53 protein-coding genes and 1 tRNA gene (1 of these 54 only partly in view) are annotated in these 56,313 nt (G+C 62.2%); 22 read left to right on the top strand and 32 right to left on the bottom strand.

The window, feature by feature from the left end; genetic code table 11:
- Positions 1 to 87: 87 nt before the first annotated feature.
- A complete protein-coding gene (locus tag ABD928_RS04225) occupies positions 88 to 597 on the top strand; it encodes a response regulator (RefSeq protein ID WP_187714559.1) in 510 nt (169 codons plus the stop codon).
- A gap of 1 nt (position 598) precedes the next feature.
- Here the strand turns inward: ABD928_RS04225 and ABD928_RS04220 are convergent, their stop codons facing one another.
- Complete coding sequence (locus tag ABD928_RS04220) at positions 599 to 1,552, bottom strand: UDP-glucuronic acid decarboxylase family protein (RefSeq protein ID WP_345166408.1); 954 nt, start codon at positions 1,550 to 1,552, stop codon at positions 599 to 601.
- 219 nt (positions 1,553 to 1,771) lie between these two features.
- Here ABD928_RS04220 and ABD928_RS04215 point away from each other — a divergent pair, with 219 nt between their 5' ends.
- A complete protein-coding gene (locus ABD928_RS04215; protein ID WP_345166405.1) occupies positions 1,772 to 2,416 on the top strand; it encodes a PEPxxWA-CTERM sorting domain-containing protein in 645 nt (214 codons plus the stop codon).
- 76 nt (positions 2,417 to 2,492) lie between these two features.
- Here ABD928_RS04215 and ABD928_RS04210 read toward each other — a convergent pair whose 3' ends face one another.
- The 9 genes from ABD928_RS04210 to ABD928_RS04170 all read right to left on the bottom strand — a co-directional run bounded on the left by ABD928_RS04210 (position 2,493) and on the right by ABD928_RS04170 (position 11,750).
- Positions 2,493 to 3,743: a pilus assembly protein TadG-related protein gene (locus ABD928_RS04210; protein ID WP_345166402.1), complete on the bottom strand. Its 1,251-nt coding sequence runs from the start codon at positions 3,741 to 3,743 to the stop codon at positions 2,493 to 2,495.
- Between the two features lie 54 nt (positions 3,744 to 3,797).
- The gene (locus ABD928_RS04205; protein WP_345166399.1) at positions 3,798 to 4,619 is read right to left on the bottom strand and encodes a class I mannose-6-phosphate isomerase; all 822 of its coding nucleotides are present in this window, start codon (positions 4,617 to 4,619) and stop codon (positions 3,798 to 3,800) included.
- Between the two features lie 33 nt (positions 4,620 to 4,652).
- On the bottom strand, positions 4,653 to 4,931 hold the full coding sequence (locus ABD928_RS04200; RefSeq protein ID WP_345166396.1) for a hypothetical protein: 279 nt from the start codon (positions 4,929 to 4,931) through the stop codon (positions 4,653 to 4,655).
- The gene (locus ABD928_RS04195) at positions 4,931 to 6,178 is read right to left on the bottom strand and encodes a DUF1996 domain-containing protein (RefSeq protein WP_345166393.1); all 1,248 of its coding nucleotides are present in this window, start codon (positions 6,176 to 6,178) and stop codon (positions 4,931 to 4,933) included. Before ABD928_RS04195 ends, ABD928_RS04200 begins: the two co-directional genes overlap by 1 nt.
- Positions 6,179 to 6,304: 126 nt before the next feature.
- Entirely contained in the window at positions 6,305 to 7,003 is a 699-nt protein-coding gene (locus tag ABD928_RS04190; protein WP_345166390.1) for a hypothetical protein, read from the bottom strand.
- Positions 7,000 to 8,094 (bottom strand): cell wall hydrolase, encoded by a 1,095-nt coding sequence (locus ABD928_RS04185; RefSeq protein ID WP_345166387.1) that lies wholly within the window; start codon positions 8,092 to 8,094, stop codon positions 7,000 to 7,002. The genes ABD928_RS04190 and ABD928_RS04185 overlap by 4 nt, the downstream gene beginning before the upstream one ends.
- Complete coding sequence (locus ABD928_RS04180; protein WP_345166384.1) at positions 8,091 to 8,843, bottom strand: WecB/TagA/CpsF family glycosyltransferase; 753 nt, start codon at positions 8,841 to 8,843, stop codon at positions 8,091 to 8,093. The genes ABD928_RS04185 and ABD928_RS04180 overlap by 4 nt, the downstream gene beginning before the upstream one ends.
- Positions 8,833 to 10,314, bottom strand: coding sequence for an exopolysaccharide biosynthesis polyprenyl glycosylphosphotransferase (locus ABD928_RS04175; RefSeq protein ID WP_345166381.1), 1,482 nt, complete (start codon positions 10,312 to 10,314; stop codon positions 8,833 to 8,835). Before ABD928_RS04175 ends, ABD928_RS04180 begins: the two co-directional genes overlap by 11 nt.
- Positions 10,314 to 11,750 (bottom strand): tetratricopeptide repeat protein, encoded by a 1,437-nt coding sequence (locus ABD928_RS04170; protein WP_187714551.1) that lies wholly within the window; start codon positions 11,748 to 11,750, stop codon positions 10,314 to 10,316. Before ABD928_RS04170 ends, ABD928_RS04175 begins: the two co-directional genes overlap by 1 nt.
- Before the next feature lie 105 nt (positions 11,751 to 11,855).
- Between ABD928_RS04170 and ABD928_RS04165 the strand changes: the two genes are divergently transcribed.
- From ABD928_RS04165 to ABD928_RS04150, 4 genes are all read left to right on the top strand, one after another.
- Positions 11,856 to 12,470, top strand: a complete 615-nt coding sequence (locus ABD928_RS04165) for a polysaccharide biosynthesis/export family protein (RefSeq protein WP_345166378.1) — start codon at positions 11,856 to 11,858, stop codon at positions 12,468 to 12,470.
- Between the two features lie 35 nt (positions 12,471 to 12,505).
- A complete protein-coding gene (locus ABD928_RS04160) occupies positions 12,506 to 13,750 on the top strand; it encodes a hypothetical protein (protein ID WP_345166375.1) in 1,245 nt (414 codons plus the stop codon).
- Positions 13,750 to 15,177 carry a lipopolysaccharide biosynthesis protein gene (locus tag ABD928_RS04155; protein WP_345166372.1) on the top strand — a complete coding sequence of 476 codons (1,428 nt, stop codon included), beginning with the start codon at positions 13,750 to 13,752 and terminating at the stop codon, positions 15,175 to 15,177. Before ABD928_RS04160 ends, ABD928_RS04155 begins: the two co-directional genes overlap by 1 nt.
- Positions 15,178 to 15,289: 112 nt before the next feature.
- A complete protein-coding gene (locus ABD928_RS04150) occupies positions 15,290 to 16,009 on the top strand; it encodes a CpsD/CapB family tyrosine-protein kinase (protein WP_223276301.1) in 720 nt (239 codons plus the stop codon).
- Between the two features lie 6 nt (positions 16,010 to 16,015).
- Here ABD928_RS04150 and ABD928_RS04145 read toward each other — a convergent pair whose 3' ends face one another.
- A complete protein-coding gene (locus ABD928_RS04145) occupies positions 16,016 to 16,846 on the bottom strand; it encodes a SurA N-terminal domain-containing protein (RefSeq protein ID WP_187714546.1) in 831 nt (276 codons plus the stop codon).
- Between the two features lie 90 nt (positions 16,847 to 16,936).
- Here ABD928_RS04145 and ABD928_RS04140 point away from each other — a divergent pair, with 90 nt between their 5' ends.
- On the top strand, positions 16,937 to 17,194 hold the full coding sequence (locus tag ABD928_RS04140) for an XrtV sorting system accessory protein (protein ID WP_187714545.1): 258 nt from the start codon (positions 16,937 to 16,939) through the stop codon (positions 17,192 to 17,194).
- A gap of 3 nt (positions 17,195 to 17,197) precedes the next feature.
- Here the strand turns inward: ABD928_RS04140 and epsI are convergent, their stop codons facing one another.
- A complete protein-coding gene (epsI, locus tag ABD928_RS04135; RefSeq protein ID WP_345166364.1) occupies positions 17,198 to 17,887 on the bottom strand; it encodes an exosortase-associated protein EpsI, V-type in 690 nt (229 codons plus the stop codon).
- Positions 17,884 to 18,813, bottom strand: coding sequence for an exosortase V (xrtV, locus tag ABD928_RS04130; RefSeq protein WP_345166361.1), 930 nt, complete (start codon positions 18,811 to 18,813; stop codon positions 17,884 to 17,886). The genes epsI and xrtV overlap by 4 nt, the downstream gene beginning before the upstream one ends.
- Before the next feature lie 94 nt (positions 18,814 to 18,907).
- Here xrtV and ABD928_RS04125 point away from each other — a divergent pair, with 94 nt between their 5' ends.
- Positions 18,908 to 20,050, top strand: coding sequence for a glycosyltransferase family 2 protein (locus tag ABD928_RS04125; RefSeq protein ID WP_345166358.1), 1,143 nt, complete (start codon positions 18,908 to 18,910; stop codon positions 20,048 to 20,050).
- On the opposite strand, the gene ABD928_RS04120 is transcribed toward ABD928_RS04125, so the two are convergent.
- From ABD928_RS04120 to ABD928_RS04090, 7 genes are read right to left on the bottom strand one after another with little or no spacing between them, the layout of a single operon-like run.
- Positions 20,047 to 20,181 (bottom strand): hypothetical protein, encoded by a 135-nt coding sequence (locus ABD928_RS04120; protein ID WP_262984824.1) that lies wholly within the window; start codon positions 20,179 to 20,181, stop codon positions 20,047 to 20,049. The two genes, ABD928_RS04125 and ABD928_RS04120, sit on opposite strands and share 4 nt — an antisense overlap.
- A complete protein-coding gene (locus ABD928_RS04115; RefSeq protein ID WP_187714539.1) occupies positions 20,181 to 21,155 on the bottom strand; it encodes an NAD-dependent epimerase/dehydratase family protein in 975 nt (324 codons plus the stop codon). Before ABD928_RS04115 ends, ABD928_RS04120 begins: the two co-directional genes overlap by 1 nt.
- Entirely contained in the window at positions 21,152 to 22,213 is a 1,062-nt protein-coding gene (locus tag ABD928_RS04110) for a Gfo/Idh/MocA family protein (protein ID WP_187714538.1), read from the bottom strand. Before ABD928_RS04110 ends, ABD928_RS04115 begins: the two co-directional genes overlap by 4 nt.
- A complete protein-coding gene (locus ABD928_RS04105; RefSeq protein ID WP_187714537.1) occupies positions 22,210 to 23,460 on the bottom strand; it encodes a glycosyltransferase in 1,251 nt (416 codons plus the stop codon). Before ABD928_RS04105 ends, ABD928_RS04110 begins: the two co-directional genes overlap by 4 nt.
- Positions 23,457 to 24,470: a glycosyltransferase family 2 protein gene (locus ABD928_RS04100; RefSeq protein WP_345166348.1), complete on the bottom strand. Its 1,014-nt coding sequence runs from the start codon at positions 24,468 to 24,470 to the stop codon at positions 23,457 to 23,459. The genes ABD928_RS04105 and ABD928_RS04100 overlap by 4 nt, the downstream gene beginning before the upstream one ends.
- The gene (locus tag ABD928_RS04095) at positions 24,467 to 25,822 is read right to left on the bottom strand and encodes an oligosaccharide flippase family protein (protein WP_345166343.1); all 1,356 of its coding nucleotides are present in this window, start codon (positions 25,820 to 25,822) and stop codon (positions 24,467 to 24,469) included. Before ABD928_RS04095 ends, ABD928_RS04100 begins: the two co-directional genes overlap by 4 nt.
- Before the next feature lie 49 nt (positions 25,823 to 25,871).
- Positions 25,872 to 26,576, bottom strand: a complete 705-nt coding sequence (locus ABD928_RS04090) for a class I SAM-dependent methyltransferase (protein WP_345166340.1) — start codon at positions 26,574 to 26,576, stop codon at positions 25,872 to 25,874.
- Between the two features lie 104 nt (positions 26,577 to 26,680).
- On the opposite strand from ABD928_RS04090, the gene ABD928_RS04085 reads away from it, so the two are divergent.
- Positions 26,681 to 27,769: a glycosyltransferase family 4 protein gene (locus tag ABD928_RS04085; protein ID WP_187714534.1), complete on the top strand. Its 1,089-nt coding sequence runs from the start codon at positions 26,681 to 26,683 to the stop codon at positions 27,767 to 27,769.
- On the opposite strand, the gene ABD928_RS04080 is transcribed toward ABD928_RS04085, so the two are convergent.
- From ABD928_RS04080 to ABD928_RS04060, 5 genes are all read right to left on the bottom strand, one after another.
- Positions 27,766 to 29,124: an O-antigen ligase family protein gene (locus ABD928_RS04080; RefSeq protein WP_345166335.1), complete on the bottom strand. Its 1,359-nt coding sequence runs from the start codon at positions 29,122 to 29,124 to the stop codon at positions 27,766 to 27,768. The two genes, ABD928_RS04085 and ABD928_RS04080, sit on opposite strands and share 4 nt — an antisense overlap.
- A gap of 88 nt (positions 29,125 to 29,212) precedes the next feature.
- On the bottom strand, positions 29,213 to 29,692 hold the full coding sequence (locus ABD928_RS04075) for a retropepsin-like aspartic protease family protein (RefSeq protein WP_187714532.1): 480 nt from the start codon (positions 29,690 to 29,692) through the stop codon (positions 29,213 to 29,215).
- 3 nt (positions 29,693 to 29,695) lie between these two features.
- Positions 29,696 to 30,223 (bottom strand): CAP domain-containing protein, encoded by a 528-nt coding sequence (locus ABD928_RS04070; protein WP_187714531.1) that lies wholly within the window; start codon positions 30,221 to 30,223, stop codon positions 29,696 to 29,698.
- A gap of 101 nt (positions 30,224 to 30,324) precedes the next feature.
- Entirely contained in the window at positions 30,325 to 30,969 is a 645-nt protein-coding gene (locus ABD928_RS04065; protein WP_223276298.1) for a L,D-transpeptidase family protein, read from the bottom strand.
- 4 nt (positions 30,970 to 30,973) lie between these two features.
- Positions 30,974 to 31,591 (bottom strand): PEPxxWA-CTERM sorting domain-containing protein, encoded by a 618-nt coding sequence (locus tag ABD928_RS04060; RefSeq protein WP_187714529.1) that lies wholly within the window; start codon positions 31,589 to 31,591, stop codon positions 30,974 to 30,976.
- Between the two features lie 272 nt (positions 31,592 to 31,863).
- Here ABD928_RS04060 and ABD928_RS04055 point away from each other — a divergent pair, with 272 nt between their 5' ends.
- Both ABD928_RS04055 and ABD928_RS04050 read left to right on the top strand, forming a co-directional pair.
- The gene (locus tag ABD928_RS04055; RefSeq protein WP_345166327.1) at positions 31,864 to 32,907 is read left to right on the top strand and encodes a mannose-1-phosphate guanylyltransferase; all 1,044 of its coding nucleotides are present in this window, start codon (positions 31,864 to 31,866) and stop codon (positions 32,905 to 32,907) included.
- 45 nt (positions 32,908 to 32,952) lie between these two features.
- Complete coding sequence (locus ABD928_RS04050) at positions 32,953 to 34,551, top strand: sodium/sugar symporter (protein ID WP_345166324.1); 1,599 nt, start codon at positions 32,953 to 32,955, stop codon at positions 34,549 to 34,551.
- A 46-nt stretch (positions 34,552 to 34,597) separates the two neighbouring features.
- Here ABD928_RS04050 and ABD928_RS04045 read toward each other — a convergent pair.
- Positions 34,598 to 34,671 (bottom strand) — tRNA-Gln (locus ABD928_RS04045).
- 147 nt (positions 34,672 to 34,818) lie between these two features.
- Between ABD928_RS04045 and ABD928_RS04040 the strand changes: the two genes are divergently transcribed.
- Genes ABD928_RS04040 through ABD928_RS04030 form a run of 3 tightly spaced genes read left to right on the top strand, consistent with a single transcriptional unit; the run spans position 34,819 to position 37,797 of the window.
- On the top strand, positions 34,819 to 35,868 hold the full coding sequence (locus ABD928_RS04040) for a Ppx/GppA phosphatase family protein (protein WP_345166321.1): 1,050 nt from the start codon (positions 34,819 to 34,821) through the stop codon (positions 35,866 to 35,868).
- Positions 35,865 to 36,548, top strand: coding sequence for an RlmE family RNA methyltransferase (locus ABD928_RS04035; protein WP_187714527.1), 684 nt, complete (start codon positions 35,865 to 35,867; stop codon positions 36,546 to 36,548). The genes ABD928_RS04040 and ABD928_RS04035 overlap by 4 nt, the downstream gene beginning before the upstream one ends.
- Positions 36,499 to 37,797, top strand: a complete 1,299-nt coding sequence (locus ABD928_RS04030; RefSeq protein WP_345166318.1) for an NRAMP family divalent metal transporter — start codon at positions 36,499 to 36,501, stop codon at positions 37,795 to 37,797. The genes ABD928_RS04035 and ABD928_RS04030 overlap by 50 nt, the downstream gene beginning before the upstream one ends.
- Before the next feature lie 6 nt (positions 37,798 to 37,803).
- Here ABD928_RS04030 and ABD928_RS04025 read toward each other — a convergent pair whose 3' ends face one another.
- Genes ABD928_RS04025 through ABD928_RS04015 form a run of 3 tightly spaced genes read right to left on the bottom strand, consistent with a single transcriptional unit; the run spans position 37,804 to position 42,403 of the window.
- A complete protein-coding gene (locus tag ABD928_RS04025; protein ID WP_345166315.1) occupies positions 37,804 to 38,514 on the bottom strand; it encodes a DsbA family protein in 711 nt (236 codons plus the stop codon).
- Positions 38,501 to 39,889, bottom strand: coding sequence for a M48 family metalloprotease (locus tag ABD928_RS04020; protein ID WP_345166311.1), 1,389 nt, complete (start codon positions 39,887 to 39,889; stop codon positions 38,501 to 38,503). The genes ABD928_RS04025 and ABD928_RS04020 overlap by 14 nt, the downstream gene beginning before the upstream one ends.
- Positions 39,890 to 39,946: 57 nt before the next feature.
- Positions 39,947 to 42,403, bottom strand: coding sequence for an Rne/Rng family ribonuclease (locus ABD928_RS04015; protein WP_345166308.1), 2,457 nt, complete (start codon positions 42,401 to 42,403; stop codon positions 39,947 to 39,949).
- 403 nt (positions 42,404 to 42,806) lie between these two features.
- On the opposite strand from ABD928_RS04015, the gene ABD928_RS04010 reads away from it, so the two are divergent.
- The 5 genes from ABD928_RS04010 to ABD928_RS03990 all read left to right on the top strand — a co-directional run bounded on the left by ABD928_RS04010 (position 42,807) and on the right by ABD928_RS03990 (position 49,097).
- Positions 42,807 to 43,712 (top strand): N-acetylmuramoyl-L-alanine amidase family protein, encoded by a 906-nt coding sequence (locus tag ABD928_RS04010; RefSeq protein WP_345166305.1) that lies wholly within the window; start codon positions 42,807 to 42,809, stop codon positions 43,710 to 43,712.
- A 48-nt stretch (positions 43,713 to 43,760) separates the two neighbouring features.
- A complete protein-coding gene (locus ABD928_RS04005; protein WP_425569666.1) occupies positions 43,761 to 46,358 on the top strand; it encodes a penicillin-binding protein 1A in 2,598 nt (865 codons plus the stop codon).
- A 40-nt stretch (positions 46,359 to 46,398) separates the two neighbouring features.
- A complete protein-coding gene (gene prfB, locus ABD928_RS04000; protein WP_187714523.1) occupies positions 46,399 to 47,526 on the top strand; it encodes a peptide chain release factor 2 in 1,128 nt (375 codons plus the stop codon).
- Positions 47,516 to 48,208 carry a methyltransferase domain-containing protein gene (locus ABD928_RS03995; RefSeq protein ID WP_345166301.1) on the top strand — a complete coding sequence of 231 codons (693 nt, stop codon included), beginning with the start codon at positions 47,516 to 47,518 and terminating at the stop codon, positions 48,206 to 48,208. Before prfB ends, ABD928_RS03995 begins: the two co-directional genes overlap by 11 nt.
- A 103-nt stretch (positions 48,209 to 48,311) precedes the next feature.
- Positions 48,312 to 49,097: a sterol desaturase family protein gene (locus ABD928_RS03990; RefSeq protein WP_345166298.1), complete on the top strand. Its 786-nt coding sequence runs from the start codon at positions 48,312 to 48,314 to the stop codon at positions 49,095 to 49,097.
- On the opposite strand, the gene ABD928_RS03985 is transcribed toward ABD928_RS03990, so the two are convergent.
- Positions 49,069 to 49,473 (bottom strand): JAB domain-containing protein, encoded by a 405-nt coding sequence (locus ABD928_RS03985; RefSeq protein WP_187714520.1) that lies wholly within the window; start codon positions 49,471 to 49,473, stop codon positions 49,069 to 49,071. The two genes, ABD928_RS03990 and ABD928_RS03985, sit on opposite strands and share 29 nt — an antisense overlap.
- A 126-nt stretch (positions 49,474 to 49,599) precedes the next feature.
- Between ABD928_RS03985 and ABD928_RS03980 the strand changes: the two genes are divergently transcribed.
- The 3 genes from ABD928_RS03980 (at position 49,600) to ABD928_RS03970 (ending at position 50,907) form a co-directional block, all read left to right on the top strand.
- The gene (locus ABD928_RS03980) at positions 49,600 to 50,394 is read left to right on the top strand and encodes a thymidylate synthase (RefSeq protein WP_187714519.1); all 795 of its coding nucleotides are present in this window, start codon (positions 49,600 to 49,602) and stop codon (positions 50,392 to 50,394) included.
- Between the two features lie 73 nt (positions 50,395 to 50,467).
- Positions 50,468 to 50,608, top strand: coding sequence for an entericidin EcnA/B family protein (locus tag ABD928_RS03975; protein WP_187714518.1), 141 nt, complete (start codon positions 50,468 to 50,470; stop codon positions 50,606 to 50,608).
- Positions 50,609 to 50,766: 158 nt separating this feature from the next.
- Positions 50,767 to 50,907 (top strand): entericidin EcnA/B family protein, encoded by a 141-nt coding sequence (locus ABD928_RS03970; protein WP_187714517.1) that lies wholly within the window; start codon positions 50,767 to 50,769, stop codon positions 50,905 to 50,907.
- 76 nt (positions 50,908 to 50,983) lie between these two features.
- Here ABD928_RS03970 and rpoC read toward each other — a convergent pair whose 3' ends face one another.
- Positions 50,984 to 55,258, bottom strand: coding sequence for a DNA-directed RNA polymerase subunit beta' (rpoC, locus tag ABD928_RS03965; protein WP_187714516.1), 4,275 nt, complete (start codon positions 55,256 to 55,258; stop codon positions 50,984 to 50,986).
- An 85-nt stretch (positions 55,259 to 55,343) separates the two neighbouring features.
- Positions 55,344 to 56,313, bottom strand: partial view of a DNA-directed RNA polymerase subunit beta gene (rpoB, locus tag ABD928_RS03960; protein WP_187714515.1) — the 3' portion only. 3,191 nt of this gene lie beyond the right edge of the window; the window shows 970 of its 4,161 coding nt (coding positions 3,192-4,161); the start codon falls outside the window, past its right edge; the stop codon is at positions 55,344 to 55,346.

Here is a 56,313-nt window from a genome sequence, read left to right as displayed (position 1 = left end):
CTTCGTTCAACAGGGATTCGCACCGGCTGCTTTTCGGATGAGCATGGACCTCCAGAGATCTCTCCAAGGGGAAGGGGGAGGAATTCGGTGCTCAAGATTCTGATTGTCGAGGATGATTCTCAGCTCGCGACCACGCTGAAATACCTTGTCGAGGACAATCCAAGATACCGGGTGATCGCGATCGCGGACGACGCGGACAATGCCGTCGCTGCGGCAGAGCATCACAACCCTGACCTTGCCTTGGTCGACCTCCATCTCGCCCGCGGAAGTACGGGATTCTCCGCGGCAGCCCGGCTAGGAGATTTCGACATCCCCTGCCTGTTCGTCAGCGGCAAGGCGCCCAACTTCCCGATGCCCGATCTCGCTCTGGGATGCCTGATGAAGCCATTCACGGCGGAAGAGGTTCATCGCGCGCTCAACCTGGCCGAGGACAGGCTGCGCGGCAGGGAGACGGTTCGGCCGCGGATCCCGCAGAACCTTCAGATGTACGAAACGTCGAAGGAAAACGACGCGCCGGAGGCGGGCTTCATTCCCTCGCGCCCGTCACTTCGTACGCGGCTCGAACACTGGATCGCGGGCCAGCACCGAGCGGCCTGATTCAGATGAAGCGCCGGAAGTAGTCGATCGTCTGACCCAGCCCCTGTTCCAGCTCGATCGTCGGTTCCCATCCCAGTTCGTTCTTCGCCTTTGAGATATTCGGCTGGCGCTGTTTCGGATCGTCCTGGGGCAGCGGCTCCTGAATGATTTCGGAGCTGGAACCTGTCAGCGCGATGACTTTCTCCGCAAGCTCGCGGACCGTGAACTCGTTCGGGTTGCCGATGTTGATCGGGCCGGTGACGTCGGGCCCGGTCTCCATCAGTGAGTGGAGGCCGCGCACCAGATCGTCGACGTAACAGAAGGAACGGGTCTGGCTGCCATCGCCATAGATGGTAATCGGCTCATTCCGCAGCGCCTGCATGATGAAGTTGGAGACCACGCGGCCGTCCGCCGGATGCATGCGGGGACCGTAGGTGTTGAAGATGCGCGCGACCTTGATCGGCACCTTGTTCTGTCGGTGGTAGTCGAAGAACAGGGTTTCCGCACACCTCTTGCCCTCGTCGTAGCACGAGCGGATCCCGATCGGGTTCACATGGCCCCAATAGTCTTCGCTCTGCGGATGGACTGCGGGATCGCCGTAGACCTCGCTGGTCGAGGCCTGGAGGATCTTGCACCCAAGGCGCTTGGCCAGCCCCAGCATGTTGATCGCGCCGTGGACCGAGGTCTTGGTCGTCTGCACCGGGTCATGCTGATAGTGGATGGGAGACGCCGGACATGCGAGATTGTAGATCTCGTCGACCTCGACGAAGAGCGGGAAGGTCACGTCGTGTCGCATGAACTCGAAGTGCGGATTCCCGTGTAGGTGGGCGATATTGTCCTTCGTGCCCGTGAAGAGGTTGTCCACGCAAAGGACGTCGTGACCCGCTTCGAGCAAGCGATCGCAGAGATGGGATCCGAGGAAGCCAGCGCCTCCCGTGACCATCACCCGTTTCCGCATGTTGTAATCGCGAGCCATTCACCCCCCTTTATCGCCGAGACCGACTTCGTTCGAAGCCGTGTAACGCGACGAACCTAAGAATCTGAGTCCTTCGCGCAACGGCTCTGAAGAAAGTCCCGATTTGACACAACCAATGTTAATATCCTGTTGAGAATCATTAATGTTTCGTTTAGCCGGTCCCCTGGGTGCTCTTCCTCAACAGGGATGAGTCGTCGCTCATCAACGAGGTGTTCAAAAATGCGTCGCTCAGTATCGAAATTCATTGCAGGTGCGGTTCTCGCGGTTTCCGCCGCGAGCCCGGCCTTCGCAGCGAAGACAGTCGTGAATACGCTTCCTGCGGTTACGTCCGCGTGCAGCCTCAGCCTGCCGACTCCCGACGCAATTGCTTGCGCGGGATATTTCTCCGGCAACCTGCTGAACGGCAGCCCGACCGACGTTTTGAACCAGCAGCAGGCAATCGACTCGTTGCCCGGCACGTTCCAGTGGAACGGTAATTGGAGCGCGCTCGCGAACTCCACCAACCCCTTCTACGTCCTGGATACGGATCCGAACACGGTTAATCCGGGGCTGACCAACGGCAACCAGCTGAACTTCGGCACCACCCTTTACGGTCTGACGATCATCGGTGCCCACTTCGGCAACGGCAGCGTCGTCGGCAATAATTCGGTGTTCTGGTTGTTCGACTTCGGCACCACGGGCGCGCAGTACGTCGCTCTCGACAATCCGCAGGGCTGGTCGAACGCAGCACTTTACACCACTCAGCCGCCTCCGGGAGTTCCCGAACCGGCGACCTGGGCGATGATGCTCCTCGGCTTCGGCGCCGCGGGCACCGCTCTCCGCCGCAGCCGTCGCAAGACGGGGATGCTGGCGCAGATCGCCTAATCCGACTTTCTGAATTGCACGCACTGCCGGCCTTCGGGCCGGCAGTTTTTTTGTGCCCGAAGCTTTTCGGGAATGCTCAGCCGATCAGCCGGACCTCGGTACCCTTGAAGTTCATCACATTGGCGTCCGAACAACCCTTGGCGATGAGGACGCGGCCTTTGACGATCAGCTTGCGGCCGATGAAGCGGGCGCATTGCAGATCGGGAGTCTTGTCAGCATCGATCCGCACGGTTTCCGACGGGAAGTAGATGAGGCCTTTGAACTCGGAGAAGCTGTTGCCTCCGATGACGTTCTCAATCTCGTCGTGAGCGCCGGCCGAGCGGCGATCCTGGTAGATCAGAAGGCCGGCGTTCGGCCCCTGCGTTGGAGCGTGCAGCTTCACCTTGGCGCCGTTGTCGATCTGAATCTTGCCGACCGACCAGGGATCAGTCGCCGCCTGCTCGCTGGTGAGAAAGATGGTGCAGGCCCGGCAGGTCACCTCTGCAGATGAGCCGATGACCATATTGCCGCGATTGAGGATGTACTGTCCGTCGGCGAGAATGACCTTGCCGTCGATCAGCATGTTTCCATAGCAGCCGGCGGGCAGGACGACAGCGTTGCCGTTGCTGTCGTCGGAGTTGACCGTCACGTTTGGGCAGCCTGTATTCGGCACCAATGGCGGGTCGCGGTCGGCGAAGGGATCTTTCTGCTTCACGCCGTAGGCGCGAACGCGCGACGAAGAAATGCCCTCCGCCTCAATCCCGCCGAATGCGGCAATCATATCCGCCTTCAAAGACGCGGAGCCTTCGGCGCTGATGGCGTCCTTGGATGAGGCATTGGTCGCCATTCCGCAGTCCATCTCGACGCTCGAGCTTGGCTCGACCTTCAGGCCCGTCTCCTGCTCCGTATCGAGAGCGAAGAGGCAATAGTCGCCATTCTCGACGACTGTTGCGATAGCCTCGACGCTGATCACCGGCGGTTTGCTGAGAAATAGCGAAGTGAAGGTCATCGACGCCGGCGTGGCGAGCCGAACCCGCACAGCGAACGGATCCTTGTCGCGCGGGGCAGGGGATTGCTCGGCCGAGACAGAGCGCCGCCGGTCCAGGCTCTGGTTGGCCGAGATGCTGCGGTCGACGGCGGTTTCCATATCCCCCGTCTGAATGAGGCCGTAGACGCCCGCGATCGCGGCCGCGTCGGCGGTTGATTGTAGCTCGCGCTTGGCGAACACCCATTGCACCGTGTCGACCGCAAGTGCCGCACAGCCAAGCATGATCGGCAGTCCCACCGCTGCGAGCGCAAGCACGTTGCCGCGTTCGTCGTTGAGCAGTACCCCGAGAGTCGCCTTCACCCGTCGCAACATCATGCGCGATGGTTAGCTCGACAGGGTTAAGGGACCTTTAGCTCAGGCGACGGCTCGGAGCCTTGTGCCTTCGTAGGCCACGAGCAGTTCGGAGTCCGGCCCGACTTCGACAGCGGCGCGACCCTCCGCAATCCAGACGTCCGGAGCGACAAGAGCCTGCCCATCGGCGGCGATCGTCCCCTTGATTGGAATCAGCCAGGCCGGCTCGGCGTCGGTGGCGTCGAAGGTTCCGGCTCCAGACCGCCACCGCTCGACGGTGAACTTCGGTCCCGCGACCGCGATGCTCCGCACTTGGTCGATCTCGCGCTCCCTGACCTTCTCGATGACAAGATCGCTCCTCGCGGCGTCGATACCCTTGTCCAGGTGAAGCTCACGCGGACGCCCGTAGTCGTAGAGCCGATAGGTCACGTCGGAATTCTGCTGGACTTCGAGCACCGTGAGGCCGGGGCCGAGGGCGTGCACCGTCCCGGCCGGTGAATAATAGGCATCGCCCGCATCGGCTTTCCGCCAGTCGACGAGATCGACGATCGAGCCATCCATTGCTGCTGCGCGTAATTCGCCCGGGGACACGGGCGACCGGAGCCCGATGCCGAGTTCTCCATTGGAATGGGCAGAAAGGACAATCCACGCCTCATCCTTGCCGCGCGCAAGGCCCGCCGTCTGAGCTGCGGCGTCGTCCGGGTGGACCTGCACCGACAGACGCTCGGATGTGAACAGATATTTGATCAGTAGAGGGTCGTCGGCGCCCTCTCGCTGGAACCAGATTTCGCCCAATGGATCGCCGTCGCTTGGCCCGAAGCCTTCAGGGACATCGGTTCTGCCCCACGGCTTGGAAACGCGATGCTGCTGAAGCTTGGTGAGCATTAAGCAGGTTTAAAGCCAGGGACCGTCGAGCGGCTAGTGCTGATTATGGTCGGGCATTTCGTGGTCCGCCATGTTGTGGTCGGTTGAAGTGCTCTTGGGGCTTGGGGCATTCACGCCCGGGAGAGGGGGAAGCGGCTTGCCCGTTGCCGCCTGGTCGCCCTTCATCGACGGGTGTTCATGGGATGCCGCGACCAGGGCCCTTCGCTCAGCGCCCTCCTTGTCGATCTTCTGCCCCTGAGGGTCTGGAGAACCGCACCCGCCAAGTGACGCGACGGATATCGCGGTCACGAGGGCGAGTGCGGATCGAGTCATCAGAACTCAGGTACCAGCCTCGGGCTCGCAGTCCAACTGAAGCCGGAGAACATCTTCATCTGCTTGCCGTTGCCGAGATCGCCGCCGGAGCAGTTCAGCTTCTTGTTGATGCAATTATCCGTCCACATCGCGAGCACGGTATTGTCCCACCCGCCGAACCAGTCTGCGTGGAAGGTCGAGCCGTGCGGCAGGTCGGGACGCATCGCGTCCGAAGACAGCTGCCACTGCGACAGGTCGTCGCCCGCCTGGATCGAGAACCAGGCCTGCAACGTGAAGTCCGGAATGACGTACGGATGGGTGTCGGGGCACTTGGCATAGCCCCAGCTGCCGTACGACTTGTAGGTCACGTGATCGCGGTGGTTGGCGCTGTCGAGGTTCTTGCCGTCCCAGCATGACGGGGCGTTGACGATCGCGCCGATCTTCGCGCCGGCGGGGCAGGTCGCCATTGCCGCCGGGATCGAGGGATAGTGTCCCTGTGTCGCGCCGGGGCCGTCACAGTTGAAGTAGACGGATCCGGTGGGCGCCTTGCCGGTGATCATGTCGTAGCCGAAGATGAACTTCAGGCCGTTCGGCAGGGGAACGCAATTGCCTTCCGCCTGCGGATCGCCGCTCGACAGCGAGCACTTCGGATCGCTGATCGGCCGGCGCTTGTAGTAGATCGCGAGGTAATCCGGGCGGATCACGTCGCCCTTGCCGTCGAGCATCGCCGGCATCCAGTACGCAGACCGGTTGAGCGGCGACATGCAGGTCGACGAGCCGCTGGCGCGCAGGCTGGAATAGGTCGAGTAAGCGTTCGCGCCCGTGTTGCCGTAAAACTGGTGGAGGTGCGATTTTCCTGGCTGTCCGGGGTAGACGATCGGATCGTCCTTGAGCAGCTGACCGGCGTTGCAGATGAATCGGAAGGCGCCGACGACGTCAGGGCTGGCCGACGGCGGGATTGCTCCCGTGCCCCAAGACGGAACCAGTTCCGAGTTCACGTCGAAGTTGCTGGGGACCATCGACAGCTCCGAGTAGAAGGAGTTGGTCGTGGTCGATGTCGGCGGCGAGGTTGTCGTTCCGCCGGTGGTCGTCGTCGGCGTCGTGGTAGTCGTGCCACCGGTATCGGTCGTCGACTTGCCTTTGCGCGGCTTCGTAAGGCGAAGCATGTCGTATTGCCCGCCCGTCACGCTCGGCGCGACGGCGACACCCGCAACCACAATTGCAATACCGATAGCCATGGCCTTGAAGGTCGAAAATTCACTGCTCACCGTTTTGCCTCCCCAGACAAAATCTGGAGAGCAAAATCGGACTGAGACTCTTAAGATCAGGTAAGCTCAGAGCTAAGTTTCAATAAACCATGTTTCTGTCGTTTGGGCGACGTTCGACCGGTCGTTTCAGGACCGCGAAAAGGCTGTCATCAGCACCCTTTTCAAACGGCGCGCGACCGTTGCTACGCCCGGCGCCAAGCGATCGAGCCGGCCGCTGGTGATATCGGACCGCGAGGGTCGCTGCTCCGCAATCTGGGCAAAGACCGTGACGAGATCCGGATTTGCCCGGCGAAACCAGACGATCGCACCGTCGAGAGGGGGTTTGATGGCCGGGTCGAAGTCCGGCTCCAGGGCTGCCTTCGCATCAGGCGCGAAATCCGGGTCTTCCAGCATCGACCGCAAGTAGGCCGACAGGCGGCGCGCGGCTTCCGGGCTGTACCCCATGCAGTGCGCCCCAATGATGTTCGAATCGGCGAGGTCGGACGGATCCTGCGCCTCGTAGCCGCCGTAGAAGATGTCCCAGCGATCCGGCAGCACATAGTCGCGAGCGGCGGCGTTGAAATCGCAATCGTCCTCGAGGGCGAGAACCCTTTCGCCAGCCTTCGCGGCCGTTTCGAGCAAGGCGAGATGGCTGAGGAAGCAGCCATGGACGTTCTTGTTAAGGAAGCGGCCCGCGTCCGGACCGACCGAAGCTTTGAAGAATGAAACTCTCGAATCATCCGCCAGCCCGACACGAGCCAACTCTTCTCGCATCTCGCGCCGCCGATCGTCGCGATGCGGAAGGTTGAGGATTCGGACTGCATCGAAAGCGTCGAAGAAACTCACGGCTTGCATCCGTCCGACCCGCCTTGCGCGCGTGCATCCTTGGCGGCCATGGGCCGAAGTCGTGTCCCGCTCGCTCCCTTGGAGCAATTGGATGCGTCCGATGCCTCACGTCGCGTAGCCTTTATGATCGGCGTTCCGCTATCGATGACCAATGTTCCCCGGGTCTCGTCCGAGACCAGTTCCGACTTTGGCTCGGTGGTCGATACCAGCTCGCCCTTGGTCACCTTGATCGGGTCATCCGGTGCAGGCTCGATCAACGGCTTCAGGGGATCCGGAATTCCGTCGAGCGGAATCTGGACAGTGGAAGGCGGCGGAGGAAGCGGTTCGGCCCCGGTGTAACGCTGGCGGAATGCGCTTGCAGCTCCAAGACCGCCTTTGAGACGGTAGAAAATATGACGCCCGATCTGCACCGACTTATCGAGTGAGTCCGCCCAATACGGCAGCACGTAGTCCGCGTGATAATGGGTCGCGTGCCCGACGGGACCGAAGACTTTTCCAGCCAAGGCTTCAGTCGCGACGCGCTCGGCCTGCTTCCATAGTGACTGGGCGGGTGCGCGGGTCAGGGAGCCATCACAGGTGAACGTGAACTGACATCCGGTGGTCCGGTCCGCGCCCTGGTAGACCACGCCGCATACCGAGTGCGGGTAGGCCGAGTGACGCATGCGGTTGAGCACGACCTGGGCGACCGCGCGCTGCCCGTCGAGACCTTCGCCCGCCGCTTCGTAATAGACGGCCTGGGTGAGGCATTCGAGTGCCCGGTCACGCGTCGCTTGATCCGCGTCCAGCTTGAACGCGCCGGCTGGGGTGTCGGGCCGGGTCGTGAATGCCCGTTGCGCATTCTCCTTCAGCGCTTCTTCCGGCGTGATCGGCTTGAAGAGGTCCGGCGGGGGCAGGTTCAGTTGCACCGCTGGAGAGATGGCAATCGTGGCCGACGCACTTCGACCGGCGATGGCGTGACGGGTGTTCTGGCGCGCAAGATAGATCGCTGCCGAAATGCCCGCCGCAAGCAGGACCAGCGAAGCGAGCGCCGCGATGACAAAACGCCGCTTGCGCCGCCGCTTCCGCCATTGGGTTGGAGTTTCGATCTTCATGCCGCTGTCTTTTGCCAGCGGTAGGCCATGAGAAAGATCGCCGGACCTTCGACGAGATACCGCCGCCACAGCCGCCGGGGATTGGTGGCCAGCCGGTGAGCCCATTCCAGGCCAAGCTTCCGTGCAATCAGGGGAGCGCGCTTCTGTTTGTTCGTCACGAAGTCGAGACCCGCGCCGACGCAGAGCGCCAGGCCCCGCGCTTTGGGCATACTCGCGACCTCTGCGGCGATCAGTTCCTGCTGGGGCGATCCAACACAAATGAAGGTGAACCGCGCCCGCTCCCGAGCGACAAACTGCGCCGCCGCCGTGCGAGCCGATGCATTCGTCAGCAAGCCCATGGGCGGACGGTGCTGAACGATCTTCAGTTGGGGAAACCTGGACTGGAGGTCGTCGGCCGTTTCCGGATCGCCCCCGACGATGGCGATTTTGTCGCCGGCAACGACGACCGACTTCAGAAGAATCTCGGTCAGGTCGCTTCCCGGCAGGACAGGCAGGTCAACGCCTTTCCACTTTGCGAGACGGGCCAGGACCTTGCTGTCGCAGACGCAGAAGTTCGCCTGGCGGTAGGCGTTTTCAAGGCCCGGCACATCCGATGCGCGGCGATGGAGGCGGACAAGATGGTCCACGTTCGGAGTGACTAGGAATTGGTACGGGCTGTCGGCACCGACCGCCTCTATGCGGGCCAGGATCTGATTGGTCGGTTCGGCGTCGAAATCGACGTCCAGGAAATTCCGACGGCTAGTAGGCATCGCGGTCGAAGAAGACTGCGCGGACAGTCGCGAGCATAATGTGGAGGTCCAGCCACAGCGACCAGCGATCGATGTATTCCTTGTCCAGCTCAACCCGGCGCATGGCCCGTTCGACGGTTCGGATTTCACCGCGAAGTCCCTTCACCTGGGCGAGACCCGTAATACCCGGGCGGACCCGATGGCGTCCGGCGTAGCCGCGCACGGCGTCCTGATAGTAGCGATCGCCGACGCGCATCTCGAGCGCGTGCGGGCGGGGGCCGACGAGCGACATGTCGCCACGGATGACGTTGAACAGCTGCGGCAACTCGTCGATGCTGAGCTTGCGCAGGATTTTGCCAACCGGCGTTACCCGCGGATCGTCCTTGGTCGTCGTCGCGCGCGCGCCGAGGTCAGTCTGATCAGCATACATCGTTCTGAATTTGTAGACGTCGATGACTTCGTTGTTGAAGCCGACCCGTGGTTGCACGAACAGGATTGGGCCCGGACTCGTCATGCGGATCAGCAGAGCCGCAATTCCCATCAGCGGAGCGAGGAAGACCAGCGCGATCCCGCCCAGCAGGAAATCCTCGCCGCGCTTCACGAACTGGTTCACGTCCCGGAACGGCCGCTGCCACAGGTTGAGCACGGGTAGCGAGCCAAGCAGGTGCACACGGTAATCCGGAGCAAGCTCGATCGCCTCAGGCGGGATCAGCGATACGTCCACTGAAACCGCGCTGAGACCATCAACGATGTCGTGCAAACGTTGGGGCGGCAGGTTCGGAACGCTGATCAGCACCTGGTCAACTTCGCCGCGCCGGGCGAGCTCCGCGAGGTCTTCGTAACCGCCGATCAGTTTGAGGTCGTCCAGCGCCTCGATTTTCGGGCGGTCGTCCGCAACGCCAACGAAACGCAGGTGCGGCAAGTCGAGGGCGGTCAGCAGGCGGCGGATCATCGCCACCGACTGGGGATCGGCACCGTAGAAAGCGATCCGTTGTTCGATCGCGCCGCTGGAAGCCATTCGCGTCAGGAAGATGCGGATCAGCGGGCGGGAGATCGCCAGGCAGACCAGCAATGACAACAAATACAGGAGGCTGACGCCCCTGGAATAAATCTCGATCAGTCCGAACTGCCAGACGAGGGCCGAGGCAAGCAGGCTTGCGACGGTCGCATCGACCAGTGCATCGCCTTCCTCGTGCATCAGGTCGACGAGCGTGCGGCGATAGGCGCGGCGGCTCGAACGGATCAGCAGGAAGGCCGCGATCAAAACGGCCAGCGCGAAGATGTGAACCGGGTAATTGACCGGCACGCCAACCAGGAAGCTGTACGAAACGAGCGCGATCGGGACGCTGATCGCAAGGCAGATGAAGTCGGCCAGCAGGAAGATTGGTCCGACGATGTTCGAGGTGAAGCGGACGCGCGGCCGGCGGTCGCCGGCCGGACGTGCTCCAGCGCTCTCGGAATTGCCCTGCGACAGGGCCGCGTCGTCAGGCATCAGAAGAACTCTTCAATGAGCTCCGCGTCGAGCTGATGACGATATTCTTCGTCAACGTCCTGCGCGGCATCCGGCCCTTCCGATCGGGCGATGTGCGCACGCAATGCTTCGTAAATGCTACGATCTCCACGGATTTCGTGAAAGGCATCCCAAAGCGTCCTGTCCAACTGCCGGTCGTCTCCCGCAGCAGCATAAGCCTTCGCCAGCAAAAGGCGATCACGAGCCGATTTCGGCAACACGCTTACAAGCCGCTGGGCATCGTTGATCGCGGCCTTTGCCATACCTGCCCTTATTTCAAGGTTAATCCGGGCGCGAAGCGCGTAAACATGATCCGGCTCCTTCAGCAGGATCGTATCGAAAAGTTTCTTTGCTTCCGCCGCCCGTCCCGTCTGGGCAAGAGACTCCGCGATGATGGCATTCGTTCCCGAATTGGTGATGGTAATCGGAAGTATCGGCTGCGAACCAATCAATTCCATCGCATATTCGGGCTTCCCGACCTCGTTGAAGTAGGTCGCGTAGGCCAGCTGCTGCTGCGGACCTGCGGTCTTGCTCAACTCGCGTGCGGCTGCGACCGCCTCCGGGCTGTTCCAACGGTCCTTCCAAAGCGACAGAACGTCTCCGACCTGATCTCCCGGCGCATTCGGCGTGAGCATCGGCTGCGCGGCTCGCCGGGCCTGCGGATAATCCTTGTACCGGAGCGCTGCGTCGATGGCCTTTAGGCGGATCGCCGTTTCCTCGGGCTTGAGATTGGCCGCCTTCGTCGCTGCGGCCGCTACATCCGGCCAATCTTCCTGCCGCTCTGCGAGGGCCATCAGTCCCTTTGTCGCCGCAAAGTCGTTCGGCCGCATGCGAATCTGCTCCTTGAGGAGCGCCTCCGCCTCATCTGATTTGCCCCGGCCGACGAGAACGCGAGCCTTGAGCAGCTTCACGCCCGTCTCGTAGGGCATGATTTCCATCAGTGCGTCGACGTTCTTTTCAGCATCGTCGAGGTCCAGCCGCTTGATGGCGGCATAGCCGTAGGCGAGCTTGATGACGGGCTGGTTGGGATCGACGACTTCGAGTTGCCGGGCGAAGTCCTCCGACTTGTCGATATCGCCACTCAGCAGGGATATCTGCGTCAGGTTCGCCAGCGTGTCGGCGTTGTTCCGATCAAGCTCGTAAGCGCGCGTGAAGGCGTCGTAGGCCTCGCCGAACGCTCCCAGCTGGATCTGAACTTTGCCGAGTGCTTCCCAATATGTCGCCTCGTCGTCTTTCGCCTGGACAACCTTGAGCAGCGCCTTGCGAGCGGCTTCAAGGTCGCCTGCGGCAAAGGCCGCCTGATACTCAGCATAGCCCTGCCGCGCGGCCTCATCGCGCGAAGTACAGGCTCCCAGAGAGAGGGAAAGCGCCGTGGCGGCAATGCAACAAGCCGCAAAAAACGGGCTTCGGACCTTCATAATTTGTATATACTACTCTGCGAGTTATCGTTTTGTAACCTAGCATGCTGAACGGCGGGGCGAACCCGCATAGTGCGCGCGGACTGTCTGAAGGAGTCTTGCTGAGTGCGTAAATCGTTAATCGCATTGATTTGCGGGGTTCTCCTCCAGTCCATGTTCATCCAAGCCGCAGCCGCCCAAGTCCGGCGGCCGGCCGTGCCCGCGCAGACCAGCGCGGGGCCGGCGTATCGCATCAATCCTGGCGACGATATCGAGATCATGGTGTGGGGCGACGAGCGCCTGCAGCGCGTAGTCCGTGTACTTCCGGACGGGACGTTCGCCTTCCCGCTGGTCGGACAAGTTGTTGCCGCCGGTCAGCTTCCGTCTGATCTCGAGCGAATCATCACTGCTGCGCTGCAGCCGCAGTACCGGGGCGCCGTTCCGCAGGTAACGGTCAGCGTCAAGAACCCCGGCGGCTATCAGTTTTCCGTCATTGGCAAGGTCCGCTCGCCGGGCACCTATACGCCCGGCCGGTACGTCAATGCGCTTGAGGCAATCAGCCTCGCGGGCGGGCCGACCGAGTTCGCCTCGATGGCGAATGTTCAAATTCTCCGTAAGTCCGGACAGCAGGTCCAGACCATCCGCGTTCGTCTGAACAATGTGCTGAAGGGCGATGCGACCGGCCTGACGGAGTCAGATATTCCGTTCATCCAGAGCGGCGATACGATGGTGGTGCCGTGATGACTTCTTTCCGCGCGCGATGCCTTGCGGCCACAATGGGGGCGGCCGCCTTTTACGTTTCACCCGCTGCGGCTCAGGAGACTGCGCCGACGGACTCGTCGTCGACGACGGCGTCGGGGTTCAATGCGCCGACCGCGCCAAATCGTACCAATCTCACGTACCTGGATCTGACGGCGGGCGTTGGTTACTCGACCAATCCCTTTTTCGAGTTCAACGGCTCGAATGGGTCTGCTTTCGGACGCGCATCAGCTCGCGGTGTCCACAGTTGGGGCAACGACCGCGGACGTACGTCAATCACCGGCTTCGTCGAGGGCACGACATACTTCAACGATTATGGTGTGAAGAGCATTTTCCAGGTCACCGGGGACACCCAGCAGAAGCTGAGCGAGACGGTCACCGCGTTCGGGTCGCTCGGTTTCAGCGGCGACCTTTCAGGCCAGCTCGGAAACCGCTTCCTTTATACGCCCGGCCAGATCATCGTTCCCGATCCAAGCCTGCCGCCGACGCCGATTCCGGTCCAGGACCCGACGCTCTTCTCTTTCACCGGACGGCAATACCAGCTGTACGGTCAGGCCGGCGCGTCGATCCGTACCAGCTTGCGGAGCAGCGTCACCGTGTCGGGCGGCGCGCAGCACCTGTTCTACACGGACAAGCTGCTCGACGATTACACCACCGTCTTCGGGACCGCCGCATACAGCCATCAATTGTCGCAGCGGACGAGCATCGGCGTCAGCGTCGGCGCACATCACACGAACTATAATCGGTCCAGCGACAGTGCGACGATCGTCAACGCGGCGGTGACGGCCCGCTTGCTTCTCAGCGAGAGCTGGGATGCGAATGGCTCGCTCGGCGTGTCCTTCTCGAGTTTCGATCGTCTCACCGGCAACGGGCATTCGACGAACCTGTCGTTCGACGGCTCGGTCTGCCACACCAGTCCGACAGAACGCTTCTGCGGCCGGGTCGCTCGCTATATGGAGAGCCAGTCGCAGAACTCGCTCGTCACGACCAATTCGATTGGAGTGAACTGGTTCAAGATTCTGGACGACAAGCAGTCTGTCCAGCTTGCGGCGAACTACATCCATTACTCGTCGGACTTCAGAATCCTGACCGATCTGAAGAGCAACTATTTCAACCTCGCGGGCAGCTACAGCCGCAAGATCGGCAACCGCCTTTCCGGCGGCGTGGATCTTAGCGTTCGCAAGCTTGCGCAGACGGGGCCGGACCCCGACGTCGATTTCAGCGGGTCCTTGTTCGTCCGCTATCGACTGGGTGATCTCTAATGGAAGCTGCAACTGTCGAACGCGTCGAAGGCGGCGGGGGTGGTGGGGCCTGGCTCATCAACCACATGCCGACGATCCTGTGGCAGCGCCGTTGGTACGTCATCATCCCTTTCGTGGCGATCTTTTCGGCGGCTCTGCTCACGGCATTCCTTCTGCCCACGCTCTACCGCTCCTCGGCAACTCTCCTGGTGGAATCGCAGAAGCTGCCGACCGCGATCGTGGACGATCCCGGCAATGGCCAGATCGAGCAGCGTATCGCTCGTATTCGTGAGCAGGTATTAAGCCGCGGGGACCTGATCAGCCTGATCGAGGCGAACGACCTTTATTCGTCCGAGCGCCGATCCAAGCCGATGTCCTACATCGTCGACAAGATGCGGAAGGCGACCTTGATCGGCGCACTTGCCGGCGACATCGGGCAGGGCGGCACTAGCAAGGACACGACGATCGCCGTCAGCATGAGCTTCGATTATCCGGAGCCGGGCAAGGCACAGACGGTCATGCAGTCCTACGTTACGCAGTTCCTTCGGATGGATAGCGACGAGGTTGAGGATCAGGCGAACCTCACAGTTCGCTTCCTGTCCGATCAGGCCGGAAAGCTGCAGACGCAGATCAGCGCGATCGAGAACCAGATCACTGCCCTGAAGTCGAGCAATGGTGCGGTCCTTGCCGGATCTGCGGTTCCGTACGCAGATACGGGCAGCTATTCAGCGCAGATCGCTACGCTCGAGGCAGAAAATCGCCGCCTGCTGGCTCAGACGCGCGGAACCGGTTCGGACTCGTCCTTGGGTCAGGCGGAGGCGCAGCTAGCAGCGCTGCGCGCAACGCTTAGCGATAATCACCCTGATGTCGTTCAAGCTCGCGAGCGTGTCGCCATTCTGCGCCAGGCAGCCCAGAGCGGCGGCGCCACGGCGACGTCCGCCGTTCAGGAGGAAATCCGGGCCAACAACGCTCAAATTGCCCAGCTTCGTGTCCTGAAGGATGCCCAGATCGAGCGCGTAAACTCTGCCATGGCCGGCCAGGCGCGTGCGCCTGCGATCATGGAACGCGCGATGCAGCTCGAGAACCAGGCCAGCGGCCTTCGCGAGCAGTATCGGAACGTTGCGGCCAATCTCATGAAGGCGCAGGGCAGCGCTCGTCTCGCCAACGAACAGCGCGCTGAGCGACTCTCGCTCGTTGAGCCACCGAACCTGCCGGATCAGCCGCATTGGCCGAACCGGCCGTTGGTCATCGCGGCCGGTGCCGCAGCGGGCCTGGGCCTGGGCTTTGTGCTCGCGCTACTGGTCGAGCTCCTGAACCGTCCGATGCGAAGCCCGGCGCAGCTGCAGGGCATGGGTTATCCGGTGCTCGGCGTGGTACCAATTCTTCAGAATAAGCCTGCTAAGAAGCGCTTCGGATTTTTGAGGAAGCGTGAGGCTGGCCTTGCATAACCCTATTCACCAGACGTCTGGAGCATCACCCTTGGTTGAGTCTGGAACGTCTCTTTCGGTGGCGCCGCTTCCCGACAGCCGGAACGCCGTCGAAGTCCCTTGGGATTCGGCGATGGCAAAGGATCGCGGGATCTTTGGCTTCGACAGCATGGATGGCCGGTCGCGGAGCTTCAACCTGATCCGCTCCCGCCTGCTCGATATGAAGGCCAAGAATGGCTGGCGTCTCTTCGGTGTCGTTTCCGCGACGCCGAATGTGGGCAAATCATTCATATCCGCGAATGTGGCCGCCGCATTGAGCCGGGATCCGCGCTATTCGACCTACGCCGTCGATCTCGACCTTCGCCGGGGCTCTTTGAGCAATATCTTCGACCTCGCGCCGCAGTCCGGCATCCGCGACTTCCTCGAAGGATCGCCAGGCGCGGATACGCCCGTTGCGTATCGTCTCGAAAACGAGCGGCTGCTGATCATGCCGACGGCGGCGGGGCGGATTCATTCAGCCGAATTGCTTGCCGGCGAGCGGGCCCAGGTCCTGCTTCGTTCAATGCGCGTGTCGGATGACAAGAACTTGTTTATTGTCGACCTGCCGCCCGTATTTGCGAACGACGACGCCGCGACTGTCATGGCTCGCCTCGACGCCTACATCGTCGTTGCGGAAGAGGGTAAGACGAAGACCCGTGAAGTTCATGACGCGATCAGCCACCTCGGCCAGTCGCGCCTCGCCGGTGTGGTTTTGAACAAGTATCGTGGTGGCGTCGTCAGCGAGGGCTACGGCGTCGATGACTATTACGCCGCCGGATACGCCCAAGCGGACCCGACGGCGAAAGTAGACTAGGTAAGCTTACTTCTTCGCCGCGGGCGTCGTGGCCGGCGGCGCAAAGCCTTCCTTATATTCGATTTTTGCAGAATCACGCGCAGCCTTCAGGCGGTCCTGGACCGTCGTGTTCGTCTTGTCGCGGCGCATGGAAGAGACTGCCACGGACTTCGCCTTGTCGCCCGTCAGTGGCGCCGGCTCGCGGCCGATGATAACGCTCGCAACTGCCTGATCACCGACCGGGATGATGAATGGCTCGGTGCCGATCGTGGTCAGCTGGCCGTAAATGTTCTGCGGGATGACCGCGGTGTCCAGCCGGTTCTTCTGACGAGTGAACTGGATGCCGGCCTTGGTCAGGACGGCAAGGACTTCATCAAGCGTCTTGGCATCGGCTAGCTGCTTCCGAAGCGCGCTGTCGGTCGGCATGGCGAACCGCACCTGATCAAGGCTCCACAGCTCGCGATTGGCGAAGACCCAGGGATGGCTCGCCTGGTACTTCTCGATATCGGCCGCGGTTGGCAGCTGAGCTGAATCGGTCTGTCGTGACGCGAACATGTTGATCAGCAGTTCTTCGGTCATCTTTCGCTGCCGGTTCAGGAATTCCGGCGACTTGTCGATGCCATCGGCCTTCGCCTGCTGTGCGAGCAGGCGGCGGTCGACCATGGCTTGGAGAACGCGTGTGCGAGCCTGATCCTTGTCGACGCCATCCGGGAGCTTCGCGGCGCCAAGTTCGGCGTTCAGCTCGGTCGCGGTAATCTCCTCGCCGTTTACGACGGCGACGGTCTGACCTTCGGCCTTCTTGTTGCAGGCCGACGCCAGCAAAGCCAGGCTGACGGCGAGTACTATTTTAGAACGCACGCTGGACCCCCAAGCATTTGAAATACATCTTGCGAACGGCCATAGCATGGCGGATTCGACCATGCCACAGGACATCGGCGGGAGAGGGTTTTGGAAACACCGTATGACTGGATCACGGTCGGAATCTTTGCCGGCCTGGTTGTTTTGTTCATGCAGCGCTCGACCTCCGACCAAGTGCAGGATGAGAATGACTCCATCTGGCTATACCTGGGCGCGGGGCTGGGCTGCGCGGTTGCCAATTATATCGGCAACAAGGGCATGCACTTCATCGCCATCCCGCTGATCCTGGCGACGCTGGGCTTCATCTTCTATTACTTGAAGCCATTGAAGTCCTGGCCGAAACGCTGAGGTTCAGCCGAACAGTACCCGCTGCGTCTGTGGCGTGACTGATCCCATCAGGTCGCGGATGAACTCATCGACGTCGGCAAGGGCAGCTGGCCGATCCACGCCATACGTCGAGACGCGCACCATCACGGCGTCGGGGATGTATCCGCGCAGATTGTCCATGGCCACGGCCATCCGCTGCTGTCTCCAGCTGGTCGGCATGTGGTTGCCGATGCGAGTCCAGTAGACGATTTGCTCCGTCCGCCCGTCTCGTGTCGCGGAGATGCTGAGGGCGGGGAAGGCACGGCCGGCGATATCCACCGAATGCGGTGTGCTCGGTGACAGTTTGTAGCCCCCGGCGGTGTAACAGAATTCGGGGCGGTGGATCTGGAGGATGCCCGATTGCGTAGGGCTTTGAGCGACGAGCAGCATGATGCCATTCCCCGCCTCATCCATGTAGGTTCGGGTCAGCAGCTGACTGTAGAGCGCCCGCGCAAGCTGATCCTCCGGCGGGACGACTAGGCCGCTATTTGAAACGAACGACCATCTGCCGATCTTTTCCGGGATGACATTCTCGAGCTTCTTGTCGCCGAGCAGATCGATGCTCTTTGTCGGCTGACGCGCAGCGGCAACCCCCGCGACCGATGCGAAGGCCAGACCGAGCGCGAATTTCCGTCGCGTGATCGACGTGTTCGGAGAGGTGATTTCGTCGCTCAATTTGCGAGCCGTTCGGTGCGAAGATTGAAGATGCGCGTGAACAGACTGTCGATCAGGAACACTGTCAGAAGCGCCACGGCGAACATCGTCAGTCCGGCGAAATCGTGCAGGAAGCCCTGCGCCGCCGCCTCACCCAAATAGTAGGTGATAAGGATGAGGATGAGGACTCGGATGAAATTGGAGAAAACCGCGATCGGGATCACGGACGCGGCGATGATCAGGAATGCCGGTACGTTCTGGCGATGCCGGAGGTACCCGTAGAAGAGACAGATCGCACCGAGGCTGATAATCGAATTCAGTCCCGCGCAGGCAGCCGCGACAAGCAACTCATATTGGGCAATCTGGATCATCACCCCCGAGCTGGCGATCGGATATCCCAGTGCGTGGAGCAGGCTCACCGCCCATTCGGAAATGATGATCTTGATCGGCTGCGTGATCGCCGCAACGACAGAATCCGGAGGCGGCAGGGTTAGGGCCAAGTAGAACAGCGGAAACCAGATCGACCGGACAAGCGCCCCGCCGAACAGCAGATAGGACCCGACGATAAGGGCACCGTACATCGCGAGCGCTTCGATCTCGAGAACACCCGTGATGCGCGCCACAAGATAGATGCCCAGCAAAACGACAAGTGAAAGCCCGCCGATAATCGAATTGCCGGGCTTTCGCGGCGCCGGACTGGCTTGCACTTCGCGCCAGAGCAGCCAAAGTCCCGTCGCGAGTACGATCGGCCCGTGGCCGCCTTGTTCGGTCGTCCAATTGAACCGTCCGACCTCGTACATCGTCGGCAGCACAAGCAGCGCGGCGCCAATAATCAACGCAAGATCGGCTAAACCGATCGAGCGCAGACCACTGGTTTGAGGTGGCTCCCGGGTCAAAAGCAACAGGGGGTACTCGCTCGCGGCACGTGCATCTCGCTGGTAGTGCACGAAAGAGCTAAACCTAGTCTAAATAAGCCGCAAGCTACTGGAAGGTCCCCTTGACGATTTTGAGACAGTTCGCGTGACGGCCTTAGTCGTAATCTTGCTGGCGCCATTTGCGGTCCTCACCACAGTCTTTGCGCTGGAGCTTTTCGTCGGGCTCGGTTCGTCTTCAGCCGCCGCCGACAAGCGCTCGGGCGCTTCGGCCGTTATCGTCGTCCCCGCGCATGACGAAGGCCTGGTCATCGGTGAGACATTGCGGTCGCTGAAGGCGGCGCTTGGCGAAAGAATGCGGCTTCTCGTCGTCGCCGACAATTGCACGGACTCAACTGCTGAAATTGGTCGGGAGGCGGGCGTCGAGGTGCTTGAGCGTCGAAACCTCGATCAACGGGGCAAGGGTTTCGCGCTGGCCTTCGCTGCGGACCACCTGCGCTCGGATCCGCCCGACGTATTCGCAGTCATGGACGCTGACTGCTGCATCGATAAAGCGAGCCTTCAGGCGCTCGTTGCCAGTGCGTCCGCCGGGCGCCCGAGCCAAACGATCAACCTCTTGCGACCCGACCGCTCCGCGCCGCCGCTGGTCCAGCTTTCGACCTTTGCATTCCTGATCAAAAACCTCGTCCGTCAACGAGGACTGCAGCGGATGGCCGGGCGAGTGCATCTGACAGGCACGGGCATGGCTATGCCCTTTTCTCTTTTTGACGCGTCGAGCCACGTACGCTCGAGCGTGGTCGAGGATTTGGCGCTGGGGCTCGAGCTCTCGGATGCGGGGCATCCGCCGGTTCTCGTGACGAACGCCTTCGTGTGGAGTGGCGGGAGCACGGAGCGAGGCACGCTGACCCAGCGCCGGCGGTGGGAAGGGGGCTTTATCGCGACGGCGTTGCGCTGGGGTCCACGCGAAGTGCTGCATGGCGTCCGAAGCGGAAACCTTCGCGGCATATTGTCCGGGCTCGACCTGATGATCCCGCCGCTCGCGTTGTTCGCGACCCTGAACCTGGCCGTTCTGTGCGTCGCCGCCGGCCTCACCGCGGTTTCGGGCGCAAAGTGGTGGCCAATTTTGGTGCAGGTCTCGCTGCTTTGCATCGCGGGGGCCGGTTTGCTGCTGGCTTGGGCGAAGGAAGGCCGCCAGTTCATCTCGTTCGGCGCGCTAGCTCGTCTGCCGCTGTACATGCTTTGGAAGCTGCCGATGTACCTCGGCCTCGCTCGCGGTGGTGCGCCGAAGGAGTGGCTTCGAACCGGCCGCTAGGACAGATTCGAAAGCGCCACGATCGCCGCAATCGTGATGCCGAGGAGGGCCGCAATGAGAGCATGGGGCAACCCGAAGGAGAAGCGGCCCTTCAGCAGGAGCTGTTGTTCCGGATCTTCGTTTTCAGGCATTAGCGCTTTCCGAACATCAAACGCGTGGCTTCGGCGACGCGGACGCGTGGTTCCCACCCAAGCTCGGCTTTCGCCTTCGCATTGGAATAGTTGAACGGTCGCCAGCGCGCCTTCTGCCTCGGGTAATCAAGAATTTCCGGCAGCCGCGCTTTGCCGCCGAAGAAGAGCCTGTTCACCAGTCTCACCCCGAGACCCATGGAGGCGACGAACCACCACGGGACGTAGAGGGCGCGGCGGGCGTCCGAACCTGCGGCGCGACACGCTCGATGATAACCCGCGTGCGTTGGAACCTCGTCGTCGACAATGTTGAAAACGCCATCGACACCGACCTTCTCGACCGCCGCGGCGATCGCCTCCGCGCAATTGTCGACGTGCGTGAGCCGAAGCTTCGCGAGCGGACTGAAGACCAGCTCGAACTTCCCGGTCTTCATTGCGGCACCCGAATCCCAGTCCTTGCCTGGCCCGTAGATCGCGCCGGGGCGAATGCTCGCGAACGAAACGCCGTGCTCTGCGCAGGTCGATGCGGCCAGGTCCTCCTGGAGCATCTTCGTCCAGGTGTAGGCATCCCGCCGCGATGGGTCGGGTTCAAGCGGGTGCTTCTCATCGATCGCGCGCCCGCCGCCGGCATAGTCGTAAACCGAGAAGCTGCTGATGAGGACGAAACGCTGGAGCGACTCCCAGTCGATGCAGTTGAGCAGGTTCTCCGTCGCGACCACGGTGCCGGCGAATTGGTCCGGAAATCCTCCGCCCGTCGACGCGGCCGCGTGAACGACGGCATCCACACCGCGGACGGCTTTGCACCATTCGCCGCCCTGCCGCAGATCGCCTCGAATGTAATTGACGTTCGGAGAGACTGGCTGCGGCAAGGACGCCGCCGGCCTGGCCATCGCGACGACTTCGTGCCCGCGCTCTGCCAATGCACGTACGACTGCACGGCCGAGAAAGCCTGTTGCTCCGGTCACAAGGACCTTCATCGTGCGATCTTCAATGCCACTAGGCGATCCACGAGCCTGGCCGTGTCGATCATTTGTGCAGGCGTGAATGGCGGCTCGCCGGATGTAGCCAGCGACCGATAGATGGCGTCGAGCATGCGGGGCATGCCGTGATACGTGCCGTGCTGCATAACCTTGTTGCGCAGGTTGCGGGTGCCGGCTCGAACCAGTGAAAACCCGTTGCGGATCTGGCCGATGAAGCTGCGCTTGCCGATGTTGGGCGGCCCATCGATACGCAGGAACGGATTGAACAGGTCGCTTTCGAGCGACGCATCCGTCCCGCGCGCGTAGACGCGGAAAGAATCTGGGCCGACGTCGCTGGTGATCCGGAGCCTCCCGCGGACATTTCCTGCGACGACCAGCGCATCGAGATGGTCGAAACCGGCGCGCGAATTGCCGCTGAGGTTCGCAAGGCGACCCTGGACATCGTCGACGTCGCCTGAATGCCCGGCGAAGACCAGAAAAAGGTAGGCAAGGTGGGGCAGGAAGTCGTGGACTGCTCCAGCTGGAAGGTCGACACCGGGTCCGGCAAGGTTGAGATCGCCGAACGGTCCGCCGAGGAAATCGAGAGACAGGATCAGGTCGATCTCCCGGATTTCACCGAGCTCGCCGCCGTCGATGATCCGCCGGATGTCGATGACCTGGTCGTTGAAAAGATAGTTGCGGCTTTCGACCAAGAGGCGATCTCGCTCGGCGGCGTAATCGAGCAGGTCCGCTGTCTCGTTAGCTGTGCCCGCCATCGGCTTCTCGCAAATCACGTTCGCGCCAGCGTCCAGGCAATCGCGGGCAATCGCCACGTGGGTATGCGGCGGGGTGAGGATGTGGACGACGTCCGGCTTCGCATCCGCAAGCATTGCCGCATGATCGGTGTACGCCTTGGCCGCATGGAAGCGCTTCTGCACGAAGGTGGCAGCCGCGTTCGATCGATCGCAAACCGCCACAAGTTCGACCAACGGCGATTCCGACAGATACGGCAGATGCTCGTAGGCGATCGTGCCGCACCCGATCACCGCGCATTTGAGGGGCTGACCGGAATTCATGCGACGACCTCGGCACGGTTCGTCAGCAGCTCGAACATGGCATCGCAATTGCGATGACGTTCATGTTGCTGCTCGACGCGCTTCCGGGCTGCGGCGATTATTGAGTCCCGCAGGTTCGGAGCACTCAGAAGCTTCTCGATCGCATCGGCAAGTGCTTCCACGTTGCCGGCCGGGACGGTCAAGCCAGTCTCTCCGTTCACCACCAGCTCCGGAATGCCGGCGATCGACGATGCGACGACGGGCACGCCTACGGCCATGGCCTCCATGATCGAAATCGGCAGTCCTTCCGCGAAGGAGGTCAGGCAGAACACATCCGATGCCTCGAGCCGTTCGCGAACCTGGCCGGGTGGCAGTTCACCCGTCAACTCGACGTAATCTGCCATCCCCTCGTTCGCGATTTCGCTGCGGATCAGGCCTTCGAGCGGACCGCTGCCAATCAAAGTCAGATGCACCTTGGTGCTGCGATCGGCGAGCAGTTTGCAGGCGCGAAGGAGCACGACCTGGCCCTTTTCGGTGGAAAGCCTGCCGACGCTGATCAGACGCGGGACTGCGGATTGAGGCCGCGCGGGCCGCTGTCGGAACCGGGAAAGGTCGATTCCGCACCGGACGACCCGGGCGCGATTCCAGAGCGATGGATGCAAAAGCCGATAGAGTTGGGAGCGCGTGAAATCGCTGACGCAAACCACGAACGAGGCGCTCGCCGCCTTGAGGTCCAGCCTGGCGATCGTCTCGTCGACGAAATCCTGGAATCCGTGGATCGTGAAGCTCCAGTTCGCCCGGCGCTCGCCGAAGTTCATGATTTCGGCTGCAAACCAGGCGATCGTTGCAGGAGCCTGCCCGAACTGCGCGTGCAGGTGATGAATGTTGCGGCGCTGGCATTCTCGCGCGACCGCAGCGCCCTGCAGCAAATGGGAGAAGCGCCGAGCCGTCAGCGGCAGATCCCCACGCGCCGACTTGACCGCAGTTCCGATCAACTTGGCCATCGCCAACGGGTGCCTCAGGGCTGCCGAGGAGAATGCCCCGAGAAGATCACCCCAGCTGCGCTTGAGGTAATGAGTCTTGGCGTATCGCGTCCTCGCGTCCTCGGAGAGCAGGTCCGCCTGGTCGGGCAGATTCATCGCAAACGGCGCAATCGTCGCGCCGCGCAACTCCATCTCGTCGATCTCCCCGGAGAGGAACGACAGAGCAACTCGCGGATAATGCGTCATCACATAAGCGACGGTCGGCGAGGGCGGCTCGTTCGTCATGCCGGCGAACGCCCAATCGTTTGCGAACTTTTGTAATCGAAGCTCAAGTCGCCCTTCGATGTCAGGAAATATTTGAGAACTCCCTTCGCCTCTCCGAGCTTGGCAAACATCATGAGAGCGGCATATTTCCAGGCGTAGGCCGACCCGCCTTTGCGAAGCGCGATCCTCGCAATTTGAAGCGCGTAAAGGGCCGGGATCGCCAGTAACAGAAACGGTTTGCCGACCAGAAATGCGCAAAGAATGACGATCGCTGGTATGATCGCGGCCCAGAGGAATGCGCTCACCATCTCCCGCCCGTAGAGACGATTGGCAGCCCCGCGGCCGGCGGTCCACACCTGCGCATAGCCGTACCCCGATCGGGCGGCGCGCTGCATCCACTGGGACAGGTTGTGGATCGCAGCGTCGTGGCGCGTCATCCGCGCATCCAGCCGCCAGATCTCCCAACCCACCTCACGCAGGCGCGCGCAGAGGTCCGGCTCTTCGCCGGCAATCAGGCCCGAACGAAATCCGCCGACCTGCTCGAAGGCGGCAACCCGCATCAGGGCATCGCCGCCGCAACTTTGCACGAGGCCGACCGGCGTATCCCACTCGTCGTCGATGATGCGATTGTAGAACGAGGCGTCGGGATGCGCCTCGAACCGCCGTCCGCATGCGACCGCGGCCTTGGGATTCTCGTCGAGAAATCGCGCGGCCATTGCGACCCATTCCCGCTCCACGACACAGTCGCCATCGATGAAATGAACGTAGGCACAGTCCGGAAATTGCTGACGCAGAGCCTGAAAGCCGGTGTTGCGGCCTCGCGCGGCGGTCATCGGAGAGCCTTCGGCAATGACAGTCACCGCGCCCGCCTCGCGCGCAAGGGCGACGCTCCCGTCGGCCGATCCGGAGTCCGCATACACGACGCGGTTGGTGATCGGTGCGATGGATTGAAGGCATTGCCTCAGCCGCTCGCCCTCGTTTCGGCCGATCACGACGAACCCGACACCAGGATTTGAAAGAGTCTCGGTCATAGGCCCGCAATGCTCGCCTGAAGGTCGTTCAGAAGAGGAAAGAGGGTCGTGATCCCGCCGGTCAGCCCGACGAGCGCAAGAAGTTCGCGGAACGCGAGGATTGAGCCAAAGAAGATAAGCGACAGCACCAGGTCATCCCGTCCGAACCCCAGATGCTGGCGGCGGCTGAACGTCCAGAGCGCGATGTACCGGACAACCTCGCCAAGGCTGAGCACCAGTACCGCCATCATGAAACCGTAGAGGTGAAAGGTCAGCGGGAGGGCGACGACGTAGAACAGCAACTTCGCTCCGCTCGACAGGGCAGGGTAGGCCGGTCGCTTCGTGCCCAGCATAATGGAATCGTTGATCGTGCAGAGGATTGAAAACCACACGCCGATCAGCAGGAGCGGAAGGATCGCGCCCGCCTGGAGATAACGGTCGTCATACAGCAACTGAATGATGAGATCGGAAACGGAAACCACCGCGCCTAATCCAAGCGCTGCCGCAAGGAAGAGCAGGCGACGGCCGCGGAGAACGCGCGACCGAACCTCGACTTCCGAGATTTGCCACGCTGCGACAGTGGGAAACAAAACCATGTTGCTCGCTCGGACGGCGAACTGGTTGAACATGTCCGTCAGCGCGCGGGCAATCGAGAAGATTCCGAGCTCGGTGAGCGTGATCTGCCTGGCGAAGTAGAGCCGGTCAAAGTTCATCGCCAGGAAGTATATGATCGACGAGAGAAATATCCATTTGCCGAAGCTGATGATCTGCCCCGCAATCGCCTTATCGATGAAGAAGCGGTGGCGGATGCCGGGGATGAGCAGGTAGCTCGCGATCAGGCTGATCGCGGATCCGACTACGCTTCCAAGAACCAGCGCCCAAATTGTCGGCGTTACGATGGCGAGGCTCACCTGGGCGATGATTGTGAGGGTGAGGCCGCAAAGCTCGAACAGACCGGCGCGAACGACGTTGATCTGCTTCTGGAGCAGGCCACCGCTGGTCGACATCAGGCCGCTGAAAACGAACATCAGCGACGCGACCGGAAGGATCACCGCCAGTTCGGGCTGCCTGAAGAATGCTGCGAGCGGCTGCGACAATGCAAAGGCGATGCTGCCAAGAAGCACCCCGCGGAGCACCTGAAGCGTCCAGGCGGTATCGTAGAAATCCTTGGTATGGCCCTGCGGACTGCTGACGATATTCTGGTTGATGCCGAGATCCGACAGAAGCTCGACGCCGACGCGGATGGCATTGACGATCGTCATCAGGCCAAACAGCGAGGGCGCCAGCAACCGTGCCAACAGAACGTTGTTGAGCAGCCGCAAAACCTGGTTCGCGCCGAACACGACCGAGGTCCAGCCGATCCTCGCGGCCATGGTTTTGGAAATGACGTTCACCGAATTCGACTGTCAGGGTCGATCGGGATCACTTGTAGGCCGTGATGTAGGCGTATGAACTCCACCACGACCATTCGTTCTTGGCTGCCAGGCCGGAGACAAACTGCTCCAGCTCGCGCGCACCGGGGATCTTCTCGTAATAGAAGTGACCGTAGAAGTTCCTGATCTCCACACGTGAATAGCCGATGTCCTTGAACATCTTGCGCATCTTTCGCGTATCGCCGTGGCAGGCCGAGTAATAAGCCGGGAACTTGGGCGAAATCTCCCGCCGGGGAGTCAGGAGTTCCAGCAGCTTCGACGAAAGTCGCTCGGGGAAGATCCGATTGATGACGAACGGCGATGCGAAGAGCGTCGGGATCAGGTGGAATGCCGCCCCGCCCGGCTTGAGCACGTTGAAGACGTTGCGGTGCATGGCAATTCCGTCTGCGACATGCTCGGCGAGGAAACGCGAGAAGACGACGTCATACGTGTCCTTGAACGCCGAGGAATCGCCGCTGACGTCGAAGCAGGCCTTTTCGTATTCGGGGCCATTATGGGCAAGCTCGTTTGGATCGATGTCGTTGACCGTGTAAGCGGCAACGTTCTTCGGCATTTCCGCAAGCCGGAAGGAAGGCCAGCGGCCGCCGCCCAGCTCCAGGATATTGGCGTCCGGATACTGGCTGATGAGCGCCATCAGCTCATCCGCATAACCCTGCATCGCGGTCTGCCAGTGTTTACGCGGTTCGATCTTCATTCGGCTTCCTAAACTTTGCGGCGGAGTCTGGACTAGTGCGGCTGCGTGTCAACCAAGGAGAGGCGGGCGTGGACCGCCCGGAGAAGCGCCGTTACGCTTGAATTATGAGGATTCTGTTTGCGCTTCCTGGCCTGCACCGGGTGGATCGTGGCGCCGAAGTTGCGTTCATTTCCGTCGCGTCCGAGCTAGCGGAGCGCGGAGACCAGGTTACACTCATCGGATCCGGTCCTCCACGCGCCAATCAACCGTACAATTACGTGCAGGCGTCACTTATCAATCGGGAGCGGTTCGAGCGATGGCCTCGACTGCCCCTGTTCCGAACCGAAACAGCCTGGGAAGACGCAAGTTTCATCCCCGGCCTTCTAAAAGCGTATGATCCGGCCGATTTCGATGTGACAGCGACCTGTTCCTACCCATTCACGAACTGGGCGTTGCGCGCGGCCGGCGGACGGAACCGGCCCGCGCATGTCTTCGTCACGCAAAACGGGGACTGGCCTGCAGTCTCCAACCGGGCCGAGTATAGATTCTTCGGCTGCGATGGCCTGGTCTGCATCAATCCTGACTATTTCGATCGGAACCGGGAGGCGTATCGGTGCGCGCTGATTCCCAATGGCGTGGACACCAAGCGGTTTCATCCGGGAACGGCAGAGAGGGAAAAGTTTGGACTGCCGACCGATCGCCCGGTCATCCTGATGGTCAGCGCGATGATCGCGAGCAAGAACATCGACAAGGGCGTCGCGGCCATCAGCGCTCTGCCCGATGCACTGCTGATTGTCGCGGGGGACGGTCCCCTACGAGCCGATCTGAAGGCGCTTGCCGATGAACGCTTGCCGGGGCGCTATCGGCAAATCACCGTCCCGTCCGCGGACATGCCCGCCTTGTATCGGAGTGCGGACGCCGTGCTTCACCTCTCGCAGGACGAGTCTTTCGGCAATGTCTATGTCGAGGCTATGGCGTCGGGAGTCCCTATCGTCGCGTACGACTCCCCGCGAACGCGCTGGATTCTCGGCGCCGAAGGATTGCTGGGCGATCCGAACGTGGAGTCATCCATCAAGGAGCAATTGGCGAAGGGTCTCGATCGAAGCGACAAAGATCGGAAAAGATTGGTTGAGCGCGCTTCGCAGTTCGAGTGGTCGGCCATCGCCGGCCAGTATCGCGACTTTTTCTCCGAGGTGATTTCGACGGGTCGCTAATTCGGCGAAGGAACGGGCTCTTCGAGTGGTGGCCGTGGTTCTGCGGGACGCGCCTCTTTCCGCACCGCAGGTGCTTTCGAGCGCGAGGCAAGTCGGATGGCAATGCCGATCGCCACGCCCGTCGTCATGGCGAATGTGTATTGCAGCAGGAACATGATCCACAGCCACTCATAAAGAAGGTGGATCGCGACAATCGTGGTTGCGACCGCGAACCCCAGAAGCAGCTCGCTTTCGAACTCTTTTCGAAACCGGAATGCGGCCCGGTATGTGCCGATCATCGGTCGGAAGAGGACCATCAGGAAGGTGATCAAGCCTAGAAGTCCGGTCTCGGCCCAGACAAGGAGATAGGATTCGTGGACCGAGGTGCCTCGGGTTGCCGACATCCAGCCGACGCCTGCGCGCGCCGAATAGCCGCCCATGTTAGAAACTACGACATATTGGTCGGGTCCCACTCCGAAGGGATGATCGGCGATGATCATCCTGGCCGCGTCCTTCATCGCCTCGCGCTGCGCATCGGAACTCTCGGAATTGTTGGTGGCCTGCCTGTCCTGAATGGCCCCGATCGCAAACGGGCTGACGGCAGCGACCATTAGAGCGCCTGCACCAACGATGCCAAACTTCCAGGTCGTCGATGATTTCATGATCGATACGACGCCGAGAAGCGCCAGCCCGATCGCCGCCAGGCCCATGGTTGCTCGTGAGGCCGTGAGCAGATCGACCACCACTGCGGCGATAAAGGCCGCGAGGGCCCAACCCGTGTCCTTCCGTGCAAGCAGGAGAGCGAAGGCGGGGAAGATCGCGAAGTGAGCCATCATGCCCAGCAGGTTAGGAGAGCTGAACTCCCCGCTCGCCTGTGCGGCGCCGCTGGCGGACTGGCTGATCGCGAACATGGCCTGGAAGATGAGGCCCGCGAAGATTCCCTTCACCATGCTTTCTGGCGCGTCGGCGTACGCGGCAATCCGAATGGCGGCCGCACAGACGAGTGCAACGCGCGCGATCTGCCAGGCGTAGAAGAAGCCCGCCATCTTCACTTCACCCTGGGGGATGGCGATAACGACCGCGGCGAAATAGGCGAGCCAGGGCCAGATCTGCCGAAGCGTCCTCACCTTTGACGTGGTCCCGATCAGGATCGCGATCGCCAGGAAATCGAGCGCCGAGATCTCCATTCCCTTGGGGAATTGGGGCCAGGCCGGCCAGGCGATCGGCGCAACATAGAGATGGAATGTGCCGGTGATGAAGGGGATGATCCCCATCGCGAAGGCGGCCCACTTGGCGTACTTCGCGGGCTGCGTCTTGAGATAGCTCACGACGACAGGGACGAGGCCGGCCCAGATGAGAAGGAGGATGTACTTCAAGTCTGAGCTCTACTCTCGCCTGCTGCCTCTTCGGGCAAGCCTACCACCTCAGACTCCCCAGGGGGAGCCTTCGTTTTGAGCGGGCCGCTTACGAGTTTCCCTGTGACTTGAGGGTCATCTCGCCCTTGCGGATGACGATTTCGTCGACATTTTCCAGGAATGGTTGACCAAGCAGGGAGACGTTGGCGCCCTCAACGACGACCGCCTTTGCATCGGTCTGGTGGATTCCGCCAAGGTCGACCTTGTTCAGCTCCACATATTGGCCGCGCACCATGCCGGATGCGCCCTGACCGATCATCTCGTACTTCTGCGGATCGACCTGAATGCCAACTTTGCGGGCATCCTCCTCCGTGAGAGCAATTTCGCTCGCGCCGGTGTCGACCAGGAAGTGCACGGGTTTTCCGTTGACCTGAGCATCGGCGTAGAAGTGGCGATCGCCGCTGCGCTCCAGGGTCACTTCCAGCGCCGCCGGTACGGCAGCCGTGCGCTCGCTCTTGTTGAGCGGCCAGAACACGCCGAGCGTGGCACCGCCCGCGATCGTCGCGACGAAGAGGACACGCTCGATCATCGTCTAGATCGGTCGCTGGCCGAGGACGTTGCCGGCTTGCGTGTAGCGGCACACCAGTACGTCTTCTTCACGGCCGCGCGCGAGGGCGCAGCCGACGGCTCCGGTCTGCGACCAGATCAGTTGGGTGTAATGGCCGACGTTCTCGACGTCGCCGGAACGGCTGTTGTTCGGGAAGACGCCGGGCTTGTAGTCGCCCTTCTCGGCCGCCCACAGGCCAACCATCGATTCCGGCTGATAGTAATTGACAGTGCCAGCCCAGAGATTCTCGCCCTCGGGTTCCCACCAGGGATCGTCCGGCGAATGCTCGAACTTGCCGCTACGGGCGAGATAGGCTGCCCAGTCGCGCGCCGACCGCGCGAGAGCCGGGTCCCACTGGAGCGGCGGCGCGCCCATGGCGTCGCGCTCACGGTTATGCGCCGCGAGCAGCCGTTCTTCGAAGTTCTGGCGGAAGCCGACGCCTCCCTGCAGCACCGGACTCACGCAGACCAAAGTCAATGCAGCGGCAACCCGGTACCAACGCGAACCAGACATTGAGCATCCTCGAAAGTGCTCGCGTCTTGTCGCAGATGGTGGTCACCAAACAGTTTACGGACGATAATTTACGAAGGTTAGGGGAGAACGCGCAAAATCACTCAGGAATTTCGCTGCTTCGAGCCCCATTCGTGAATGATTACAACCTGATCGCCCTTCGAAGCCTGGTCGAAAAGCTTTTGCGCAAATTCGATCGGAACCCCGATGCAGCCGTGCGTTGCGCGGCCCCATTGGACGTCGCTGCCGTGAATCGACACTCCGTCGCCGGTCAGGCGCAGGGTGTAGGGCATCGGTGCATTGTCGTAAGTGATCGACTTGTGATCACGAATCTTGGCTAGGATCGGGAAGGTACCGTTCGGCGTCTCCTTGTCCTCGGCTCCGTATAGGATCACCGCGGTTCCAATCTCATGCCCGGCCCGGAAAACGGAGATGAGCTGCGACTTCAGGTCAACCCGGATCCACACTGGCCCTTGCGGCACGTTGCGATCGTTCCAGACGAAGTCGCCATAGCGCATCTGCTTCGGGACATTCAGGATCGAGCGGACGTCGCGGTCGAGCACACCCTGCGCCCGGGCCTGAAGAATTTGCGCATCGCTAAGGTAGGTGCGGTTTTTGTCCGACCAGCCGTAGTTTTCCTTTGCCTGCGCCTGGACTGGCGGACGTTCGATGATGCCGCTGGACCAGGCAGCGGCCGCAGCCGTGGCCAAACCCGCGAGCGCGAGTGCAACGACCATGATCCTTTTCATGAGCTTATGCCGAAGCGATAGCCGTCGTCGTGCGGCGCCGCCGACGGATCATCATGCCCGTAAGTCCGAAGCCAAGAAGCATGGTTGCCCAGGTGCCGGGTTCCGGAACGGCGGGCGGCGGGTTCTCAGGCGGCGGATTCTCAGGCGGCGGGTTTTCGGGTGGAGTTTCGGGTGTCCCCGGCGTTCCCGGAGTTCCGCCACCGCCACCGGGCGGGTTCGGTACCAGAATTCCACCGCCGCCGCCGGGAACACCCGGCGTGAGCAGAAGTGGCCCGATGGAGCTGAGCGGTGCGCTGGTCGGTACGTCGGCGACGGTCGGAACCGGCGGTGCGATCGCGGCCACGAATTCCTTGGGAAGCTCGGGCTGGGCGACCTTGGGAAGTGCGCGCTGCCTTGGCGCGGCAACTGCTGCATGCATCTTGGTCTTCGTGAGCTCAGCCTTGGTGCGGTCGCCCGGCGAGCGTTCGCTCATCATGGCCAGGAAGCTCTTGGCGCTGTCGAGTCCGGGAACGTCGCTCGAGTCGAGCAGGCCCATGCGCGCCATGATTCCGAGCGGCGTGCCCGCGACGAATGCGAGGACGGCGGCGCTAGCGAGAATCGTGCGGTTTCGACGCTTCGTCATGCGCTTGGCGCGACGTGCACGACCGCTTGCATTCAAGCGGCGCCCCGAGCGCGAAGACAATATTGCTGAACGCATCTGAAACCCTAACGAAAGGAGCCAGCAACCGGTAAGCGATGCACTCGACCCTGAGGACAACCATTAACACAATTTTAAGGTTCCGAATCAATCCAAGAGTTTAATTTGTCCCGAAAAAATACAGAAGTGTGCCGCAGCAACACAGTTACAGCTGCTGGAATGCTGGACGTCACTCTCAAGGGCGATATTTCTTAAGCATGGAAACTCGCGTTCAGCCCGTCATCCTCGCCGGAGGTTCGGGGACTCGGCTATGGCCAATCTCTACGCCCGCCCGGCCCAAGCATCTGCTGGAGATCGTCGGGCAGGGGACCATGCTGGAGCAGACCCTGGACCGTGTGGGCGACAGACGGTTGTTTGCCGAGCCTCTGATCGTAGGCGCCCAATCGCAGGCAGACGAAGTCGGCCTCATCGCGCCGGGTGTCAGCCTTATCCTGGAACCTTGTCCGCGAGGTTCGGCGGCAGCCGTCGCGTTCGCGGCGCTCGCAAGCGATCCTGCCGCGATCCTGCTGGTGCTTCCGAGCGACCATCGTGTGGGTGACCCGAAGCCGCTGCTCGATGCGGTTCGCAAGGCGCTGCCCGCCGCGGACTCCGGCCGCCTCGTCACCTTCGGGATCCGGCCACGAGGGGCGGAGACCGGCTACGGCTATATCTCTGCGGGCGAACCGCTCAGCGAGGGCGTCCTGGCTGTAGACGCATTCGTCGAAAAGCCATCGAAGGACATTGCCGCCGGACTGGTCCAGTCGGGAAGCGCCTTCTGGAATTCCGGCATGTTCCTGTTTCGCGCCGACGCTTTTCTGACAGAACTCGATCGCTACGCTCCGGAAATCGCTTTGGCCTCCCGAGCCGCGATGGATCTCGCGCGGAGTGACGATGGACGGATTGCTCCCGACGAGAGCGCGCTTGCCGACTGCCCATCAACATCGATCGACTATGCGGTGATGGAGCATTCGGACCGCATTGCGGTCGTGCCGCTCGACCTTGACTGGTCCGACGTCGGCAGCTGGGCGGCGGTCTACGAACTGGAACCGAAGGACGCGGACGGAAATGTCGTCGATTCCCGCTCGAGCGCGATCGACAGCGCGGGCTGCTTGCTGAAATCGACCGGACCGCAGATCGTGGTCATCGGCGGACAGCAGCTCATGGTGATCGCTACCGCCGATCATGTCCTGGTTGCGCCGATCAGCGACGCGCAACGCGTCCGCGAAGCCGCGGAGCTGGCGAAGGCGAGATCGGGGGACTAGCGTTCGGCAAGCCGGTAGCGAAACACCGGTGCGGGGGAGGGAAGGATGCTGCTTTCGACCATCGATACGGTCGTCGTCGTTGCTTATGGCATCTTCATCTTCGGCCTCGCCCAATGGGTCAGCCGCGAAAAGGCGGGCCATGAGAAGGACACATCCGATTATTTCCTAGCCTCCAAGGCACTGCCATGGTGGGCGATCGGCGCCTCGCTGATCGCGGCAAACATCTCCGCGGAGCAGATCGTGGGAATGTCGGGTTCGGGCTATGCGCTGGGCCTCGCCATTGCCTCGTACGAGTGGATGGCGGCGCTGACCCTGCTCATTGTCGGGAAGTATTTCCTGCCGATCTTCCTGAAGAACAGGATCTACACGATGCCCCAATTCCTGGAGCATCGGTACGGCAAGGTCCTGCCTGTCATCATGGCCCTGTTCTGGCTGGCGCTGTACATTTTCGTGAACCTCACTTCGATCATTTGGCTGGGCTCGATCGCGGTCCACAAGGTCGCTGGCATCGACCAGGACGTTGCACTGTTCGCGCTTGGCGCCTTCGCCTTGCTTTACCAATTGTACGGGGGGCTCAAGGCAGTGGCGCTGACCGACATCGTGCAGGTCACCCTGCTCGTGCTCGGGGGTCTAGTGGTGTCGTATTTGACCCTCAATCAGATCGGGAATGGCGAAGGTGCCATTGCCGGCTTTGCGGCCCTGACCCAGAAGGTGCCAGGTCACTTCAACATGATCCTCGAGCCCGACCACCCGTTCTTCAAGGATTTGCCGGGCATCGCCGTTCTCGTCGGCGGCATGTGGATCGCCAACCTCAGCTACTGGGGCTTCAACCAATACATCATCCAGCGAGCCCTCGCTGCGAAGAACCTTGGCGAAGCGCAAAAGGGCGTCGTCTTCGCGGCCTATCTGAAGCTGCTGATGCCGGTGATTATCGTGCTGCCGGGGATCGCCGCGGTCGTGCTCGCGCCGGATCTTGCAAAGCCGGACGAAGCCTATCCGACCATGATGCGCCTGCTGCCGCCAGGCCTGCTCGGTCTGGTCTTCGCGGCCCTCATCGCGGCCGTGATCGCGTCCACGGCGTCCAAGATCAATTCGATCGCCACGATCTTCACGCTCGATCTCTACGCCAAGTTTCGCGGTGAGCGGACCCGCGCTGAAGACGGCTCGGGTGAGAGCCGTTCCGAAGAGAAGCACCTAGTCCTTGTCGGGCGTTCGGTTGCGGTCATTGCAGTCGTGATTGCGCTGTTCACCGCCCGGCCCCTGCTCGGGAATTCCGATCAGGCGTTCCAGTTCATTCAGGAATTCTCAGGCTTCTTCACGCCCGGGGTCACGGTCATTTTCCTGCTCGGACTGTTCTGGAGGAAGGCGACGGAGCTGGGCGCAATTGTCGCCGCGGTTGCTTCGGTCGCGCTGTCCTACGTGTTCAAGGTTGTGATGCCCGACTTCCCCTTCATGAATCGGATGGGGCTGGTGTTCCTCATCAGCCTGGCGCTGGCCGTGGTTATCTCGCTGGCCCAGCGATCCCGGCCGAGCGCCAATGCTATCACCATGGAGGGTGTAACATTTCGTACGCCAGCGGCCTTCAACCTCGCCAGCGTGGGCGTCATCCTGATTCTCTTCGCTTTGTATGCGACGTGGTGGTGACGTCTCTCGCCGCAAGGCTGCTTTAGTCTCGGCTGAAGGGAAACGCTGGATGCCCCGTGTGGATTCGAACCACAATTGACGGAGTCAGAGTCCGTAGTCTTACCATTAGACGACGGGGCAATGCCGGCAGGCGGGCGAGATAGAAAGCGCCCTCCCGACTGTCAACGCTGGTGGCCCTAACCTTGCCCTTCATCGCGATTGCCGGTTAAATGCGACCCAAGTCAGCCGTCTTTATGCAGGCGGTGCAGGATAGAAACGGTCGTTGTCATGGCGCAGAATGTCGCCAGCGCACCGGCTCCATCGCTTCGGCAGGAGCCGGCATCGAGTAAATCGCCGGAGCGGCGATCCCCTCCATTTCGTCATACGTATGGCGCCGTCGATCTGGGCACCAACAATTGCCGCCTCCTCATTGCGCGCCCGTTCGACGGCGGATTCACGGTCGTCGATGCCTTTTCGCGCATTGTGCGTCTGGGGGAGGGCCTGTCGCATTCAGGTGCCCTGTCGGACGCCGCGATGGACCGGGCGGTTGGGGCCCTCGCGATCTGTGCCGACAAGCTTCGCCGCCGGAACGTCTCTCTGTCGCGATCCGTCGCCACGGAAGCTTGCCGGCGAGCCCGGAACGGCGAGGCCTTCGTCGAGCGGGTGAAGCGGGAGACGGGAATCGTTCTGGACATCATCGAACCGCAGGAGGAAGCCCGCCTCGCGGTCCTGGGCTGCCACAAGCTGCTGGAGCCCGGCGATGGGCCGGCGCTGATTTTCGACATTGGCGGCGGATCGACCGAGTTGGTGCTTGTTGACCAGGATGCAGGAGCGCCCAAGATCCGCAGCTGGTGGAGCGCTCCCTGGGGCGTGGTTTCGCTGACGGAGAGCGAAGGAAAGGTCGCGCTGGAAGGGCCCGACCGCCTGAAAGCCTATAGGCGCATGCGCGAGCGGGCGCGCCGCGCCTTTGCGAGCTTCGCGTCCACACTGCCGAGCGATGCGCCTGGAATTCGCCTGCTCGGCACGAGTGGGACAGTCACGACACTCGCAAGCGTGCACCTCGCCTTACCGGCTTACGACCGCCGTGCCGTCGATGGCCTCCATGTACCGGTCAATGCGATGCAGCGGATCAGCACGATGATTGCCGAGATGGGGCACGAGGAGCGCGCGGCGCTGCCATGCATCGGGCGGGATCGGGCGGACCTGGTCGTTGCGGGTTGCGCAATCCTCGAGGCGATCGTCGAAATCTGGCCCGCCAAGACCCTCGGGGTTGCCGATCGGGGAATTCGCGAGGGCATCCTGCGTTCGCTTATGGCGCGCGACGGCCACGCCTTGTGAAGCGCATCCGCACCGCAAAGGGGCGAAAACCGTCGTCGACGCGATGGCTCGAGCGCCAGCTGAACGATCCCTACGTCCGGCGGGCCAAGGCGGAAAACTACCGCAGCCGCGCCGCATTCAAGCTCATAGAACTGGATGAGCGGTTCCGCTTGCTGAAGGGCGTGAAAGCGGTCGTGGACCTCGGAATCGCACCAGGCGGATGGAGCCAGGTCGTGCGCCGCAAGGTTCCTCAGAGCGCTGTGGTTGGGATCGACCTTCTTCCGACTGATCCGATCGACGGCGTCACCATCCTGCAGATGGACTTCATGAACGATGATGCACCCGACCGGCTGAAAGAGGCGCTCGGCGGCGATGCGGACCTCGTCCTTTCCGACATGGCAGCGAATACTGTTGGCCATCAGCAGACCGATCACCTGCGGACGATGGCGCTTGTCGAAGCCGGTCTCCTATTCGCGACCGAAGTTCTTCGGCCGGGCGGTACCTATGTTGCCAAGGTCCTTGCCGGCGGTGCAGACAATCAGCTGGTCGCCGAAATGAAGCGGCACTTCGCGACGGTGAAGCACGCCAAGCCGCCCGCCAGCCGGAAGGATTCCTCGGAATGGTATGTGATCGCGCAGGGCTTCAAAGGTCGTGAGAGCGACAAAGGCTCGGGTTGGGCGGGTCCGGCAGAAGGGCCTTAAGCACTCACTGATCGAAGCGGCGAGCGAGCTGGGTCCTGGCGTCGTCACCGGTGCGGCCGACGACGATCCAAGCGGCATCGCCACCTACTCTCAGGCAGGTGCGCAGTTCGGCTACGGCCTGCTATGGACGATGATCCTGACCTACCCGCTAATGACCGCCGTCCAACTGGTCAGCGGGCACATCGGTCGGGTGACTGGCGCAGGACTTGCGAAAAACCTCGCTGACACCTTTCCGCGAAGCGTCGTGACGGTCCTCGTTGCGATCCTGCTGATCGCCAACATCATGAACATCGGGGCGGATCTGTCCGCCATGGCCGCGGCGACGGAGCTGGTCATCGGCGGCCGAACCCGCGTGTTCGTCTTCCTCTTCGCGTTGCTGAGCGTCGCCCTGCAGCTGTTCGTGCCCTACCATCAATATGCGAGAGTCCTGAAATGGCTGACGCTGAGCCTGTTTGCCTATGTCGGCGTGCTGTTGCTGGTCGAGGTCGATTGGACGGCAGCGTTCTGGGGCATGATTTGGCCGACCGATATCGGACCCGGCGCGATCGCCACCGTCGTTGCCGTGTTGGGAACGACGATCAGTCCTTATCTTTTCTTCTGGCAAAGCTCGCAGGAGGCCGAAGATCTTGCCGACTCCGGTCAGAGGCCTTTGAAGCAAGATCCGCGCGGAGCATCGGCCCAGTTCAGGCGGATCCGTTTCGACACTTTTGTCGGGATGGCCTTTTCGAACCTGATTGCCTTGGCGATCATGATCGCCTCGGCGGCGACGCTTCACCAGCAAGGCATCACGCAGATCAATACGGCGGCGCAGGCGGCCGAGGCACTGCGGCCGATTGCGGGACAGTTCGCCTTCGCCATGTTCGCGCTCGGGATCATCGGAACGGGATTGCTTGCAGTGCCGGTGTTGGCCGGGTCCGCTGCCTTCGCGGTGAGTGAAACGCGAGGATGGAAGGGAGGGCTTGAATACAAGCCGCAGCAGGCCGCGCGGTTCTACGCGATCATCGTCGCGGCCACGGCCGCTGGCGTCTTGCTCGACTGGGGCAACGTCAATCCGATCCGGGCCTTGGTCTGGAGCGCGATCCTGAACGGGGTTGCGGCGGTGCCCCTGATGGCCGCGATGATGGTGATCGCTAGTCGCCGCAAGGAAATGGGACGGTTTGTCGCCGCTCCAATGGTGTTGGTGTTCGGCTGGGCAGCCACCGCGGTCATGGCGATTGCAACGATACTCTTTTTCGCATCGTTGATCTGAGCCAGCTCAGGAGCTTTTGCGAGCGTCCTCGACCGCCTTCTTCAGGGCGTCGTAGCCGACGGCGCCGCTGAGCACGCGGTCACCAACGATGAACAGAGGTGTTCCCGTCGCACCGAGTTGACTGGCGAGCGAGAAGTTCTTCCTGAGTTCGGCCTCGATTGCCGGGTCGTCGAGGGACTTGGGATCGACCTGCGCCGTGCGCGCGGCCGCAGTATTTGTCTCGGGGGCCGGTCTGCCCGCCGCGTAGAGCGCGTCATGGAACTGCTGGAAGCGTCCGGCCTTCGATGCCGCGAGGGAAAGGCGAGCGGCTGCAACGCTGTTGTCGCCGAGGATCGGAAGCTCGCGATAGACAACGCGAAGGTCCGGGTTCTCACGAACGAGCTGATCGACGTGCGGGTTGCTCGCTTTGCAATATGGGCACGCGTAGTCGTAGAATTCGACGAGCGTGACCTTCGGCTTGCTCGAACCCTTCCAGGAGGACGCGAAGGGCGTCTCGATCAGGCCTCGCGAAGCGTCCAGCGTTGGCTTGTACTGCGCGTCGCGAAGGGCATCGGATGCCTCGACGAGGATATGAGGATCGTTGAGCATGCCCTGCCGGACGATTCGTCCGCTCAGATACTGAGGTGCCGCGAAGAGCAACACGGCCGCGGTCAGCACCGATCCGACCACACCCCCCGCAATCGCCGCCCCAAACGACGATCCCTTACTCTCTGTCACGACCTTTTTTGTCCTTCTTGAGCGCGGTCCTCGAGACCATGGCGATATCCTGGGCGCGAAGATAGTCCGGAGTTCCAACCGGAATCCCGCGCATCGCCGTCTCCGCGCTCGCGAGCGCCATCTTGGGATCGCCCTCCAGATTGTTCCGTTCGGCGGTCGCAAGCGCGGCCCGGGACTCGTCGCCTTCCTGGCCGTAGATCATGCCGAGCTGGTACCAGGCGAAGGGGTTCTCATTGTCTACGGCAACCGCGGCCTTGAGAATGGTCTTCGCCTCGGCGTAATTCTTGGGATCCTCTGTCGAGATCAGCGCGTGGCCGAGCATCGACGCGATCAGGGGCGCGTTGTGCGTCTTTTCCGTCGCCTCGCGAAGGGGAGCGATAGCATCGGCCGGGCGCCCGGACTCCAGGAGGATCTGGCCCTTGAGCTCGAGGAAGTAGGGGTCGTGCGCATCGGCCTTGAGCAGGGCGTCGGCTTCGGACAGCGCTTTATCGGGATAGGCGGTAAGGTGATACGCATAGGCACGGGCGTAATGCGCCGGCACCGACTGGTCCGTTTCCGGATATTTGCTGACAGCCTGTCGTGGATCGAGGAAGCCCGTAAGCTTCGCCTTCACCCGCTGGAAGCGCGCTTCAAGCTTCGGATCGGTCGGCGCATTCCAGGCGGGATCCTTCTTGAAGAGGTCCGTCAGCATGGCGATGCGCTCGCTGGAAAGCGGGTGGGTGCGGTCGTAGCTATCGGTCGCGTAGATCGCGAGACGGTACTCCTGGTTCTGTAGCTTCTTGAAGAAGTCGAGACCGCCCTTGCCGCTAATGCCGGCCTTATGCAGGTAGCTGGCGCCGGCAAGGTCGGCGCTGGTTTCCTGGGCGCGGGTGAAGGCGAGGAACTGGCCGAGCGCCGCCCGCTGGCCCATCATCATCAGGCCCATGCCCGCTTCGCCGGCGCCCGCCGCAATCGCGATCGCGCCAAGTACCATTGTCGCAAGCGTGATGCCGGTCGCCTGCTTCATCCCTTCGCCCATGCGGATGGCGTGGCCGCCGGCAACGTGGCCGAGCTCGTGCGCGATGACGAACTGGACCTGGTTGACGTTGTCGGCGCGGGTCAGCAGCCCGGAATTGACGTAGACGTTCTGGCTGCCGGCGACGAAAGCATTGATCTCGTCATCGTTGAGCAGGATGACCTTGACGCTCTTGTTGCTGAGGTTCGCGGCCTCAACCAGCGGCTTCGCGATGTCCGCGAACAGCGCCTCGGTCTCCGTGTCCCGCAGGATCGAAGGGCCGGAATCCTCGCTTTGGGCGGCGGCCGGCCTTGCCGTGGCAAGGCCGAGCACGAGCGCCATCATCAGCAATCGCACGAAGCGGGAGAGCGCCGAGCTCATGCGTCGCCCATCCCACCCGCGATCTGAACGCCCGATGAAAATCCGGCGCTCAACGGCTTAACCGAAAGTGCGCTGCCACCAGCCACGGCGAGGACCGTCGCCCGTGCCGTCGTCCGCTTCGTCATTATCGGCGGTGGGAATGGCGGCGTCGGCTTCGGCTTCGACGACTGGTGCCTCCTTCGCCTTCTTGGCACGAGACTTTCGTGCCGGTTTGGCGGTCTTCTCCTCCTCCGCGGCAGCCTCAACCGGCGTCTCGGCTGCAGTTTCAACGGGAGTGGGTTCGGCTGCCTGCTCGGCAGTCTCGTCCACCTTGGCCTTCGCTCGCGAGCGGCGCTTCTTGGGCTGCGGTTCAGGCGGAGTTTCGACCTCGGTGATCGGTGCTTCGTCCTCGACCGGCGTTTCGATCATCGGCGAGCTGTCCGCCTCGACCTCCGCTCCGACCTCAGACGGAGTATCCTCGTGACCTCCACCGCGCTTGCCGCGACGGCGTCGCCGCTTCCGATCACCCGAAGGCGTCTCTTCAGCCTCTGCTTGTTCGGCAGGCTCGGCATCCGCCGCTTCGCTCGGCTCGGCGTCATCTTCGGATTCGCTGGCGTCGGACGGGCCTTCGCCCTCTTCGCGACGGCCGCGACCACGGCCACCCCGGCGGCGGCGGCGGCGGCGGCGGCCAGGCCGATCGTCCTGACGCTCCGCTTCGGGCTCATCCTCCTCGGATTCGTCCTCTTCGTCCTCGTCGAGAGCCTCGACCTCTTCGAGATCTTCTTCGATCGGGGTGGGTTCGGGGCGGCGCTGCACGACTGGCCGCGGGCCGGAGCTTTCGACGCTCATGCGAGCGCCTTCAAAGCTCTCGTCGATGACGACTTCGATCGAGACGCCATAGCGGGCCTCGATGTCGGCCAGCTCGCTCCGCTTCTTGTTGAGAAGGTAGATCGCTGCTTCGCGCCCGGCGCGGAGGAGAATCTTCTCGCCACGGCCACGAGCCGCCTCGTCCTCGATCATGCGAAGAGCAGACAGGCCCGCCGATGAAGCCGTGCGCATCAGGCCCGTGCCTTCACAGTGCGGGCAGGGCTTGGTCGAAGCTTCAAGCACGCCGGTGCGCAGGCGCTGGCGGCTCATCTCCATCAAGCCGAAGCTGGAGATGCGGCCGACCTGGATGCGTGCGCGGTCGTTCTTGAGCGCCTCCTTCATCGCCTTCTCGACCTTACGAACATGGCTGTTCTGCTCCATGTCGATGAAATCGATGACGACGAGGCCGGCCATGTCGCGCAGGCGAAGCTGGCGGGCAATCTCGTTCGCCGCTTCCAGGTTCGTCGCGAACGCCGTCTGCTCGATGTTGTGCTCGCGGGTCGACCGGCCGGAATTGATGTCGATCGAAACCAGCGCCTCGGTCGGGTTGATGACCAGGTAGCCGCCCGACTTCAGCTGGACGACCGGCTGATACATCGCCGACAGCTGATCCTCGACGCCGTGCCGCTGGAACAAGGGCGTGGCTTCGGAGTGAAGCGCGACGCGGCGCACGTGGCTCGGCATCAACAGCTTCATGAAGCCCCGGGCGGCCTTGAAGCCGTCCTCGCCCTCGACGATCACATCGCTGATGTCTCGATGGTAGAGGTCGCGGATTGCGCGCTTGATGAGGTCGCTGTCGCGATAGATCAGGGCGGGCGCGCTGCTCTTCAGCGTCCGCTCGCGGATCTCGTCCCACAGCCGGGCGAGATAGTCGAAGTCGCGCTTGATCTCGGTCTTCGTGCGCGAAAGCCCGGCGGTACGGACGATCAGACCCATGCTCTTCGGCAGGTTGAGATCCGACATGATCGACTTCAGCCGCTTACGGTCGGCGCCGTTCGAGATCTTCCGGCTGATGCCGCCGCCGTGCGACGTGTTGGGCATCAGCACGCAGTAGCGACCGGCGAGGCTGAGGTAGGTGGTGAGGGCGGCACCCTTGTTGCCGCGCTCTTCCTTGACGACCTGAACGAGCAGCACCTGGCGGCGCTGAATGACGTCCTGGATCTTGTAGCGGCGGCGAAGCGCCTGACGCTTCTTGCGAAGTTCGTCGGCGGCGCTTTCATCCACCGGCGAACGGTTGGAGCCGGTTCCGGCCTCCACTGTCGTCGGCCCGTCCTCGTCGCCGTTCGATTCTTCGGCTTCTTCGGGACGATCGTCCGTGCCGTCATCGTCGTGATGGCCGTCGATCGGCTCCAGATCGTCCGCGGCGGCGCGCAGGCGCTCTTCCTCCGCGGCGTGCTCGGCTTCCTCACGAAGCAGGGCTTCGCGGTCGGCCTTGGGAATCTGGTAGTAGTCGGGATGGATTTCGCTGAAGGCGAGGAAGCCGTGACGGTTTCCGCCGTAGTCGACGAAGGCCGCCTGAAGCGACGGCTCGACCCTGGTAACCTTGGCTAGATAGACGTTCCCTTTGAGCTGCTTGTGCTCAGCGGACTCGAAATCAAATTCCTCGATGCGGTTTCCGGTAACGACCGCGACCCGGGTCTCCTCCGGGTGGCGCGCGTCGATTAGCATGCGCGTGGACATTGAAAATTCTCCGGGCGCGCGGGCCGCTCCTCGTTGGGCGGGCGCGCGCAATTGAAAAGGCCATTCCGGTCGGGTGTCGGCCGACGGTCATGGCGAACTGATGTATTGTTGCCTCTGCTGCACTGGCCATCCCGGAATCTTGTGCGGGAGACGCGACCTGCCGCTCATCATGGAGCAGGCAAGGGGCGTTTCTTGGCATCATTGCAGCGTCAACCTGTGAAGCCGCATCCTTTGCAAGGAGCGGCGCTGAATCCTTTGCCGCATTAAGGGGCTCAGGATTAATACCGGTTAGCATCACCGGACGAGGGCCGCAACAGTCCCCCCAGGGCTGCAACGACTGAAATTCAGCACGAATTGCGCGTTAACCATGTTCCGGCAATAGAGTGGCCCGATGGCATCGAGGTCCTTCCGAGCGCGAGCAATTGCGGGAGCGGCGATCAGTATCGCGGGGCTAGCCCTCGTTGTGGCCGCGCTGAGCTCGAGTCACGGATTTTTCTCCCGCAAAGGGGCTCCCGCCAGCGACGAGAAAGCGCTGATCGGTGAGGCCCGCGGCGGCACGGTTCGCGTGGAGCTGGGATCGGCGGTCGGCGACATAAAGTTGACGGAGGCAAGCTCTCCTGGCCGGCCGATCGTCGTGCTCGACCCTGGGCACGGCGGCCGCGATCCGGGAGCCAAGGGGGCTTCTGGGTCCACCAACGAGAAAGATCTCACTTTGCTGTTCGCGCGCGAACTGCGCGACGAGCTTGCCGAACGTGGGCGCGTTCGCGTGGCGATGACGCGCGACGACGACCGCTATCTGACTCTGGATCAACGGGCCGAACTTGCACGTCGTCTCGGCGCAAGCGTCTACCTATCGCTTCACATCGACAGTGCGCCGAACCCGCTGGCGCGCGGTGCGACGGTTTATTCGCTCTCGGATGTCGCCTCCGATGCCGAGGCGGCGCGACTGGCAATGAAGGAAAACAGCGACGACGGACTGACCAGCGAACCTGATGGATCCGTGCGCGGAATTCTTTCAGACTTGGCGCTGCGCGAGCAAATGAATTCTTCCGCGTCGCTGGCAGAGCGGCTCGTTCGGAAGTCGGCCGGACGGTATCAGCTTCGCCCCGAGCCGCACCGGTTCGCCGACTTCCGGGTCCTTCGCCACGCGGAGGTGCCCGCAGTTCTGTTCGAGGCGGGATACATCAGCAATGTCGATGATGAGGCGATGCTCCTCCAGCCCGAGAAGCGCGCTCAGATCGTCCTGGCTTTGGCGCAGGCGATCGAAGCCGACGTCGCCTCGCGCATCGTTCGTTAGCCTGCAGTCTTTCGGCTGACCGCGGGAGGCGCTAGAGGCTTGCATCACATGCGTGTCGAAAGTCTCAGTGCTCTCTCGTCCCAGCTTCCGGACCTCGTAGCCTTCAATCAAAGGATTCGAGACCGCATCGACCCGTGGCTGGCGCGGAAGTGGGTTCGACGGCTGGGCTACGTTCTTCTCGGCGGCTTCGTCCTGTTTTCAGCGATGTGGCTCTATTTCGCGAGCGGGCTGCCGTCTTCGGATAAGCTGCTGGCCTATCAGCCATCATTGCCAACGAACGTCCGGGGCTATGACGGAACTCCGGTGCAGACGTTCGCGCGTGAGCGGCGGGTTGAGCTGTCGTACGACGAATATCCGCCGATGGTCGTCAACGCCTTCATCTCGGCCGAGGACAAAACCTTCTTCAGCCACGGCGGCATCGACTATCCTGGGCTTGTCGGTGCGGTGTTCGACTTCACCACCAAGACCGCGACGGGCGGGGGCCGCGCCCGCGGCGGCTCCACGATCACCCAACAGGTCGCGAAATATCTTCTCCAGGACAGCAGCTATTCCATCGGACGCAAGGCCAAGGAGGCGATCCTCGCATTCCGCCTGGAATCGACGCTGTCGAAGCAGCAGATCCTCGAGATCTACCTGAACTCGATCTTCCTCGGCCGGAATGCCTATGGGATCCAGGCGGCCAGCCGCGCCTATTTCGACAAGGACGTGAACGAGCTGACCCTTCCGGAGGCCGCCTACCTCGCGGTGCTTCCGAAGGCACCGTCCAACTACGATCCGGTGCGGGCGACTCAGAAAGCCCTGGACCGGCGCAATTACGTCCTGCGCGAGATGTTCCGGAACGGGTACATAACCGAGGCGCAATGGAAATCCGCCGCGGCGACTCCACTCGGAACCATCCGCTACGGCAGCAACGAGAAGTTCCGGCAACAGGGCGGCTACTTCATGGAAGAAGTACGCCGGACGCTGCTGAAGAATTATGGCGACAACGCCAATGACGGCCCGAACAGCGTCTACGCCGGCGGCCTTTGGGTGCGGACGTCGATGAACCCCGTCATGCAGGACGCGGCGGCCAACGCGCTTCGCGAAGGCCTGGCCCGCTTCGACGGCGGGCGCGGGTGGCGCGATCTTGGTCTTAGCGTCGACTTGAGCGGCGATTGGGCTGGCCAGCTCGATCGGGCGCCGGTGGGCACGGGATTTGCGGACTGGAAGAAGGCCGTGGTGCTGTCCAAGGATTCGGCGCAGGCGACCATCGGCTTTACTAATGGATCGACGGGATCGCTGCCCCGGTCAGTTGCCGACATGCCGAAGCGAGGCGGCGGCGGGACGGCGTTCGAGAACCTCCGTCCCGGCATGATCATCATCGTGAAGCAGCTCGGCACCAACAGCTATGCGCTTCGGTCTATTCCGGAAGTCGGTGGCGGATTCCTGGCTGAAGAAGTGCGCACGGGACGAGTCCTGGCCATGCAGGGCGGGTTCGACGTGATCGGGTCCAGCTACAACCGTGCGACGCAGGCGCTTCGGCAGCCGGGTTCCGCGTTCAAGCCCATCGTCTACGAAGCGGCACTCGAGAACGGGATGAGCCCGGCCTCGATCATCATGGATGCGCCGTTCTGCACGTCGCAGGGACCTGGCCTGCCGCAGAAATGCTTCGTCAACTTCGACCGCCGCTATGCGGGGCCCAAGACGATGCGCTGGGGCGTCGAGCAGTCGCGCAACCTGATGACCGTCCGCGCCGCGTCTCAGACCGGCATGCCGAAAGTCACGGCGAATGCTCGGAAGCTGGGGGTCGGCGACTTCCCCAACTATCTTTCGATCTCGCTTGGTGCCGGCGAGACCACGGTCGCCAAGCTGGTCAACGCCTACGCGATCCTCGCCAACCAGGGGCGAGCGGTGAAGCCGACGCTGATCGACTATGTGCAGGATCGTACTGGCAAGGTGATCTATCGCACCGACAATCGCTGTGCGGTGATGGGGAATTGCAATGCCGCCGAGTGGGACGGAAAGGCGATGCCACGGCCGCCGTCGAGAGACAGGCAGGTCCTCGAACCAATGGCCGCGTTCCAGATGGTCCACATCATGGAGGGCGTCGTCGAACGCGGTACAGCGACGGTCCTTCGCGATCTTAATCGGCCGATGTTCGGCAAGACGGGGACCACGTCCGGTCCAACCAACGTCTGGTTCGTCGGCGGGACGCCCGAAGTGGTCGGCGGGGTCTACCTTGGTTACGATCAGCCGCGGCCAATGGGTCATAGTGCGCAGGGCGGACGCATTGCCGCTCCGATCTTCAAGCAGTTTGCCGAGGTCGCTTTCAAGGACATGCCGAAGGTGCCGTTCGTGGCGCCGAACGGAATTCGCTGGGTTCGCATCGATCGGGCTACGGGCCGCCGTGTCTTCGGCGTTTTTCCGGTTCAGGAAGATCCCAAGTCGGCGGTGATCTGGGAGGCTTTCCAGCCGCAGACCGAGCCGCGGCGCTTCTATCGGCGCTCTCACGGCGCGCCTGAAGGATCCGAGGAGGGTGAAGAGAACGATCCGTCCCAGATCGCGGATTCCGACCGCCGTCCGCGCGTCATTCGGGCGCAGTCGAAGCGCCCCTCGACAGCCCCGCCTGCCGAGGCGGCCTTGCAAAATCAGGCTACCTTCAACTAGCTCCGCTCCAACTTAAGCGTTTTCACGAAAGCAGTTCACCATGCGCGCCGAAGCGCAGGCTCACGCCGACCAGATCAATGCCGCTCTCGCGCTCTTGCGCAGGTTCCTCGATTGGGACCGCGCGCTGAAGCGCCTCGACGAGCTCAACGCCAAGGTTGAGGATTCCGCGCTTTGGGACGACCCCAAGGCCGCGCAGGACGTCATGCGGGAGCGTCGCAGGCTGGAAGAGGCGATCAACGCGACCCGTTCGATCGAGCGCGAGCTAGCCGACACCACCGAACTGTTGGAGCTTGCGGAAGCCGAGGGCGACGCTGCGCTGGCAGACGATGCCGTCCGCAGCCTTGGCGACCTTGCGGAGCGTGCCGAGCGCGACAAGGTCGCAGCGCTGTTGGCCGGTGAGGCTGATGCCAACAGCAGCTATGTCGAAGTCAACGCCGGCGCCGGCGGAACCGAGAGCCAGGACTGGGCCGAGATGCTTCTGCGCATGTACACGCGCTGGGGCGAGCGGCACGGCTACAAGGTCGAGATGATCGATCACCATTCAGGCGAGCAGGCCGGGATCAAGTCGGCAACGATTCTCGTGAAGGGCGAAAACGCTTACGGCAACCTCAAGGTTGAGAGCGGCGTGCATCGCCTGGTGCGGATCAGCCCCTACGATTCCAACGCAAGGCGCCACACCAGCTTCTCGAGCGTCTGGGTTTATCCGGAGGTCGATGACGACATCGAAATCGACGTGAACGAGTCCGACTTGCGCATCGATACCTACCGAGCGTCGGGAGCCGGAGGCCAGCACGTCAATACGACTGACAGCGCGGTCCGAATTACGCACATCCCGACGGGCATTGTGGTTGCTTGCCAGAACGAGCGCTCCCAGCACAAGAACCGCGCGTCGGCGATGAAGCAGCTCAAGGCCCGGCTGTACGAGGCCGAGCTTCAGAAACGCGAGGCGGAGGCCAGCGCAGCCAATGCCTCGAAGACCGACATCGGTTGGGGCCACCAGATCCGCAGCTACGTGCTGCAGCCGTACCAGCTGGTGAAGGATCTTCGCACCGGTGTGACCTCGACCGCTCCGGGCGACGTGCTCGACGGCGATCTCGACCGGTTCATGGCAGCAGCCCTGTCGCAACGCGTGACCGGAGAGCGCGTCGAGGTTGAGGATGTCGACTAGGGCAATCTTCGCACTTATTCTTGTCACTGCCGCTGGAGCATGCCGCCAGGCGTCACAACAGCCGCAATTTCCGAATGCGCACCGGGAAGTCGCGCCGATCGTCAATGATTCCTTCTCGACCGAGGATGCTCGCGATCGGGTAGGCGAGGCAGAACAGGTGATAAGCCTCGCGGGAATCCAGGCTGGAATGTCGGTCGCCGACATTGGAGCAGGCGAGGGCTATTACACCGTCCGCCTGGCCCCCGTCGTCGGCCCCAAGGGCCGGGTTCTCGCCGAGGACATCGTTCCCGATGTCGAAGACCGGCTGGCACAGCGCGTCCATCGCGAGAATCTTGATAACGTGGCAGTGAAGCTGGGAGAGCCCGACGATCCCATGCTGCCGTCGAAGTCGTTCGACCGCATTTTCATGGTCCACATGTATCATGAGGTTCAGTCGCCCTACGCATTCCTTTGGCATATGCGGGAAGCGTTGAAGCCGGATGGCCAGGTGATCGTCGTGGATGCGAACCGCCCGACCAAGCGGCATGGCATCGAGCCGAGGCTTCTCGAGTGCGAGTTTGCAGCGGTCGGACTGAAGCTGGTGAACACCGTCCCCATTTCAGAGGGCGAGAATTACTTCGCGGCCTTCCGCATCGCCGCACCTCGCCCGGCGCCCGACCAGATCAAGGCGTGCGCATCCTAAAAGTAGCAATTCATTAGGGATACTCTGTCAGACCTGCGCTCGCCCAAGGCGGAGGCGCGTAGTGGAATTTTTGCAGAATGTTGCGGGGAGCACCATCCTCGTCATGTTCCTGCTCGCGACGTGCGTCGCGATTGAATATCTTGGGCCGATCGAGCGCTATTCCCTGCGCGATCGGTTGCCCGGCATCATCATCAATTGTGTCGGCGGGGCCCTCACGTTCGCGCTGATCTGGCCCGTCAAATGGGTCTGGAGCGCGATGGGCGTGGCGCCGTTCATCACCATCCCCCTATGGGACTGGCTCGAGCCTCTCGGGGACGCTGGGCTTGCCGTTCAGGCGGCCGTCCTCGTCGTGGTCGCGGACTTCCTTGCCTACTGGCGTCACCGAGCCGAGCACTCCTGGTTCTGGCGTGTTCATGTCGTGCATCACGCACCTCGTGAATTGCACGCCGCCAACAGTATCGGACATCCGATCCAGGCGCTTTTCAGCTTCGCGTTCATCGCCGTTCCGATGAGCTTGATTCAAATTTCCGGCCCGACGATTCCGTTTGTGGTGGGAGCCGTCGTCTCGCTGCTGGCACTGTACATTCACTCGCCGACTGCCGTGAATTTCGGTGCTGCGAGGAGGATTGTGGTGGATAACCGGTTTCATCGAATCCACCACTCTCTCGAAGAGCGCCACTTCGACAAGAACTTCGGCATTTGCTTCAGCATCTGGGATTACATGTTCGGCACCGCGTACGAACCCGGTGAAGAGTGGCCGGAGGTCGGCGTGGCCGGCGTGCGGTCACCGATGACCCTGACTGACTATTTGAAGCTGCCGTTCCTGCCTGAAGCGTCAGGGAGCAGCGCCGAGAGCGATCCTAAAGGTATCCCAGCGACCGAAAGCTGATCGAGCGTTCGCCGGCAAAGATCAGATGATCGAGAACCTGGCAGTCGAGCGCTGACGCCGCCGCGGCCAGGCGTCTCGTGGACAGGCAATCCATTCGGCTTGGCGTCGGGTCGCCGCTCGGATGATTATGGGCCAGCAGGAGGCCTGAGCTTTGCTGAAGCAGCGCGTCGGCGATGATGGCGCGGATCGGCAAGTCTGCCTCGCCTTCGATGCCATCGTGCCGAGTCAGGTGAATGCAATTGAGTTCGCTGTCCACATGCGCAATCCACAGACACTCTCGAGCAGGATCGGACTCCGCGAAGCATCCGGCGAAAAGCGCCTGAGCCGCCTCGGGTCCGTCCAGCTTGAGAGGCTGTTCGGCACGCTGATAGCGCATCTGGACTAGCTATGCGGGTAGCCAGGCCGGTTCGACTCCAACCGCGTCCCTCTCGGACCGAGTTTTATCCACAAGGGATGATTGCGCGGTCTTGGACGCCGCGTGCGCCCGCATTAGTCTTGGCGAATGCGCCAATATCTCGATCTCATGCAGAAGATCCTCGACGAGGGCGTCGAGCAGGACGATCGCACAGGTACGGGGACGCTGACCCGATTCGGCGCGCAGATGCGGTTCGACCTCCGCGACGGCTTCCCCTTGCTGACGACGAAGAAGCTTCACCTGCGATCGATCATCGTCGAGCTGCTGTGGTTCCTGCGCGGAGACACCAACATTCGCTGGCTGCAGGACCGCAAGGTCAGCATCTGGAATGAATGGGCGGACGAGCAGGGCGACCTAGGACCGGTGTACGGCAAGCAATGGCGGCATTGGGAGACGGCAGACGGACGCGAAATCGACCAGATCGCCAACCTCGTTGACCTGATCAGGCGCGATCCTTCCTCGCGGCGACAGATCGTGACTGCCTGGAATCCGGGCGAGATCGATCGGATGGCGTTGGCGCCCTGCCACTGCCTGTTCCAGACGCAGGTCGCCGGTGGGCGGCTGAACCTTCAGCTCTATCAGCGCAGCGCTGATTTCTTCCTCGGCGTGCCGTTCAACATCGCCAGCTATGCGCTCCTGACCCACATGCTTGCGCGTGAGACTGGGCATGAGCCGGGCGTGTTCGTGTGGACTGGCGGCGACGTCCATCTCTACTCGAACCATCTGGAGCAGGCGCGCCTGCAGCTGAGCCGCGAGCCGCGGTCGCTTCCACAGCTGATCCTCAAGGACCGGGGCCAATCGATCTTCGATTATGAGCCCGAGGACTTTGTCTTCGAGGCCTACGAGCCGCACCCTCACATTTCAGCACCGGTGGCGGTTTAAGAAATTCCGGTGCCGGAATGGAGCGCATCCCGGATAGGCGCGTTACAATCAGCCGTCAGACGAGGAGTAATTTATGGTCCAGAAGCTTTTGACGGCGGCGCTCATCACGGCCGCCCTTGCGACCGCAGCCTGTAACACCGTCCGTGGAGCTGCCCGCGATGTGAATTCGGTCGCCAATTGCACCGAGAACACGATGAACGGCGGCAAGTGCTGATCATCGGCGCCTAGCCGAAGCACAATCGCAACAGTTCGAAGATGCCTCGTCGGGGAAAGCGCCCGGCGGGGCATTTTTCATGGGCCGTTCAGCCGTCCTACGGTCGACAAGGCGGACAGTTGGATTAATGTTGTTCCGGAACCGTAAGGAGGGTGGACATGAATTCGAAGTTGATCACGGCATTGCTGGTTGGGAGCTGCTTGGCCCTTGCCGCGTGCAACACCGTTCGCGGCGCTGCGAAGGACGTGGAATCGGCGGCAAATTGCACGGAGAATGCGATCAAGAGCGGTCGCTGCTAACCGGCCGAGTAATCAAACAAAAAGCCCCGCCGGTTTGCGTCGGCGGGGCTTTCTTTTTGCCTTGGAAGGCTAGCGACTACTCCGTCAGATAGTCGCCCGCGTCCGCATCGGTGCCATGACCGCTCGGAACGACTTCGGAGAGCGGGTCGGGACCCGTGCCTGCCTTATCGTCACGAACCGAACGTGCATTCTCCGCAGCGCGAAGTTCTTCAGCCGAATTCGGAGCGATCAGGGCTTCCTGCATGCGACGGTGCGTCGCGCGGAGGGCCGCGTCACGGCTGGAAGCCGCAACCCGGAGTTCCTTCATGCTGGAGCCGGTACCGGCCGGGATCAGGCGTCCCACGATCACGTTCTCCTTGAGACCCGTGAGCGTGTCGACCTTGCCCTGGACGGCCGCTTCGGTGAGGACGCGGGTCGTCTCCTGGAACGACGCAGCAGAGATGAAGCTGCGGGTCTGCAGGCTCGCCTTGGTGATGCCAAGGAGGACCGGCTTGCCTTCAGCCTTCTTCTGCTTCTTGTCGAGCTTGGAGTTGATCTCGTCCATCTCCTCGCGATCGACCTGCTCGCCGGCCAGCAGCGTGGTGTCGCCGCCGTCGGTGATCTCGACCTTCTGCAGCATCTGGCGAACGATCACCTCGATGTGCTTGTCGTTGATCTTCACGCCCTGCAGTCGATAGACTTCCTGGATCTCGCTCACGAGGTACTCGGCAAGTGCCTCGACACCGAGAACTTCCAGGATGTCGTGCGGATCAGGCGAACCGCCGACGAGGTTGTCGCCGCGCTTCACGTAATCGCCTTCCTGGACGTCGATGACCTTCGACTTCGGCACCAGATACTCGACCGCCTCCGAACCGTCGTCCGGGATGATCGCGATCTTGCGCTTGGCCTTGTAGTCCTTCTTGAAGCTGACCTTGCCCGAGACCTTCGCGATGATCGCGTTTTCCTTGGGCTTGCGGGCTTCGAAGAGCTCGGCGACGCGCGGCAGACCGCCGGTAATGTCACGCGTACGCGCGGCTTCCCGCGGCATACGGGCGAGCACTTCGCCGGCTTCGACCTTCTGGCCGTCCTCGACAGCGACGATGGCGCCTTGAGCCAGACGGTAGACACCGGCTTCTTCGGCCTTGTCGCCGGTCAAAGTCAGGCGCGGCTGAAGCGCGTCCTTCTTCGACTTCGCCATGTCGTCGGTCACGACACGCTGTGCGATACCGGTGGACTCGTCGATCTGCTCCGACATCGTCCGGTTCTCGATGAGGTCCTGGTACTTCACGGTACCAGCACGCTCGGTGATGACCGGGCTGAACGACGGATCCCATTCGGCAATCCGATCGCCCTTGCTGACGATGTGGCCGCTCTCGCACAGCAGGTGAGCGCCGTACGGAACGCGGTGGGTCGAAAGCTCGCGGCCGTCCATGTCGAGGATCGCGATTTCGCCAGAGCGGGACAGCGAGATGTGCCGGCCGCGCGGGTCGGTGATCGTCGGCATATCGCGGAACTCGATCGTGCCGTCGACCGGCGCTTCGAGGTTCGACTGCTCGTTGAGCTGAGCCGCGCCGCCGATGTGGAAGGTCCGCATCGTCAGCTGCGTGCCAGGCTCACCGATCGACTGGGCGGCAATGACGCCGACAGCCTCACCGATGTTGACCGGCGTACCGCGAGCGAGGTCACGGCCATAGCACTTGGCGCAGACGCCCTGCTTCGAAGCGCAGACCAGCGGCGAGCGGATCTTCACGCCCTGCAGGCCGATCGCCTCGATCTGGGCGACCATCGCCTCGTCGAGAAGCGCACCTTCCGGAATGATCACATCGCCCGACTTCGCGTCGATGACATCTTCGGCCGTGGTGCGGCCAAGGACGCGCTCACCGAGCGAAGCGATGGTGGCACCACCCTGCACGATCGCGCGCATTTCCAGCGCACGGTCGGTGCCGCAGTCGTCCTCGATGATCACGGCATCCTGCGACACGTCGACGAGACGGCGGGTCAGGTAACCCGAGTTCGCCGTCTTGAGCGCCGTGTCGGCCAGGCCCTTGCGGGCGCCGTGGGTCGAGTTGAAGTATTCAAGGACGGTCAGGCCTTCCTTGAAGTTCGAGATGATCGGCGTTTCGATGATCTCGCCCGACGGCTTGGCCATCAGGCCGCGCATGCCCGCAAGCTGCTTGATCTGCGCCTGCGAGCCACGAGCGCCCGAGTGGGCCATCATGTAGATCGAGTTCAGGTCCGCCTGGCGGCCATCCTCACGCGTCGGCGTTGCCGAAATTTCCTTCATCATCGCCGAGGCGACTTGGTCGCCGCAACGCGACCAGGCGTCGATCACCTTGTTGTACTTTTCCTGCTGGGTGATCAGGCCGTCCTGATACTGCTGCTCGTAATCCTTCACGAGCGCGCGGGTATCGTCGACCAGCTTCACCTTGTCGGCCGGGATGACCATGTCGTCCTTGCCGAACGAGATGCCGGCGCGGAACGCGTGGCGGAAACCAAGCGCCATGATGGCGTCGGCGAACAGCACCGTCTCCTTCTGGCCAGTGTGGCGATAGACGATGTCGATGACGTCGCCGATCTCCTTCTTGGTCAGCACACGGTTCACCGTCTCGAAGGGCACCTTGTGGCTCTTCGGAAGGGTCTCGCCGAGGAGCATGCGCCCCGGAGTGGTCTCGAACCGCTTCATGTAGGTGTTGCCGTCCTCGTCCGTCTGCGGGACGCGGCTGACAATCTTCGAATGAAGGGTCACGGCACCGGCTGCGAGAGCCTGGTGAACCTCGGTCATGTCGCTGAGCAGCATGCCCTGGCCAGGCTCATTCTCTTTCTCGAGGCTGAGATAGTAGAGGCCGAGAACCATGTCCTGCGACGGAACGATGATCGGCTTGCCGTTGGCGGGCGACAGGATGTTGTTCGTGGACATCATCAGGACGCGGGCTTCCAGCTGAGCTTCGAGGCTCAGCGGGACGTGCACCGCCATCTGGTCGCCGTCGAAGTCGGCATTGAACGCGGCGCAGACCAGCGGGTGAAGCTGGATCGCCTTGCCCTCGATCAGGACCGGCTCGAACGCCTGGATGCCGAGACGGTGAAGCGTCGGCGCGCGGTTCAGCAGAACCGGGTGCTCACGGATCACTTCGTCCAGGATGTCCCAGACTTCCTTGCGCTCCTTTTCGACCCACTTCTTCGCCTGCTTCAGGGTCATCGAGAGACCCTTGGCGTCGAGGCGCGAGTAGATGAACGGCTTGAACAGCTCGAGCGCCATCTTCTTCGGAAGGCCGCACTGGTGCAGCTTGAGCTCCGGTCCGGTCACGATGACCGAGCGGCCCGAATAGTCGACGCGCTTGCCGAGCAGGTTCTGACGGAAGCGGCCCTGCTTGCCCTTGAGCATGTCGCTGAGCGACTTCAGCGGACGCTTGTTGGCGCCCGTGATCGTGCGGCCGCGGCGGCCGTTGTCGAACAGAGCGTCGACAGCCTCCTGAAGCATGCGCTTTTCGTTGCGGACGATGATGTCCGGAGCGCGCAGCTCGATGAGCCGCTTCAGGCGGTTGTTACGGTTGATGACGCGGCGATAAAGGTCGTTGAGATCCGACGTCGCGAAGCGGCCGCCGTCCAGCGGAACGAGCGGGCGAAGCTCGGGCGGAATGACCGGCACGACTTCAAGGATCATCCACTCCGGACGGTTGCCGGAATCGATGAAGCTTTCGACGACCTTCAGCCGCTTGATGATCTTCTTCGGCTTCAGTTCGGACTTCGTGACCGCAAGCTCGTCGAGCAGTTCCTTGCGCTCACCCTCGAGGTCGAGGTCCATGAGCATGGTCTTGACCGCTTCGGCGCCGATGCCGGCCGAGAAGGCGTCTTCGCCATACTCGTCCTGCGCGGCGAGAAGCTCGTCCTCGGTCAGGAGCTGGTTCTTCTCGAGCGGGGTCAGGCCCGGTTCAAGAACAACGTAGCTCTCGAAATACAGGATGCGCTCGAGCTGCTTCAGCTGCATGTCGAGCAGGAGGCCGATGCGGCTCGGAAGCGACTTCAGGAACCAGATGTGGGCAACGGGCGCTGCGAGCTCGATATGGCCCATGCGCTCGCGGCGGACCTTCGAAACGGTCACTTCCACGCCGCACTTTTCGCAGACGATGCCCTTGTACTTCATGCGCTTGTACTTGCCGCACAGGCACTCGTAATCCTTGATCGGACCGAAGATGCGCGCACAGAAGAGGCCGTCACGCTCCGGCTTGAACGTGCGGTAGTTGATGGTCTCCGGCTTCTTGATCTCGCCGAACGACCAGCTGCGGATCTTTTCCGGGCTCGCGATGCCGATCTTGATCTCGTCGAACGTCTCGGGCTTGGCGATCGGATTTGCGAATGGCGTCAGTTCGTTCATCTTTTCTCTTCCTCTCGTCCCCTCGGTTCCATGAGGGGCAGGGATTGGGTGGCGGGGCCGGTTAGACCCCGCCGATCTCGTTCAGTTATTCGGCTGCGATCGCCGGCGGATCGTCCTCGGATGCGACCGAATCCAGCTCGACGTTCAGGCCAAGGCTGCGCATTTCCTTCACGAGCACGTTGAAGCTCTCCGGAATGCCGGCTTCGAAGGTGTCGTCGCCCTTGACGATCGCTTCATAGACCTTGGTGCGGCCGATCACGTCGTCCGACTTCACCGTCAGCATTTCCTGAAGGGTGTAGGCAGCGCCGTAAGCCTGCAGTGCCCAGACCTCCATTTCGCCGAAGCGCTGACCGCCGAACTGCGCCTTACCGCCCAACGGCTGCTGGGTGACGAGGCTGTACGGACCGATCGAACGCGCGTGGATCTTGTCGTCCACGAGGTGGTGGAGCTTCAGCATGTAGATGTAGCCCACGGTCACCTGACGGTCGAAAGGATCGCCGGTCCGGCCGTCGAACAGGGTCACCTGACCCGACGTGTTCAGGCCGGCCTTGTCGAGCATGGCCGAAACGTCGCTTTCGCGGGCGCCGTCGAACACCGGAGTGCCCATCGGAACACCACCGACCAGGTTCGATGCCAGTTCGACAACGGCTTCGTCGTCGCGGGCATCGATGTCCTTGGCATAAGCGTCGCCGTAGACGTCCTTGAGCTTGGTCCGGACTTCCTTGGCATCCTTGCCGGCAATGTCCTTGCCACGCTCATGCATGCCGTCGAGCATTTCCTGGATCTGGCGACCCAGGCCGCGCGACGCCCAGCCTAGGTGCGTCTCGAAGATCTGACCGACGTTCATTCGCGACGGCACGCCGAGCGGGTTCAGCACGATGTCCACCGGAGTTCCGTCCTCAAGGAACGGCATGTCCTCCTGCGGGAGGATGCGGCTGATGACGCCCTTGTTGCCGTGACGGCCGGCCATCTTGTCGCCCGGCTGAAGCTTGCGCTTCACGGCGACGAAGACCTTGACCATCTTCAGCACGCCCGGCGGCAGCTCGTCGCCACGC

It is taken from the genome of Sphingomonas daechungensis (genome assembly GCF_039543105.1).
GTDB lineage: Bacteria > Pseudomonadota > Alphaproteobacteria > Sphingomonadales > Sphingomonadaceae > Sphingomicrobium > Sphingomicrobium daechungense.
Note: the sequence above shows the minus strand (reverse complement) of the source record. Positions and strands in the feature narration are given on the sequence as shown.

What these genes read in the sequence shown, in the direction of transcription:
- ABD928_RS03970 (WP_187714517.1), top strand. Translation starts at nt 50,767, where the DNA reads ATGAATTCGAAGTTGATCACGGCATTGCTGGTTGGGAGCTGCTTGGCC.
- ABD928_RS04010 (WP_345166305.1), top strand. Translation starts at nt 42,807, where the DNA reads ATGGCATCGAGGTCCTTCCGAGCGCGAGCAATTGCGGGAGCGGCGATC.
- ABD928_RS04215 (WP_345166405.1), top strand. Translation starts at nt 1,772, where the DNA reads ATGCGTCGCTCAGTATCGAAATTCATTGCAGGTGCGGTTCTCGCGGTT.
- ABD928_RS04200 (WP_345166396.1), bottom strand. Translation starts at nt 4,931, where the DNA reads ATGACTCGATCCGCACTCGCCCTCGTGACCGCGATATCCGTCGCGTCA.
- ABD928_RS04120 (WP_262984824.1), bottom strand. Translation starts at nt 20,181, where the DNA reads ATGCCTGAAAACGAAGATCCGGAACAACAGCTCCTGCTGAAGGGCCGC.
- ABD928_RS04180 (WP_345166384.1), bottom strand. Translation starts at nt 8,843, where the DNA reads ATGCCTACTAGCCGTCGGAATTTCCTGGACGTCGATTTCGACGCCGAA.
- ABD928_RS03985 (WP_187714520.1), bottom strand. Translation starts at nt 49,473, where the DNA reads ATGCGCTATCAGCGTGCCGAACAGCCTCTCAAGCTGGACGGACCCGAG.
- ABD928_RS04205 (WP_345166399.1), bottom strand. Translation starts at nt 4,619, where the DNA reads ATGCTCACCAAGCTTCAGCAGCATCGCGTTTCCAAGCCGTGGGGCAGA.
- ABD928_RS03995 (WP_345166301.1), top strand. Translation starts at nt 47,516, where the DNA reads ATGTCGACTAGGGCAATCTTCGCACTTATTCTTGTCACTGCCGCTGGA.
- ABD928_RS04005 (WP_425569666.1), top strand. Translation starts at nt 43,761, where the DNA reads ATGCGTGTCGAAAGTCTCAGTGCTCTCTCGTCCCAGCTTCCGGACCTC.
- ABD928_RS04060 (WP_187714529.1), bottom strand. Translation starts at nt 31,591, where the DNA reads ATGACGAAGCGTCGAAACCGCACGATTCTCGCTAGCGCCGCCGTCCTC.
- ABD928_RS04115 (WP_187714539.1), bottom strand. Translation starts at nt 21,155, where the DNA reads ATGAAGGTCCTTGTGACCGGAGCAACAGGCTTTCTCGGCCGTGCAGTC.
- ABD928_RS04110 (WP_187714538.1), bottom strand. Translation starts at nt 22,213, where the DNA reads ATGAATTCCGGTCAGCCCCTCAAATGCGCGGTGATCGGGTGCGGCACG.
- ABD928_RS04085 (WP_187714534.1), top strand. Translation starts at nt 26,681, where the DNA reads ATGAGGATTCTGTTTGCGCTTCCTGGCCTGCACCGGGTGGATCGTGGC.
- ABD928_RS03990 (WP_345166298.1), top strand. Translation starts at nt 48,312, where the DNA reads ATGTTCCTGCTCGCGACGTGCGTCGCGATTGAATATCTTGGGCCGATC.
- ABD928_RS04160 (WP_345166375.1), top strand. Translation starts at nt 12,506, where the DNA reads ATGGGGGCGGCCGCCTTTTACGTTTCACCCGCTGCGGCTCAGGAGACT.
- ABD928_RS04015 (WP_345166308.1), bottom strand. Translation starts at nt 42,403, where the DNA reads ATGCTAATCGACGCGCGCCACCCGGAGGAGACCCGGGTCGCGGTCGTT.
- ABD928_RS04090 (WP_345166340.1), bottom strand. Translation starts at nt 26,576, where the DNA reads ATGAAGATCGAACCGCGTAAACACTGGCAGACCGCGATGCAGGGTTAT.
- ABD928_RS04070 (WP_187714531.1), bottom strand. Translation starts at nt 30,223, where the DNA reads ATGTCTGGTTCGCGTTGGTACCGGGTTGCCGCTGCATTGACTTTGGTC.
- ABD928_RS04220 (WP_345166408.1), bottom strand. Translation starts at nt 1,552, where the DNA reads ATGGCTCGCGATTACAACATGCGGAAACGGGTGATGGTCACGGGAGGC.
- ABD928_RS04055 (WP_345166327.1), top strand. Translation starts at nt 31,864, where the DNA reads ATGGAAACTCGCGTTCAGCCCGTCATCCTCGCCGGAGGTTCGGGGACT.
- ABD928_RS04050 (WP_345166324.1), top strand. Translation starts at nt 32,953, where the DNA reads ATGCTGCTTTCGACCATCGATACGGTCGTCGTCGTTGCTTATGGCATC.
- ABD928_RS04105 (WP_187714537.1), bottom strand. Translation starts at nt 23,460, where the DNA reads ATGACGAACGAGCCGCCCTCGCCGACCGTCGCTTATGTGATGACGCAT.
- ABD928_RS04075 (WP_187714532.1), bottom strand. Translation starts at nt 29,692, where the DNA reads ATGATCGAGCGTGTCCTCTTCGTCGCGACGATCGCGGGCGGTGCCACG.
- ABD928_RS04095 (WP_345166343.1), bottom strand. Translation starts at nt 25,822, where the DNA reads ATGGCCGCGAGGATCGGCTGGACCTCGGTCGTGTTCGGCGCGAACCAG.
- ABD928_RS04150 (WP_223276301.1), top strand. Translation starts at nt 15,290, where the DNA reads ATGGCAAAGGATCGCGGGATCTTTGGCTTCGACAGCATGGATGGCCGG.
- ABD928_RS04175 (WP_345166381.1), bottom strand. Translation starts at nt 10,314, where the DNA reads ATGCCTGACGACGCGGCCCTGTCGCAGGGCAATTCCGAGAGCGCTGGA.
- ABD928_RS04170 (WP_187714551.1), bottom strand. Translation starts at nt 11,750, where the DNA reads ATGAAGGTCCGAAGCCCGTTTTTTGCGGCTTGTTGCATTGCCGCCACG.
- ABD928_RS04040 (WP_345166321.1), top strand. Translation starts at nt 34,819, where the DNA reads ATGGCGCAGAATGTCGCCAGCGCACCGGCTCCATCGCTTCGGCAGGAG.
- rpoC (WP_187714516.1), bottom strand. Translation starts at nt 55,258, where the DNA reads ATGAACGAACTGACGCCATTCGCAAATCCGATCGCCAAGCCCGAGACG.
- prfB (WP_187714523.1), top strand. Translation starts at nt 46,399, where the DNA reads ATGCGCGCCGAAGCGCAGGCTCACGCCGACCAGATCAATGCCGCTCTC.
- ABD928_RS03975 (WP_187714518.1), top strand. Translation starts at nt 50,468, where the DNA reads ATGGTCCAGAAGCTTTTGACGGCGGCGCTCATCACGGCCGCCCTTGCG.
- ABD928_RS03980 (WP_187714519.1), top strand. Translation starts at nt 49,600, where the DNA reads ATGCGCCAATATCTCGATCTCATGCAGAAGATCCTCGACGAGGGCGTC.
- ABD928_RS04020 (WP_345166311.1), bottom strand. Translation starts at nt 39,889, where the DNA reads ATGAGCTCGGCGCTCTCCCGCTTCGTGCGATTGCTGATGATGGCGCTC.
- ABD928_RS04065 (WP_223276298.1), bottom strand. Translation starts at nt 30,969, where the DNA reads ATGAAAAGGATCATGGTCGTTGCACTCGCGCTCGCGGGTTTGGCCACG.
- ABD928_RS04185 (WP_345166387.1), bottom strand. Translation starts at nt 8,094, where the DNA reads ATGAAGATCGAAACTCCAACCCAATGGCGGAAGCGGCGGCGCAAGCGG.
- ABD928_RS04100 (WP_345166348.1), bottom strand. Translation starts at nt 24,470, where the DNA reads ATGACCGAGACTCTTTCAAATCCTGGTGTCGGGTTCGTCGTGATCGGC.
- ABD928_RS04155 (WP_345166372.1), top strand. Translation starts at nt 13,750, where the DNA reads ATGGAAGCTGCAACTGTCGAACGCGTCGAAGGCGGCGGGGGTGGTGGG.